Below are 56,978 nucleotides of genomic sequence, written 5' to 3'. Positions count from 1 at the left end.
CGGCACCGGTCCGCTCCCCCAACCCGGCCTCCCACTGGTCTATCCCGATGGGGGGCGGGCAAGCCACTGCCTGTCAGAAATCGATCTTCGCGATCACATCCTCCCCGAATTTCAGCGCCAGATCGCAATATTCCGCGCGCGTATCGGCATGGACGGTTGCCCCGGCGCCATCGATGCCCAGCGACTTGAGGTGCGCGAAGTGGTCCAGCGCTTCCGGCGCGCTCCAGCCTGGCTTGATCGCGTAAGTCGAGGACGCGATGACCTTCGGCGGCTCGGTACGGCCGATCTTTTCGGCATGCGCGCGCATGTAGGCGATGGCCTCGCTGATGTCTTCGTCACCCTCCAGATTGGCGGTGCGGGCGGTGTCGGTCACCGACTTGGGCACGAAGAACGGGTGCCAGGCATCGCCCATCTCCGCTGCCCGGCGCAGCGCGCGCCGCGAATTGCCGCCGACCAGAAGCGGGGGGTGCGGCTTCTGCACCGGCGTCGGCAGTATGCGATTGCCCAGCGCGGTGTATCCGCTGCCCTCGAATGTGAAGTCTTCGCCCGTCCAGGCCAGCTTCATCGCCGTGATGTACTCGTCCATGAGGTCGTTGCGGCTGTCGAAATCGACGCCCAGCGCCTTGTATTCCCCCTTCATGTACCCTGCCCCAAGGCCCAGAATCACGCGGCCATTGGTGAAGTGGTCCAGCGACGAGACCCCGCGCGCCACCACGAAGGGATTGCGGTACGGAAGTACCAGAATGTTGGTCTGCAGCCGCAGCTTGGTGGTCACCGCGCCCAGCATCGACAGCATCACGAACGGGTCCTGCGCGTAGTGTCCGCCCGCATCCAGCCAGCGTGCTGAGGGAGCAGGGTGATCGGTGACGGTGCCGGCGTGGAAGCCCGCCTTCTCGACCGTGCGGGCAATCTCGTGCACGGCCTCCATGGTGCCGAATTCCTCCGGCCTGTCGATGCGGTCGAAAGGCAGGCTGGTGCTGAGCGTGAGGGTCATGGCGTGCGGTCTCTCGTTCAATCGGTGGGCTCGGGCGGCAGCACCCAGTTCTCATCGCTGTTGCGCACCCATCCGCCGGAAGCCCAGGTGCCGCCGTCGACCGGGATGATCGTGCCGGTAACGTAGCTGGCGAGCTTCGAGGCGAGGAACACGGCGACGCGGCCGCATTCCTCATCGACGCCTGCACGGCCCAGGGGGATGCGGCGGCGGATCGCCTCTTCCTGTGCGGGCGAGGGGCGATGCCAGAGCTGCGGATCGACCGGCCCGGTGAACTGGCCGCGCGTGCCCGGCGTTACCGTATAGTCGGGCGCGATGGCGTTCACGCGGATGCCGTGGTGGGCAAGTTCAACCGCCAGCGTACGGGTGAGGTTGTTGATCCCGGCCTTGCACGCGGCATAGACCGCGAAGCCCGGCGCCGCGCGCGACGCCTCGATGCTGGTGACGTTGATGATTGAACCTCCACGCCCGCTCTCGATCATGATCGGCAGCGCGGCCTGCGTGGCGGCAAGGTTGGAGACGAGGTTGAGATCGATATGGCGGCGCCAGTTCTTCTCGGTGAGGTCCGCGAAGGGCCGCCGGGACACACCGCCGACATTGTTCGCCAGCACGTCAAGCCGCCCGAAATGGCGCGCCGCCTTGGCAACGGCATCCTGCACGACATCGACGTCCATCGCATTGCCGGCGATGCACAGCGCCTTGCGTCCGCGGGCCTCGATCAGTTCGGCGACCTGGTCGCAGCGTTCGGGGACCAACTCGAGGATCGCGACGTCCGCGCCCATGTCGGCCATCGAGAGTGCGATCGCTCGCCCGATCCCGCCGCCGCCACCGGTGACGAACACGACTTTCCCCGACAGGTCGATGACCGAGGCATCCACACCCGTTCTCCCTTCAACCGGGCCGTTTTCGGCCTCCCGGGCGTGGCCAACCGTCGATCGCCGGGTTGTAGACACGCCTCAAAACGCGAACAGCATCAGCGAGATCGAGAGGGTCGTCTATATCTTTCTCCAGTCCGCAGGAGAGGATCGTCTCCACGGTAAGTCCGCGATTTATCGCGCTTTCGCAATGGGTTGAGAAGCTGTCCTGACCAAAGGAGAAAGGAAACCAGATCCCTGCCGGTAATGGCAGGGACAGCGCGTTGGTGCCGGTGCGATGACGGTCCGGGGCGATTCCCAGTGCATCGTGCGGCAGATCCACGAGCCGTTCGATGTCAGCGGCGGTGATGCACGGCAGGTCTGCCGGCAGCACCAGGATACGTTCCGGCCCCGCTGCGGTGATGGCCGATACCGTGCTTTCCAGCGCCCCGTTGAGGTCGGGGCCAGGATCGTCGAAACGCAGCACCCCGCTACCCAGATTGGGCCGCGCCGGACCCAGCACGCAGACACGCCGGATCGCCCGGCAGCCGCGTACCGTATCGAGGACATGGCGCAACATGCCTGAAACCAGCGCCTCGCGCTCGTCGGGATCGAGCGCGGAGGCAAGCCGGGTCTTGCCCAACCCCGGCGCCTTGACCGGGATGAGCGCCCAGCAGCTCACGGTACCTCGGGCGCTGCGGTGAGGTTGGTGAAGCGTATTCCGGCCCCGTCGGCCTTGTAGGTCTTGTTCATGTAGATGAGGATCGAGGTGAGCGCCTCGGCCGCTGCCGAATTGGCAAGGGCACCGCCGGAAAGCCCGCGCAGGCCCATGCCGGGGCACAGGTCCATCACGGTCTGGCGCGCCTCCACATCGTCCGAGAAGACCAGCACGTCGCAGTCGATGGCGTGATCGCTGTCGAGGTGGTGGGCAGAGACGTTGTGGAACGCGGTGACGAGGCGGGCGTCCGGCCCCAGATGCTCGCGGGCCTGCATCGCGGCGCTGCCCTCTGCGGGAAGCTGCACGCGCATGACCTTGGGCGGCACCAGCGGCACGGTGGTGTCGACGACCACGGCCGAGCCGATCACGCCCGAGATCTGGCGCAGGGTCTCGCCTTGCGAGGCATGGGGCACGGCGACGATGACCACGTCCTTGCCTCGCGCGGCCTCGCCGTTCTCGCTATGCCCAGCTGCGCCAAGTTCCTCGGCCGTTGCCCGGGCCTTGTCCGCCGTGCGGGATCCGATCGTCACCTGATGCCCCGCCTTGACGAGCCTTCGGGCAATGCCCTTGCCCAGCGCGCCGGTCCCGCCGATCACCGCGATTGCTGCCATCAGATCATCTCCCCTGCGAATTCTCGGTCGTTGTCATTGTCGTTCCCGGTGCAGCCGCTTTAGACATGGTGGTTCGGGAGGGCCGATGAAGCGAAATCCAGAACTGACCGTGCGACCGCTGACGGGGCTACCTATGTTCGCTACCGGAATGTCGATTGCGCAAGCGATATGCGCGAGCCTCGCAGGCGAAGACGACCGGTTACGCGATGGCGATATCTTGGTGGTTGCGCAGAAGATCGTCTCCAAGGTTGAGGGCCGTACGCGCGATCTTGCGGCGTTCGTGGCTGCTGAGAAGGCGCATGAACTTGCCCACGCAACCGGCCGTGATCCTGAGATGATGCAGGCGATACTTGAGGAGAGCTCCCAGGTTCTGCGCCGCACTCCGGCGGCCGTGATCGCGGCGCATCGCACCGGGCACGTGCTGGCCAATGCCGGGATCGACGCATCGAACGTGGAAGGCGGAGAAGCTGGCCGGGTGCTGCTCTGGCCGCTCGATCCCGATGCGTCGGCGCGGGTGCTGCGGGGTGAACTTCAGAAAAAGTGTGAAGTGCGGATCGGCGTGGTGATCGCGGATTCGATGGGGCGGGCCTGGCGGATTGGCACGTTGGGCCATGCCATCGGCTGTGCGGGGCTGACCGTTCTGGAGGACCGCCGTGGCCGTGCGCAGGATCTTTACGGACGCACGCTTCAGGCCACCGTGATCGGGGTTGCAGACTCGGTGGCCGCCATGGCGGCATTGGCGATGGGTGAGGGTGCGGAAGGCACTCCGGCTGCGCTGGTGCGCGGCTGCGAGCGCTGGGTGACCGAAGAAGACGGACCGGGCGCGGTAAGCGGGCTTCGGCCTATCGAGCAGGACATGTTCCGGTGACCTGTAAGCACGTCCTTGCGCTTTCAGGCGGCGTTGGCGGGGCGAAGCTGGCTGCGGGGCTTGCTGCAGTCGTGGCACCGAAAGACCTCACGATCATCGTCAACACTGGCGATGATTTCGAGCATCTTGGCCTAACTATATGTCCTGACATGGATTCTGTGACTTATGCACTGGCCGGTCTCAACGACACCCAGCGCGGTTGGGGCGTCAAGGACGAGACGTGGCAGACCATGGCCATGCTCCGCGCGCTGGGTGAAGAAGGGTGGTTCAACCTTGGCGACCGCGACATGGCGATGCACATCGCGCGGTCATGGCGGCTGCGTGCAGGTGAGACGCTTTCCGAAGTGACGGCGCAGTTGACGCGTGAACTCGGCATCGCCCACGCGGTCGTTCCGATGAGCGACGATCCGGTGCGTACCCAGGTGCTGACCGAGGCAGGCTGGACCGATTTTCAGCGCTGGTTCGTGGGGGATCAATGCGTTGCAGCTGTTTCCGACGTGCGCTTCGAGGGTGTGCCGGGGGCAAAACCCTCGCCTGGATTTGCCGATGCGCTGGCACGGGAAGACCTCGCCGCCATCGTCGTCTGCCCATCCAACCCGTTCCTCAGCGTCGATCCGATCCTCGCCGTCGACGGCGTGCGGGCGGCCTTGGCGGCGCGGCGGGTGCCGCTGATCGCGGTTTCGCCGATTGTCGGCGGAACCTCGGTGAAAGGCCCGCTCGCCAAGATGCTGGCCGAGCGGGGGCAGGCAGTGAGCAATTCGGCTATCGCTCATCACTACAGCGATCTTCTCGACCACCTCTTGATCGACCATGCCGATGAGGCCGATGTCTCTGGCTTGCAGGCACGGGGCCTCGGGGTCACCGTGACGATGACAATGATGCGCGAAGCCGCCGACAGGGCAAGGCTCGCGAAGGAGGTGCTTGCCCTCGCAGGCATCTGAAGGGTGAGCAGATGCAGGATGATAGCCACACGCTGAAGGCATGGCTGCTGGCGGCTCCGCTGGAGGACGTCACCGCGCGGGCAAGGGCGCGGCGCGATGCCAATGGTCCGGCGCGGATGACCTATTCGCCCAAGGTCTTCATTCCGCTGACGCGCCTGTGCATGGACGTCTGCCACTACTGCACGTTCGCGACGACGCCCTCGCGGCTCGCAGCGCCTTACCTCACGCCTGAGGAAGTGCTGGACATAGCCCGCGCCGGGGCCGCTGCGGGTTGCCGGGAGGCGCTGTTCACGCTGGGTGATGCCCCGGAGCGTCGTTATACTGCCGCGCGCGACTGGCTGGCGGAGCGGGGCTTCGCGCGCACCGTGGACTATGTGCGCCACTGCGCCGAACTGGTGCTGAAGGAAACCGGCCTGCTGCCGCACATCAACGCCGGTGTGCTGGCGGAAGAGGACTACCGGATGCTGCGCCCGGTCGCGGCCTCGGTGGGGCTCATGCTGGAAAGCACGTCGGAGCGGCTGCTGGAAAAGGGCATGTGCCACCATGGCTCGCCGGACAAGGCTCCCGCGCTGCGGCTCGCCTCGCTGGCGGCCGCGGCCCGGGCGCGGGTGCCGATGACCAGCGGCGTGCTGATCGGCATCGGCGAGACGGCGGCAGAACGGATCGACGCGCTGATCGCCCTGCGGGATCTGCACCGCGAGCATGGGCTCTTGCAGGAAGTGATCGTCCAGAACTTCTGCCCCAAGCCGGGAACGAAGATGGCCCGCGCAGCGGAGGCGAGCGAGGCGGATTTCCTGCGCGTGGTCGCCGCCGCGCGCATCCTGCTGCCGGACGAAGTCTCGATACAGGCGCCGCCCAATCTGAATGACGAGCGGCTTGTCGAACTGATCGACGCGGGGATCGACGATTGGGGGGGGATTTCTCCGGTAACGCTCGATCATGTGAACCCGGAAGCGCCCTGGCCCGAAGTGGAGCGGCTGCGTGCGATCTGCGCGACCAAGGGCCTGCCGCTGGTCGAACGCCTGACGGTCTATCCGCGCTTCGTGATGAGCGAGGACCGTTCATGGCTCGATCCGGCGATCCGCCCGGCAGTGCTGCGCCATGCCGATGCCGAGGGGCTGGCGCGCGACAGCGTCTGGAGCCCCGGTCTGGCCGATCAGCATGCACCGGGCAGTGTCCGCGCTCCGCTGGGGCAGGTCCATACCGGCCCGGTCGCAGCCTCGCTCCATCGCATTCTTGATCGTGCGGCGAGCGGCGTGACGCTGAGCGAGGACGAGATCGCTGCCCTTTTCGCCACGCGCGGTGCGGCGGCGCGGGCGGTGGTGGCCGCGGCCGACGCGCTGCGCGCCGAAGTCAGCGGCGATACAGTGACGTACGTCGTTAATCGCAACATCAACTACACCAACATCTGCACGCACACCTGCTCGTTCTGCGCGTTCTCGAAGACCAGCAGCAAGGCGGGTTTCCGCGACAAGCCCTACAATCTCGACTTGTCCGAAGTCGCTGGCCGCGCGCGCGAAGCGGTGGAGCGCGGGGCGACCGAAGTCTGCCTGCAAGGGGGCATCCACCCGAGCTATACCGGCGAAACCTACCTTTCGATCTTGCGCGAAGTGAAAGCGGCGTGCCCGGACCTGCATGTCCACGCCTTCTCTCCGCTGGAAGTGAGCCAGGGCGCGCGAACGCTGGGCATGCCGGTGCGGGATTATCTGGCGATGCTCAAGGACGCGGGGCTGGGCTCGCTGCCCGGTACGGCGGCCGAGATCCTTTGCGACGATATTCGCGAGCAGATCTGCCCGGGCAAGCTGACCACGCAGGAATGGCTGGACGTGGTCGGCACCGCGCACGCTGTCGGCCTGCCGACGACCTCCACGGTAATGTTCGGGCATCTCGAAGGCATCGGGCACTGGGCGCGGCACTTGCTGGCGCTGCGCAATCTCCAGCTCGAAACCGGCGGCATCACCGAATTCGTGCCGCTGCCGCTCGTGCACATGGAAGCGCCGTTCTTCCGGCGCGGACAGTGCCGCAAGGGGCCGACCTGGCGCGAGGCGGTCATGATGCACGCAATCGCGCGTCTTGCGCTGAACGGGGCGATCAACTCGATCCAGTGCTCCTGGGTGAAGCTGGGCATGGACGGGGCCGCTGCGGTGCTGGCCGCCGGTGCCAACGATCTGGGCGGGGTCCTGATGGATGAAAGCATCAGCCGTGCGGCCGGAGCCGCGCATGGGCAAGGTGCCACCATCGAGGACCTGCGGGCGGCGGCGGCGGCGGTCGGACGGCCGCTGAAGCAGCGCACCACCCTCTATGGCGAGGTTCTGCTGGAGACGGTCTGACCGGAGCAAGGATCCCGGGCGCGGCGTGGAAGGGGGTATCCTGCAAACGGCAGGCATCAAGCCCTTGTCCGGCGCCGTCCCTACATGGCCTTGATGTGCTGCCACATGGCCTCGGGCATCCAGGTATATTCGATGTAGTGCCCGAAGACCTTGCGGGCATCGAGGTAGAGGAACTTCAGCCCGTTAGGATTGTCATCAGGCTCGCGCTCCATGGCGATGGGAAACTCCTGGCTGTCGACCCGCCTGCGGAAGTCCGCCCAGTCGCTCACGCCGAAGCAGACGTGGTGGAAGCGAAGCGCCCCGCCGTTGGACTGGCAACCGGCGTAGATGCCTACCTCGTCGATCTCGCTCTCGATCAGTTCGATCTGCAGTTCGCCGATCCAGATGAAGCAGATCCGACCCTTCTGGCGTTTCAGCCCCTGCGGCGTGAGCACGTGCTGGTCCACCGGGATGATCACCGGTTCCCGGACGAGCCCGCGTCCGCGCAGCAGGTCGATCCCGGCTTCAAGATTGTCGCAGACGTAGGCGTTCTGGTAATGGCGGCCTTCAAGCATGGGTCTCTCCTGAAGTCTTGCGCGGGCCCCCGGACCGGTCGCCCCGGCGAGGGCGACGGGCCTGGAAGGAGCTCGCCGTCTCAGCCCTCGCGGGCGACGTCGTAGCGCGAAAGATAGCGTTCGAAGAGCGGTTCGAGTTCGGCCTTGTCGATGCCGTACTGGGCCAGCTTGTATTCGTGCTTGCCGAACTTGTCCTGCGGGTTGTCGTCCACCCACTGCTGGATCCCGGCCTCGGCCTCGGCGGTCCATTCGTCGCCCAGTTGCCGGTAGACCTTCTTCATGGTGCCGATTGGGTCGGCCGTCATATCGGCGTAGTGGACGTCGATGATCTTGTCCTCGCCGTGCCTGTCGCGGAAATCCATGATCCGGTTGGCGTGCTCGGCGGCCTGCCAGGTGTAGTTTTCCTTGAGCCACGCGGTATCCGGCTTGCCCATGTGTGCCATGTGGCTGAGCGAGATGATCGAGCAGAGCGAACCGGTGGCGGTGAAGGGATCGCGGTGCGCCCAGAGCACGCGGGCGTCGGGATAGACCTTGAAGATCGTCTCCAGCCATAGCGCATGGCTGGGCTTCTTCACGTTCCACACGCCGCCGGCGTTCTGCTGGAGCACTTGCAGGAACTTCTTGTGGTACTCGTAGGCGCTGGTCATGTCGCAGGAGAAGATGAATTCCTTGTAGCCCGGCAGCTTACCCTTGGAATCGATCATCAGCGTCTTGAAGTCGTGCGCCATGAAGAACACGCACTCGTTCGGATAGACGGCGGAGCCGCGATAGTACTTGCCCATCGCCGGATTGGCCTCGAGCATCGCCTTTTCCTGCGCCAGACGGGCCTGCGCGCGCGGGTCGGTGGTCAGCAGCTCCTTCGAGGCGACTGGCGGGACCGGATCGTCGATTTCCCAGGTCAGCGGCGAGCGGCGCGCCGGGTCGGCGGCGAGCAGGTTCGAGAGCAACGTGGTGCCGGTGCGCGGCACGCCCATCACGAAGACCGGCTTTTCGACCGGGCGACTGAGCAATTCAGGGTTCTGGCGCAGGTAGTCGGAGATCTTCAGGCGGCCGCGCAGATAGTGCACGATGTCCGCCTTCGCGCGGGCTATGCCGCCCTCGGTATATTGACCGCGCGCGATGCCTGCGTTGAAATCGCCCACGAGAACGTCGAAGCCTTCGCGCCATGTGTCGTTGTCGAAGGTGTGGATGCCGGTCTCGTTCATCGCCTGCTCGACGAGTGCATCACCGACAAGTTTATCCATCGTGAGGTGTTCGGCCATTTCGTGATCCTCTTTCCCGTGTCTCGGCGCGGGCCGCTGCGGCGGCCTCATCGCCATGAGATAGCCAGCGGGAGAGCCGCCTTGGCAATGCGGCTGACATGACGGATCAGGACGTAATGTCGAATATGGGCCAAGACCCGCCGCCCCTCATGCTGCGGCGGAGGCCATCGAGGACAAGGCGCGCGCCTGCCGCTGGCGGAACGTGCTGGGGCTGGCGCCCACGGCGCGGCGAAACGCGAACGTGAAGCTGGAAGGGGAGGCAAAGCCCATGGCGAAGGCGACCGTCTTCACGCTTTCGCCTTCCATCAACAGGCGTTTGGCAGCTTCCATCCGGCGCTGTTCGATATAGTCGCCGATCGAGCAGGCGCGGCTGACGCGAAAGCCGCGGGTCAACTGCCGCACGGAGAGCCCGCACATCGCGGCCAGATCCTTGAGCGACGGGGAAGTGAGGTCGCTGGCCAGGCGTTCCTCGATCAGGCGCAGCCGCCAGCCGGAAAGGCCGCCGGTCGTCGGTCTTTCGGCAACTTCGAGGCCGTAGCGTCCAAGCTCGATGGCCAGTTCGCCGCCCAGCAGTTCCAGCATGCGCTGCGCGGCAAGGCCGGGATGGCGCACTTCGGCGGTGATACGGAACAGCAGTGCCCGCACATGCGCGCTGCCGATGTCGAGCGCTGCGGCGAGGTGCGCATCGTCCCACGGCAGGTCTCGGCCGAGCAGGTCGTGCACCAGCGCGGCGTCGATGGTGCAGACCAACGAGGCCTGTCGGCCGCTGCCGCCGCGAATGTAGAGCGCCTCTCCGGGGGGGATCGCAAAGATGTCGCCCAGACGTTCGAACCGGTGCGGGCCCCAGCGCTCGCGATAGCCGCCGCGCGAGTCCAGCGGGCGCGGGGTCAGGCACATGTTGACGTGATAGCCCGAGCCCAGGGCGTGGCGCGTGTCGGTCGGTTCGGGAATGTCGAAGCGCACGATCTGCGCGGTGATTCCGGCTGCGGAAAGTTCCGCGTCGACAATCATCGTTGGCGAATGGGCGAGTTGCGTTTCGGGCATGGCAGGCTCTCCGGGACGTGTCGGGCCGCTGGCCCGAATTCGTGTCCCTGATGCTTGGATAGGGCCCGAATTCTACGATTGCCACACTTGCGGGACAAGCTGCCCACGGGAAACATCGCGCCAACGAAAGTGCCGGCGGGAAAGTCGGTGGAGGGATCGAGGAGAGAATGATGGCCAAGGGCCTTTTTGATTGCACGGGCAAGGTGACGGTGGTGACCGGCGGCAACGGCGGCATCGGTTTCGGCTTTGCCATGGGCGTGGCCAAGATGGGCGGCGATCTCGCGATCTGGGCGCGCAACGCGGAAAAGAGCGCGAAGGCCAAGGCCGAACTGGAAGCGGCCGGCGCAGGCAAGGTGATCGCCTATCAGGTCGACGTTTCGGAAGAAGCCAACATCAAGGCCGGTTACGAGCAGGTGATGGTCGATTTCGGCCGGGTGGACTGCGTGTTCGCCAACTCCGGTGCAAGCCCGCGCTACAACTCGGCCTTCGAGATGCCGACCGAGCACTGGTACGAATTCCAGAAGACCGCGCTGGACGGCGCTTTCTTCACGCTGCGTGAAGGCGCGCGGTTGATGAAGGAGCGCGTGGAGGCGGGAGATCAAAGCGGCGGCAGCCTTGTCGCCTGTGGTTCGCTCTCGCTGTTCCAGGGCCTGCCGGGCAAGATGGAATATGCCGCATCGAAAGCGGCGGTGGCAGCGGCGATCCGCTGTCTGGCCATCGAGCTGGCGCCGCTGGGCATTCGCGCCAACGTCGTGGCGCCGGGCCTCGTCATCACGCCGATGATGGGCGAGGGAGCCCGCGCCGATGCCGTGGCCGCGCATTTCGCGCCGACGATCCCGATGAAGCGCACCGGCTATCCGGCCGACTTCGAGGGCATCGGCGCCTATCTTTGCTCGGACGCCAGTTCGTTCATGACCGGCGAGACGGTCACGATCGACGGCGGTTACATGGTTCGTCCTTAAGCGGGGCCAGGGGAGAGACGCGATGGAATTGCTCAAGATCCATGGGCAAGGCGACGTTCGCCTCGATGCCTACGAACGTCCGGCGGCCGGGCCGAAGGACGTGGTCGTCAGGATGAAGTCGGTCGGCATCTGCGGATCGGACCTGTCCTACATCAAGATGGGCGGCATTCCGCCGGGCGTGGAGACCGCGCTAGGCCATGAAGGCGCGGGCGAGGTGATGGAAGTCGGCGCCGAAGTCGCCGGGATCGCGGTGGGGGATGCCGTCATCGTCAATCCGATGATGACGCCCAGCAACATCGGTTCGGGCGGGCCGGAAGGCGCATTCACGCAGGAGTTGCTGGTGCGCGAGGCGCGCCTCGGCGATTCCATCCTGCCGATCCCCGAGGGCATTTCCTACGACGTCGCCGCCATGTGCGAGCCGCTGGCCGTCGCCATGCACGGCGTCAACCGCGCCGATGTGAAGCCGGGCGACAAGGTCGTGGTGTTCGGCTGCGGGCCGATCGGACTGGGCATGTTGCTCTGGCTGGTCGATCGCGGGGTGACCGATGTCGTCGCGCTGGACCTTTCCGAAGAGCGTCTGGAGCGCGCGCGGGCCCTTGGCGTGCAGGCCGCGCTCGATCCCACGAAGGTCGATCTGCGGGCGGAACTGGCCAGGTTGCACGGCGAAGTGCCAAGCTATGGCCGCGTGGGCGTGGGCACCGATGCCTTCATCGACGCGGCGGGCGCGCCAGGCATCCTGACCGACGTGATCATGATGGCCAAGCTGCATGCCCGGCTGGTCATCACCGCCGCCTACATGCGGCCCATCGAGTTCCCGGTCGGCCGCATGCTGACCAGCGAGATGACGATCACCACGGCGGTCGGCTATCCCACCGAAATGCCTGAAGTGGTCGCCGCCATGCCCCGCCTGAAGGACAAGATCGCGCCGATGATCAGTCACAAGCTGCCGTTCAGCGAGATCATGAAGGGCCTGGAAATTGCCGCGACGCCGCAGTCCGCCAAAGTCATGATCGGGATCGAGGAGGCTTGAGATGGCCGACAGGAAGGATGCCGGTCCGAAGCTGGCGGGGCTGGTCCGCTCGGGTGACGAGCAGGCCGAGGCTATCGCGGTCACCGATTTCGTGTTTCAGGCCAACGACATCTCGAACGCCTACCTGGTGACGACGTCCGAGGGCGACGTCATGATCAACACCGGCTTCATGGATAATGCAGAGCGCACCAAGCGCCTGCTGACCCCGCATCGCACCGGGCCGCTGGCCTTCATCATCCTGACGCAGAGCCATGCGGACCACTTCGGCGGCGTGCCGGAATTCCTGGAGCAGGGCACGCAAGTCGTTGGCGGGCCGGGCTTCAATGAAGCGCTTTCGGACATGATGGACCTCCAGCCTTTCTTCGGGCCCAGGAGCGGGAAGCTCTGGGGGGCGACGCTCAAGCGCGGCGGTTCGCCCAAGCCGGCCCCGCACGTGGTTCCCGATATCCTCGTCGACCGCCGCCTGACCATCGATCTTGGCGGGCGGACGTTCGAATTGATCTCCACGCCCGAGGGCGAGACCATCGACGCGCTGACGGTCTGGCTGCCCCAGGAGAAGATCGCCTTTACCGGTAACGTCTTCGGTCCGGTCTGGCTATCGATGCCGTTCCTCAACACCCTGCGCGGCGACAAGCCGCGTCTGGTGCGCAACTACCTGAAGTCGCTGGAGACGATCCGCGACCTTGGGGCCGAGATCGTCGTGACCGGCCACGGCGAGGTCATTCGCGGAGCCGAGCGCATCCGCGCCGATCTCGACAGGATGCACGCGGCGGTCAGCTACGTGCGCGAATACACGCTGGAAGGCATGAAGGCGGGCAAGGACGTGCACAGGCTGATGCGCGAATTTGCCTGGCCCGAGGGGCTGGAGATCGGCGAATTCCACGGCAAGGCAGCCTGGGCCGTCAAGTCGATCTGGCGCGAGTACGCGGGCTGGCTGCACTATGAGGACGGCACGACGGCGCTCTATGGTGTGCCGCGTTCCAGCGTGGATGGCGATCTGGTCGAACTGGCTGGCGGCGCGGCCAGGCTGGCCGAACGGGCGCAGGTGAAGCTGGATGCAGGCGCTCCGCTGGAGGCTGTGCACCTGACCGACATCGCCCTCAGTGCCGAGCCGGACAATGCGGCGGCGCTGACCGTGCGCAAGGCCGCCCATGAGGCGCTGCTGGCAGCTTCGGGCGGCAGGAACCTGTCCGAGACGATGTGGCTGCGTTCGGAAATCGCGGCGATGGAGGCCAAGCTGGGCGATTGATCTGCCAGCATCCGCCGTCCCCGCGAAGGTTTTGGGTTCGAGGGTACTTTTTTTTGGGGGGGCAGCGTTGGGAAAGCGCCTTACGCCATGACCGCGCTGCTCTGGTACACCAGCCGCACCAGTTCTGCCTGCCCCCGCACCCCCAGCTTGGCGTAGAGCCGCTTGGAATAGTTGCGCGCCGTTTCCAGCGTCAGGCCCATGCGCTCCGCCGCTTCGGCTATGGAGTGGCCGTCCGCCAGCGCCATAGCCAGTTCCGCCTCTCGCCGGGGAAGGTCGAAGACGGCGGCCAGTCGTTCGGCGCTCTGATCCGAATGCGGGCGGGGCAGGGTGCAGAGCGCCAGGATCGCCGGTGCGGCAAGGGCCTCCGCATTTTCGGCGGGCATCAGCAGCGCCTCGATATGCGGGGTGTCCCGCAGCAACAGCGGCCTTGCGGACAGCGTGCGGTCCTGCGCCATTTCTGCCGCGATGGCCGCCAGCTTGCGCTCGGCGGCGAGATCGAGGCCCAGCACGCGTTCGCCCGGGCGCAGCGCCGCGCCGCAGTGCGTTTGCCAGAATTCCGCCAGCGCGGGATCGGCCGCCACAACGCGCGCTTCGGCGTCCAGAAGCATCCAGCCCTTGCCAGTGCGCTCCAGCCCCACGGCGTTGATCCGTGCCGCCAGCCGGTCGCGGTCCATCACCACGAGGTTCTCGACCGCGATGGCGACGTAGGGTGCCAGACTGGAGAGCAGGGCGCTGTCGGCGGCGGTGCACTCGCGCGCACGGGCCATGAGCAGCCATGCGCTGTAGCGCTCGCCGCCGGCGATCCGCACCACGCGCTCGTCGCTGATGCCAAGCTTGGCCATGCGCCGGTTGCGATCCGCGCGCGCCACCGGATCGTGATCGATCATCTCCCCGATCGAATAGACCCGCCCCGGCCGCAGGCTGTCGTAAAGGTAGCGGTCAAGGTCGAACGGCCCCTGCTGTTCCGACTCGCGGGCGCGCTTGCGCAAGTCGATTCCGGCATGGCTTTCGACGATTGCGGCATGGGCGCCATCGCCCATGCGAAGGATCAGGCTTACGTAATCGGCCTGGGTGCGGCGACGCAATCTTTCCAGAAATGTCGAAAATCGTGGATTTTCGGCACTTCCCTGAAAGAGCGGGATGAGGAGATCGGTCTCGTCGTTGCTGGTAAGGGCCATGACCTCCCATATGGGAGGTTCGCGGAAATGTCATCCCTGCGATTCGGATCGGGACAGTTTGACACCCAGCCGAACGGGCGTGAGCCCAAGGGCAGAGGAAGGCCTGATGAAAACACTCACGCATCTGGAGCGTCTCGAAGCCGAGAGCATCCACATCATCCGCGAAGTCGTCGCCGAGGCTGAAAAGCCGGTGATGCTCTATTCGGTCGGCAAGGACAGCGCGGTGATGCTGCACCTTGCCCGCAAGGCGTTCTATCCCTCGCCGCCGCCGTTCCCGCTGCTCCATGTCGATACGACGTGGAAGTTCAAGGCGATGTACGAGCTGCGCGACAAGATGGCGCGTGAGAGCGGCATGGAGCTGCTGGTCTACCAGAACCCCGAGGCGGTCGAGAAGGGCATCAACCCGTTCGACCACGGCGCGCTCCACACCGACATGTGGAAGACCGAGGGCCTGAAGCAGGCGCTGGACAAGTACGGCTTCGACGCGGCCTTCGGCGGCGCCCGCCGCGACGAGGAGAAGAGCCGCGCCAAGGAGCGCATCTTCTCGTTCCGCACCTCCTCGCACGGCTGGGACCCGAAGAACCAGCGCCCGGAACTGTGGAACCTCTACAATGCCAGGAAGGCGCGCGGGGAATCGATCCGCGTCTTCCCGATCTCCAACTGGACCGAGCTGGACATCTGGCAGTACATCCACCTCAACGACATCCCCATCGTGCCGCTCTACTTTGCCGAGAAGCGCCCCACCGTGGAGCGTGACGGCATGCTGCTGATGGTGGACGACGAGCGCTTCCCGCTAAAGGAAGGCGAGGTTCCGGTCGAACGCTCGATCCGGTTCCGCACGCTCGGCTGCTACCCGCTGACCGGCGCGGTGGAGAGCGAGGCGAAGACGCTTCCCGACGTGATCCAGGAGACCCTGCTCACCACCACATCCGAGCGGCAGGGCCGCGCCATCGACAAGGACGCCGGCGGTGCCGGCATGGAAGTCAAGAAGCAGCAGGGGTACTTCTGATGGGACAGAGCGACACTGAAACGGTGCAGAACGCCACCAAGGAAGCTGTCTATGTCACCGACAAGCTGATTGCCGAGGACATCGACGCCTATCTCGTGCAGCACGAGCACAAGACGATGCTCCGCTTCATCACCTGCGGCAGCGTCGATGATGGCAAGTCCACCCTGATCGGGCGCCTGCTCTACGATTCGAAGATGATCTTCGAGGACCAGCTGGACGCGCTGCAGTCGGATTCCCGTAAGGTCGGCACGCAGGGGCAGGAGATCGACTTCGCGCTGCTGGTCGACGGTCTTGCCGCCGAGCGCGAGCAGGGCATCACCATCGACGTGGCCTATCGCTTCTTCAACACCGAGAAGCGCAAGTTCATCGTCGCCGACTGCCCGGGCCACGAACAGTACACCCGCAACATGGTCACCGGCGCTTCCACCGCCGACCTTGCGGTGATCCTGATCGATGCGCGCAAGGGCGTGCTGGTGCAGACGCGCCGCCACTCGTACTTGTGCCACCTGATCGGCATCAAGAACATCGTCCTGGCCGTGAACAAGATGGACCTGGTGGACTACAGCCAGGAGGTCTTCGACAAGATCCTGGCGGACTATACCGAGTTCGCGCAGTCGATCGGCATCGAAAGCTTCACCGCGCTGCCGATTTCGGGCTTCAAGGGCGACAACATCACCACGCTCTCGGACAAGACCCCGTGGTACAAGGCGCCGCAGTACGCCGGTATCCCGCTGGTCGAGCATCTGGAAACGGTGGAGGTTCTCTCCTCGGTCGATGCCGACAAGCCGCTGCGCCTGCCGGTGCAGTGGGTGAACCGTCCGAACCTCGATTTCCGCGGGTTCTCGGGCCTGATCGCCACCGGTTCGGTGAAGGCGGGCGACAAGATCCGCGTCCTGCCCTCGGGCAAGACCAGCACGATCACGCGCGTCGTCACCTTCGACGGCGATCTGGAAGAAGCGGTTGCCGGCCAGTCGGTCACCGTGTGCTTCGCGGACGAGATCGACTGCTCGCGCGGGTCGGTGATCTCGGTTGCCGACAATCCGCCGCAGACCGCCGACCAGTTCGAGGCGACGTTCGTGTGGATGGCGGACGAGGCCATGGTGCCCGGCCGCGCCTACTGGCTGAAGATCGGCACCCAGATGGTGTCGGCGACGGTCCAGGAGCCGAAGTACGAAGTCAACGTCAACACGATGGAGAAGCTGGCGGCCAAGACGCTGGAGCTCAACGCCATCGGCGTGGCGGAACTGACCACCGACAAGCAGATCGTCTTCGAACCTTATGCCGACAACCGCACGCTCGGCGGCTTCATCCTGATCGACAAGATGACCAACGCCACGGTGGCGGCGGGCATGATCCACTTCTCGCTGCGCCGTTCGCAGAACGTGCATTGGCAGGCCGTGGACATCGATCGCAAGCAGCACGCAGGCCTCAAGAACCAGCGCCCGGCGGTGCTGTGGTTCACCGGTCTTTCGGGCTCCGGCAAGTCGACCATCGCCAACCTCGTCGAGAAGAAGCTGCACCGGATGAACCGGCACACCTTCCTGCTCGACGGTGACAACGTGCGCCACGGCCTCAACAAGGACCTGGGCTTCACCGAGGCCGACCGTATCGAGAACATCCGTCGCGTCGGCGAAGTCTCGAAGCTGATGACCGACGCGGGCCTGATCGTCATCACCGCCTTCATCTCGCCGTTCCAGGCAGACCGCGAGATGGTGCGCTCGATGCTGCCGGAAGGCGAGTTCTTCGAAGTGTTCATCGACACGCCGCTGAAGGTGGCCGAGGCGCGCGACGTCAAGGGCCTCTACAAGAAGGCGCGTTCGGGTGAACTGAAGAACTTCACCGGTATCGACAGCCCTTACGAAGCGCCGCGCAACCCGGAAATCCGCATCGACACCACGGCGATCTCGCCCGAGGAGGCGGCGAACCTCATCGTCGACACGCTGCTGGGAGACGCCTGATGAGCCTCACCGACGGCGATCTCGCCGCGCATCTGGCCGAAGTGGCGGGCAAGATCCTGCTCGACGTGCGGGGTTCCGGCCTGTTCTCGGGCAAGTCGCTGGGCAAGGCGGGGGATCAGACCGCCAACCAGTTCCTCTGCCACGCCCTTCGCGAGCAGCGCCCCGAGGACGGGCTGCTCTCCGAAGAGGAAAAGGACAATGCCGAGCGTCTGGCCAAGGCGCGGGTGTGGATCGTCGATCCGGTCGACGGCACCCGCGAATATGGCGAGGAACGGGCCGACTGGGCGGTCCATGTCGGCATGGCGGTGGACGGCGCGCCGGTGCTGGGGGCGGTCGCGCTCCCCGGCGCGGGTGTGGTCCTGCGCTCCGACCAGCCGGGCGAAGTGCCGCCCGCGCCTGAGCGGCTGCGCATGGTGGTCAGCCGCACGCGTCCGGCCAAGGAAGCGACCGGCGTGGCCGAAGAGATCGGGGCGGAACTCGTCCCGATGGGATCGGCCGGGGCCAAGGCCATGGCGATCCTGCGCGGAGAGGCGGACATCTACCTCCACTCCGGCGGCCAGTACGAGTGGGACAGCTGCGCCCCCGCGGCGGTCGCGCTCGGCTGGGGCCTCCACGTCTCGCGCATCGACGGCAGTCCGCTGGTCTACAATCGGGAGGACGTCTATATGCCGGACTTGCTGATCTGCCGGAAGGAGCATGCCGAACTGGTGCTCGACAAGGTGAAAGCCTTCCTCTGAAGTCAAGCTGATCAACATTGTCGATTAGTAAGCCTGCCGCTATGCTCGCCCTTTGATAACGGGAGGGGCGGGCATGGAGGCGAAAACACGGCGCAGGACGCGCGATCCGGTCGCGACGCGCGCCGTCATTCTGGATGCGGCGGCGAACCTCCTCGCCAAGGACGGGCCCGAGGGCGTCAGCCTCTCCGCCGTCGCCCATCTCGCCGCGGTCAATCGCGGGACCGCCTACCAGCATTTCGAAACGCGCGAGAAGCTGATCGAGGCGACCATCCAGTGGGTGTCCGACAAGCTGTTCCACGCCGTGTTCGGCGATCCCGAAACTGTCGGAGAGCGCCAGGTCGAGGAAGTGGACGTCGTGTCGCTGACCGAGCGGCTGGCCGATTTCGCGATGGAAAATCCCGACATCTGCCGTGTCTGGCTCCAGCAGGTGCTGGCCTCGCCGGATCCGTCGCAGGATCCGTTCTGGCGCGAGTATTGCGGCTCGCTCGGCCGCTTCGCAGGCACCGATCTGGCCGAACCCGGCATCGATTTCGAAGTCTATTCGGTGATGAACCTTGCGGGCGTGTTCTTCTGGCCGATCCTTGCCCGCGCCCATGCTGCCGACGAGGCCGAGCGGCGGGAATTGTCGCGCCGCTATTCGCGCGAGATCCTGCGGCTTTCGATGTACGGCACCATGCGCGCCAAGGCGTTCCCGAAAGTGGCGGACCTGCTGGCCGCGCACGGGGTCTCGCCCGGCGGTTGACCGCTGGGCCGATACCCTGTCCGTGATGGCGCTTCGCCTAGGCGATGGCATGGGGCGGCGGCATTGACGGGGCCATGCATATTCCCTTTCAGCTAGGGCCTGCATCGCCGGGCTCCAAAGCGGCCCTTGAGGGAGTATGCCATGTTTTCCGCTATCGTGATCGACAAGACCGACGAGGGCCAGACGGTCACTCTCCAGCAGCTCGACGAAAGCGCGCTGCCCGAAGGCGATGTCGCCATCGACGTCGCCTTCTCGACGCTCAATTTCAAGGACGGCCTTGCCGTCACCGGCGCCTCGCCGGTCGTGCGCAAGTTCCCGATGGTGCCGGGGATCGACCTTGTTGGCACCGTCACGCAAAGCAGCCATGCCGACTGGAAGGCGGGCGATACCGTCGTGCTCAACGGCTGGGGCGTGGGCGAGGGGCACTGGGGCGGGTTGTCGCAGAAGGCCAGGCTGAAGGGTGACTGGCTGGTGCCGCTGCCTGCGGCCTTCACGCCGAAGCAGGCCATGGCGATCGGCACTGCCGGTTACACCGCCGCGCTCTGCGTCGATGCGCTGGTGGACTGGGGCGTGACCCCGGATCAGGGCGAAATCCTCGTCACCGGCGCCACCGGCGGCGTCGGCTCGGTTGCCATCGCGATCCTCAAGAAGCTGGGCTACTCGGTCGCCGCGCTCACCGGCAAGCCGGGCGAGGCGGACTACCTGAAGGCGCTGGGTGCGGAAACGATCATCGACCGCGCCGAACTCGCCGAAAAGGGCAAGCCGCTCCAGAAGGAGCGCTGGGCGGGCGTGGTCGACACGGCGGGCAGCCACACTCTGGCCAATGCCATTGCGCAGACCAGGTACGGCGGCGCGGTTGCCGCCTGCGGACTGGCGCAGGGCTTCGATCTGCCCTCGACCGTCATGCCCTTCATCCTGCGCGGCGTTTCGCTGCTCGGCATCGACAGCGTCATGGCCCCCAAGGCCAAGCGCCTGAAGGCCTGGGACCGTCTGGCGAAGGATCTCGACCCGGCGGCGCTGGACACCATCGGCCAGACCATCGGCCTGGGAGACGCCATCGAGGCTGCGCGCAAGTTCATGTCCGGAGAGGTCACCGGCCGTTACATCGTTGACGTGAACGCCTGATGCAGCCGGCGCGGCGGGCGGTTTGAGGGGGGCGCCCGCCGCGCCAGAGCATCGTTGGGAGAAAGGGCGCACGGCCCTGCAAGGATGGCGAGGAAGGCATGGTCGAAGTCACGCAGGGTCTGTCCATTGCGCGCGGAATTCCGCTGGCGGAAGAGCAGGGCATCGGCCCGCTGACGCTGGGCGGGTTCCTCCGCGAGGTCACGCAGCGCCACGGTCCGGCGGAGGCTGCGGTGATCCATCTCGATGGCCGGGTGGAGCGCTGGACCTACGACGACCTCTGGGCGCGCTCGATGGAAGTCGCCCGCGCGCTCGTCGCCTGCGGGGTCGGCAAGGGCACCCGTGTCGGGGTGCTGGCGACCAACCGGCTGGAATTCCTCTCCAGCGTGTTCGGCACCGCGCTGGCGGGCGGCGTGGCGATGACGGTGAGTACCTTCTCCACCCCTGCGGAACTGGAAACCGTGCTGCAGATGGGCGGCTGTTCGGTGCTGCTGCTTGAACGGCAGGTGCTCAAGAAGGACTTCGCGCAGACCCTCGTCGATCTCGAACCGCAGATCGGCTCGGCCAGGCCCGGCGAAGTCGCCTCCACCACGTTCCCGTTCCTGCGCCACCTCGCCGTGATCGACAGCGATGAAGGCCTCGGCGCGATCGAGGGCTGGCAAACGTTCCTCGCGCGCGGCGAGAGCGTCGATCCGGCACTGGTCGAAGCGGCGGCCGCCACGGTCCAGCCGAGCGATCCCGGCGTGCTGTTCTTTTCCTCGGGTTCCACCGGCAAGGCCAAGGGCATCCTTTCGGCCCATCGCGGCGTCTGCCTGCAACTCTGGCGCTGGCCGCAGTGGTACGCGGTTCAGGAGCCGCCGCGCACCTGGTCGGCCAACGGTTTCTTCTGGTCGGGCAACTTCGCGATGGCGCTGGGCGGCACGCTCGGTTCGGGCGGTTCGCTGGTGCTCCAGCGCTGGTTCGATGCCGGGGAGGCGCTGGCGCTGATGGAGGCGGAGCGGGCGACGATGATCCTCGCCTGGCCGCACCAGTGGGCCCAGCTGATGGCCGCGCCCAATTACGAGACCGTCGACCTGTCGTCGATGGTCCATCTCGATGCGCTGACGCCTTGCGCCCAGCATCCCACGATTTCGACGACCTGGCGCGAACCGGCGCAGGCCTTCGGCAATACCGAGACCTTCACGCTGATCTCCGTCTTCCCGGCGGGCACCAGCGAGGAGGTGGCGGGCAAGTCGCACGGGCTGCCCACTGCCGGCGCCACGATCAAGATCGTCGATCCCATGACCGGCGCAACGATGCCGCTGGGCGAACGCGGCGAGATCGCCGTCAAGGGGCCGACGCTGATGCTCGGCTATCTCGGCGTGCCGCTCGACGAGACACTCGACGAGGATGGCTTCCTGCGCACGGCGGATGGCGGTTATCTCGACGCAGCCGGTCGCCTGTTCTGGGAAGGGCGCCTCAACGACATCATCAAGACCGGCGGCGCCAACGTCTCTCCGCTGGAGATCGACGATGTGATCCGTGCCCATCCCGAAGTGAAGATGGTGCAGACCGTGGGCGTGCCGGACGATCTGCTGGGCGAACTGGTGGTCTCCTGCATCGTCCCGGTCGAGGGCGCGCGCCCCGATGCCGGATCGATCCGCGATTTCGCCAGGGAAAAGCTCGCCAGCTACAAAGTGCCGCGCAAGGTGCTGTTCGTGGCCGAGGGCGACCTCAAGACCACCGGCAGTGCCAAGATCAAGACCGCGGACCTGCGCAAGCTGGCCGCCGAGCGGCTGGAAGCGGAAACCACGCCGGGTTGAGGGGCGAACAGCATGACACAGATGCCGGGTTTCGAGGACTGGCTGGAGATCTGCAATCTCAAGGCGCGCTATTGCCGCCTGCTCGATTCCAAGGACTGGGACGGCTGGGCGGCGCTGTTCACCGAGGATTGCGAGATCGACACGCGCCCCGCCGGGGGCACGCTGGAGCAGGGGCGCGATGCCTTTGTCGCGATGGTGCGCCACTCGCTCGCCGATGCCAGGACCGCGCATCAGGTCCACTCGCCCGAAATCACCTTTCACGGCGACGGCGCCGACGTGGTCTGGGCCATGCAGGACCGCGTGGTGAAGGACAGCTTCGCGCTGACCGGGTACGGCCATTATCACGAGACCTACGTGCGTACCGCCGATGGCTGGAAGATCGCCAGGCAGACACTCTCGCGCCTGATCGTGGACATGGTCAGAACTTGAGGCGCCAGGGCTTGAGGCGCCAGCGCCGGGGCGCTTGCTGCGCAGCGGCAAGCAATTTCATTCGCTAGTCCTGAGCAAGCCACGTATTTAACGGGCAATGGAACGCAAGATCGGCACCGTCCTGTCGCACGTGGCGCGCCTGATGCGCCGGTCTTTCGATGAGCAGGCGCGGGCGATCGGCGTGACCCGGCCGCAATGGCAGGTCCTCAGCGAGCTTCACCGCATGGAAGGAATCCATCAGGGCGGCCTCGCCGAAATTCTGGAAGTGGAGCCGATCACCGCCGGGCGCATGATCGATCGGATGCAGGACGGCGGGCTGGTCGAACGCAGGGCCGATCCGGCAGACCGGCGCGCCTGGCGGCTCTACCTGACGCCGCGCGGCCGCGAATTGCTGGAACAGCTGCAGCCCCTGGCGGACGAGACCGCCGATCTGGCGCTGGAAGGCATGCCGGATGCGGACAAGCAGCATCTGTTCGAATTGCTGGAGACGATGCACGCCAATCTGACGCGCAACCGGATTTCGGACAGCGCCGTGCAGGGGTGAATGCGTGCCGCGCGGTATCGCCGGGACGGTCCCGCCCAACCATCGTGGCCGCGATAGGCGGCGCCTTGCGCAAGGGGTAGAGTTCGGGAAATCGTGCCGGGAAAGCACCGGCACTCGAAAGCCGTAAGAGCGGGAGGATGCGTGGGTAAGACGATCGTGATCACTGGCGCCGGGGCGGGCCTCGGCCGCGCGCTGGCAAGGCGTTTCGCCGGTGAAGGGGAAACCGTGATCCTGCTGGGGCGCACGCTGTCCAAGGTGCAGGAACTGGCGGACGAGATCGGTCCGGCAGCCATGGCGGTGGAGTGCGACGTGGCCAGCGCCGATTCCGTGCGCCAGGCCTTCGCCGCGATTGCGCAAAAGCACCCGAAGATCGATGTGCTGATCAACAATGCCGCGGTCTACGAACCGTTCACCGTGGCCGAGGCAAGCGACGCGCAGATCGACGGTATCATCGCCACCAATCTCAATGGCCCGATCTACTGCTGCCGCGCGGCCATCCCGATGATGGAAAAGGGCGGGCAGATCATCAACGTGGGCAGCGAATCCGTCGCCGTGCCTTTCGTGATGCTCTCGCTCTACCAGTGCACCAAGGCCGGCCTAGAGCGCTTCACCGAAGCGCTGGTGGAAGAACTGGAGCCTGCCGGAATCCGCGTCACCACCGTGCGCGCCGGGCCGATGTACGAAGCGGGCAAGGCCGCGCCGGGCTGGAATCCCGATGCCGCGATGCGTTTCCATCAGGGCTGCGCCGCCAACGGCATCGACCTGCGCGCGCGGCCTATCTCGCAGACCGAGAACGTCACCGGGGTGTTCCGCTCGGTCATCGATCTGCCGCCCGACGTGCGTGTGCTCCACGTTTCGGTGGGAGCGCGCCACCCATGAGCGATACCGAAACCCTGCAACACGCCATTCCCGCCAAGGATCACACGATGACCACTCTTCCCGACGCCCAGCTCTATATCGATGGCCAGTTGCGGGGCGCCAGCGACGGCGGCACCTTCGACGTGATCAGTCCCTGGACCGGCGCGGCGATCGGCAAGGCCGCCGATGCTACCGCCGATGACGTGAACGCGGCCATCGCCGCCGCCCGCCGCGCTTTCGACCAGACCGACTGGGCAACCAACACCGAAAAGCGCGTGGCACTGGTAAAGAAGTACCGCGAATTGTTCGAAGCGGCCCGTCCGCGTCTTGGCGAGCTTGCCATCAACGAGGCCGGCGCGGCGCAGGGCGCGGTGAGCCGCGCCCATGTCGGCATGGCGCTGGATGGTTGGGACGACTACATGGCCGTGTTCGACAAGCTGGAATGGGAAAAGGACTACGGCGAGAAGCCGGCCTTCGGCATGGTCCACAAGCGCATCGGTGTGCGTGAACCCGTCGGCGTTGTGGGCGCGATCACGCCGTGGAACGTGCCGCTCTACGTGAACATCGGCAAGATCGTTGCCGCACTGCTCGCGGGCTGCACGGTCATCCTGAAGCCCGCACCCGATACGCCCGGGATGGGCGCGATCTTTGGCGAACTGGCCAAAGAAGCCGGCTTCCCCGATGGCGTCATCAACGTGGTGTTCGGCGCCGATCCGGCGCTGGCGGGCGAAATGCTGGTCACCGATCCGCGCGTCGACCTGATCTCGTTCACCGGCTCCACCGGCGTCGGCAAGCGCATCATGGAGCAGGGCGCGGCCACGCTGAAGCGGGTGTTCCTCGAACTCGGCGGCAAGTCGGCCAAGATCGTGCTCGACGACGCGCCGAACTTCGCCATGGAAGTGGGCATGGCGATGCTGGTGTTCCATGCCGGGCAGGGCTGCGCCGTGCAGTCGCGCCTGCTGGTGCCGCGCAGCCGCTATGAGGAAGCCAAGGCCATCCTCAAGGGCGCTTACGGCAACTTCGGCGACAACTGGGGCGATATCGAGAACCCGGCGCACATCATGGGCCCGGTGATCTCGAAGCGCCAGATGGAGCGCGTGAAGAGCTACATCGACCTTGGCCAGCAGGAAGGCGCCACCTTGCTTGCCGGCGGCAACATCCGCCCCGACAAGGGCGGCGGCTATTTCGTGGAGCCGACCTGCTTCGTGGACGTTACTAACGACATGCGCATCGCCCAGGAAGAGATCTTCGGCCCCGTTCTGGTCGTCATCCCCTACGAGGACGACGAGGATGCCGTGCGCATTGCCAACCAGAGCTCCTATGGCCTATCGGGCGGTGTCAGCTCGGGCGATCTCGACCGGGCGATCAATATTGCCAAGCGCGTGCGCACCGGCTCGATGAGCGTCAACAACGGCATGTGCATCGCCGGCGACATTCCCTTCGGTGGCTACAAGGCCAGCGGCATGGGACGTGAATGGGGTCTGGAAGGCATTGAAGAGTTCACCGACGTCAAGATCCTCGCCTGGCCCGTCGGCCAGGCCGCGGCCTGACGCAGACGGCTCGGACGAGGCCGTTCTGGGAAGCGACACTTCGGAAGAGAACGGCGGCGAGGACACCGGATCCCCGGCTGTCCCGCCGCATCTCGCCGCCGCGGTCACCGACGCTTCGGCGGCGGTCAGCCATAACCTCCACGGGCAGAAGCTGGGGCGCAAGGGGCGCGTCACGCGTGAGCGTATCCTTGCCGCCACCATCGAGCTTGTCGAGAAGACCGACGAGCCGGTGACGCTGGGGGCCGTGGCCCGGACGGTCGGCATCGGCATGACGTCGATCTACAACTACTTCACTGACTTCACCGAACTGCTGCTCGCGGTGCTGGAGCCGGTGATGGGCTCGGCGCAGGACGAGTATTTCGTGCTGGCCCGCGACCATTGGCCCGACGCGGACCTCAATGCGCGGGCCATGGACTTCGTGCGGGCCTATCACGCGTTCTGGGCCAAGCACACCGGCCTGCTGCACTTGCGCAACTCATTGGCGGATCAGTTCGACGTGCGCATCATGCACCAGCGCGTGAACTCGACCCGGCCGCTGATCGGCCTGTTCGTGGCGCAGATGGACCCGCGCGGGACGCTGGGTGACACGGCGGTGCTGATGGCGACGACGCTGATGACGGGGATCGAACGCTCGATCACGCTGGCGACCGACAGGCGCTTGCGCCGCATCCTCGGCACGCTGCCGGGGCGGCGCGAGGAAAGCCTGCTGGAGGTCAACGCGCGGCTGATGGAACTGGCGATCCGCGACATGCGGGAGCGGGTGGCGGGGTGAGTTCGGCCTGATATGCCGCCCCCGCCTGCGCGGGGGCGGGATCAGGGTGGGCCCCTACGTCCTCTTGCCGCCCACGCCCTTCAGATATTCTTCCATGCCGCGAATATAGTCCGGGTTGAGCATCAGCGCGCTGTTGGCCATGCGCTCGATGTGGCGGGCGCTGTCGCGGCCCACTTCGGCGCTGAGTTCGATGGCGACCTTGGCCGCACCCATCTGCTCGGGATTCTGTTTGGCAAGGTGGCGGCAGAACGCCATGACGTCCGCCTCGAAGGTCTCGTCCTCGTAGACCTGATGGACCAGCCCCATGGTCAGGGCCATGTCCGCCGGGGCAGGCTTGTTTGCCATGATCAGCCAGCGCGCCCAGTGCGGCCCGCAGATGCGGGTGAGGCGGGAGACGCCGCCCGATGCGGGGAGCACGCCGAACAGCCCTTCGGGAAAGGCGTAGGATGCGCTCCTGGCGGCAAGGCGGAAATCGCACGAGAGGCTCATTTCCAGCCCGCCGCCCACGCACATGGCATGGTGGGCGACGACGAAGGGCTTCTCGATATGCTCGATCTCGTCCCACAGCTGCTGCATGTTGTTGAGATTGAGCCGGTGGTTCTCGCGAATGCCGCGCGCGCTGCCGCCGGTCGATACGGGCGAGACGATGTTCTGGTTGCCGCCTCGCAAGTCCGCGCCGGAACTGAAGTAGCGCCCGGCCGAGCGGATCAGCATGACCTTCAGTTCGGGCGTCTCGCGAAAGCGCAGTACCGCCTCGGTCAGCAGGTCCATCATCTGGCGGCTGATCGCGTTGAGCTTGTCGGGCCGGTTGAGCGTGGCGATCAGGATGCCGTCGACATCTTGCGTGAGCAGGTGCGGTGCTTCTTCGGTCATCGTATCCCCCCCTTCAATTCCGGGACCGCGGCAGGCCGAGGCCCTTTTCGGCGATCATCGAACGGTGCACCTGGCTGGTGCCGCCGTAAATGGTCGTCCCGTGGGCATGGCGATAGGCGAGGTTGAGTGCATTGGCCGCGCCCTTGCGCTTGGACAGCGAGTAGGGCGCCGTCAGGTCGAGCAGATCGCGGGAATCGGTGATGAACAGCTCGGACGAGAACATCTTCGCCATCGGGCCATAGGCACCGTTGCCCTTGCCGTGGACCTGCGTCCAGTTGGCGCGGTAGGCGATCAGTTCGGAGGCGAGCACATTGGCGTAAGTGCGCGCCAGCCGCGCCTGCGCCTTGGCCGTTTCGATCAGCCTGCCGCCGCCTGCCACGGGGATTTCCTCGCAGAGTTCCACCGCGTTCTCCAGCATCGCGCGCTGCACTTTCGCAAAGCCGCCGCCGTGTTCGAGTTCGAGGCTGGCCGCCATGGTCCGCCCGCCCGCGTTGACCTCGCCCAGGCGCCAGGTGTCGGGGATGCGCACGTTGTCGTAGAAGGTGATGTTGGTGCGCTCGTCCATGAAGGTGTGGACGCCCTGCACGGTGACGCCTTCGGCCTTCAGCGGCACGATGAACATCGTCAGCCCCTTGTGCTTGGGCGCATCCGGGTCGGTGCGGCAGAGCATCAGCACATAGTCGGTCAGGTTGGCGCCGCTGGTCCACATCTTGGTGCCGTCGATCCGCCACGACCCGTCCTCGAGCTGGGTGGCCTTGCACTGCGCGGCAAAGACGTCCGATCCGCAGCCCGGCTCCGAATAGCCGAGCGAGCAGATCGCCTCGCCCGCCATCACCTTGGACAGCACGTGGCGCTTCAGGTCCTCGCTGCCGAAGCGGTACATGATGAGCGCCACCATCTGGGCGACGTTGGCGACCGGGTTGCTCCAGCCCTCTTCCTCGAAGGCCGAGCGCGCCGCAGTGACCGCGTAGGGGCCAAGCCCGCGCCCGCCGACATCCTGGGGAAGCTGGAGATAGGCGAGGTTCGCCTCGACGAGCTGTTTGTGGATGACCGGGTTGTGGCCTTCCCATGAGAAGTGGAACTTCTCGCGCTGTTCGTCGGTGACGTTCCTGGCGAAGAATGCATGGATTTCCTGCTGGATCGCGCGCGCATCGTCGCCGAGATCGAACTCGACCGGAACGTCGCCCACATCCGGGAGGCTGGCCTGCTCGCCTGCGTAGAGGCGGCGACCGGCTTCGGCGAGCCAGTCCTCGGGATCGCCCGCCACCAGCGGCCAGGCCTTGGCGCGCAGGTTATAGAGGTGGACGTCATGCTCGGTGGTGAGGCCGATGCCGCCGAAGGTCTGCACCGCGTGGCGCACGGTGCGGCCTGCGGCGCCGGCGGCGTACCATGCCGAAAGCGAAACCTGGGCTCCTGCCGCCGTCTCGCCATCGGCGATCGAGCGCATGGCCTGCCAGGCGAGGAACTTGGCGGAATCGATCTCGCAGATCAGGTCCGCCATCGGGTGCGAGAGCGCCTGGAACGTGCCGATGAACACGCCGAAGGCCTTGCGTTCCCCCGCATAGTCCGCCGCCATCGTCAGCGCCGCACGGCTGAGGCCGGACAGCGCCAGCGCCATCAGCACCTTCCATTCCTCGCGCCCGGCAGCGAAGAGCGCCAGCGCGTCTTCGCCGCTGGCCAGAACGGTTGCCGGCAAGGCACCGAGATCAAGTTCGGCAATAGCCGTGGTGGCAAGCGTGGGCTCCGCGATCCGCGCTTCCGCGGGCACCGTGACCAGCACCACCGCGTTATCCCTGCGCGCGATGACCGCGCCCGCCACGAGGCCGCCCGCGACCCATTGCCGGGGGAACGCGGCGATGTCCTGCATGGCGATCGTGACAACGGCCTCGCCGCCGAGCGCCGCGGCCAGCAGGTCTTCCTGACCGCCCAGCAGGCCGAGTAGGCGGGTGGCCACCAGCGCTTCGGCCAGCGGGCCGGAGGCGAGCGTGCGACCGGCTTCCTCCATCAGCAGGCCGGCATCGAACAGGCCAAGGCCCATGCCGTCGGCTTCTTCGGGAACGCGCATGGCAAAGGCGCCGAGCTCGGCAAGGCCGGTCCACAGGGCGTGGTCGAAACCGCCGCTTTCCTGCGCCTTGCGCACGCGTGCCATGCTCGAATTCTCGTCGAGGAAGCGCGCGAACGTATCGCGCATCATGACCTGTTCGTCGGTGAGGTCGAAGTTCATTTCAGGCTTTCCCCGGGGGTTCTTGGTTTTCGTGTTTCCTCGTCAACATCATACCTCGCCGCCCCGTTCAATCGCCCCCGGCACGCAATCGCGGGCGCGATAGCTCCGCGCCCCTGCTGGTGGGCGGGAGAGGGGAGGCGTAGCGTCCCGGTCCAAGGCGCCGCGAACGATGCGCCCGCCGGGACCGTCCGGCCCGGCAACGGATGGGAGTGCCGAGATGGAAATGAACGACATGGTGCTGATCAGCGTCGATGATCACATCAGCGAGCCGCCCGACCTGTTCCGGAACCATCTTTCCGGCGCCGCGCTGGAATCCGCGCCCCGCCTGATCCAGGACGAGAACGGCAAGGACTTGTGGGTCTACCAGGGCCAGAAGTTCCCTTCGGTGGGGCTCAACGCCGTGGTCGGCCGTCCTTTCGAGGAATACGGCATGGAGCCGACCTCGCTCGATCAGCTGCGCGCCGGCTGTTATGACGTGCACGAGCGTATCAAGGACATGGACGTCAACGGCATCGCCGCCTCGCTCAACTTCGGCTCGGTGTTCGACTTTGCCGGCGGGCGCCTCCACCGCGTGCCCGACCGCGATCTCGCGAAAGTCCACGTCAGCGCCTACAACGACTGGCATATCGACGAATGGTGCGGCGCCTATCCGGGGCGCTTCATTCCCTGCGCGATCCTGCCGACCTGGGACATGGACGCGACCATCGCCGAGCTGAAACGCGTCTCCGCCAAGGGCTGCCACACCGTCTCGATCAGCGAGAACCCGACCTGCCAGGGCCTGCCGAGCATCCACAACGCCTATTGGGACCCGTTCTACAAGGCGATCAACGATCTCGACATGACGATCTGCCTGCACATCGGCGGCGGCAATCCGGCGCCCCATGCCTCGATGGAAACGCCGATCGAGGCGTGGATCTCGACGATGCCGATGTCGATCGCCTATGCCGCCTCGGACTGGCTCCAGCTCGAGGCGCTGCACCAGTATCCGGACATGCGTATCGCGCTGTCGGAAGGCTCGATCGGCTGGGTGCCCTATTTTACCGAACGGGCGGACTTCTCGAACTGGCGGCACAAGGCCTGGACCAATTCGCGCTTCCAGGAAATGAAGCCCAGCGAGATGTTCAGGCGGCATTTCCTCAACTGCTTCATCGACGATGCCTTCGGTCTCCAGAACATCCAGTTCATCGGCGAGGACAACATCGCCTACGAATGCGACTATCCGCATTCCGATACGCTCTGGCCGGAAGTGCCCGAGCATCTCTGGCCTTCGATCAGGCACCTGACCGAAGCGCAGATCGACAAGATCACGCACAGGAATGCGATGCGCTGGTTCCGGTTCGATCCCTTCCAGCACCAGTCCCGCGCCGAACTGACCGTCGGCGCGCTGCGGCAGCGGGCGAAGGCGGCGGGTGTCGACACCAGCGCCAGGTCTTCCGCCGGCGAACGGCCGGTGGCGGAAGGCGATACCCGGCCGGTCACTTCGGGCGACATCATGAAGATGTTCATCCGCCACGAAGATACCGACCGCACCGGGCGCATGCAGCAGCAGGAGGCCTGATCGCCGCCGGTAAAAAGGCAAAGGCCCCGCGAGCGTGCTCGCGGGGCCTCTTTTCTGGTGGCTGTGCCCGGTCAGGCTGCGTGGGGCAGTTGTTCCGGTTCGACAAGCACGACGGGATCCGGCAGGCACTTGCGCATCGCGTCGCTGAGCGACTGGAGCAGGGCTTCCGGGTTCACCTTGTCGTCCTTGCCGTAGATCAGGCTGATGACGAGCGGGTGGCCATCCGGCTGGCGGGGGACAAGGCCGCAGAGCGATTCCGCGCCGCTGCCGAAGCCCGCCGGGCCGAACACGTAACGCGGATCGCGGCAGCTATCGATGCGGGCCATCATGTCGGCAAAGGCGAACTTGTTGATTTCGCTGGCTTCGGCATTGAGGCGGCGCACCATGCCTTCGCAGCGCTGGCGGGCAACGGTCGAGAGCATCAGCAGGCCGGCGGCGTTCTGGGCCAGCGGTTCCTTGATGCCGCCCGAAAGCTCCCGCGTGGCGGCAAGGGCGCGCGGGCCGTGGCGCCAGTTGACGATCTGGACGTCGAGCCCGACCATGGCATGGAGCGCGACCGAAAGGCCGGTCTGGGCGACCAGGCGGTCCATCAGGCGCACGATGCGCCCGTCACGCACCAGTTCGGGCTGGCCCGAGGTGCCGATCAGCGCGGCGCGCGGCGTCAGGCTGTAGGCGCGCGAGTAGGGGTCCTTGTGAAGCAGGCCGAGCTCGACAAGGCTGGAGAGCAGTTCCGACGTGCTCGACTGCGGGCGATTGTAGCGGCGCACGATGTCCATGACGGTGGCTTCACGGTGGGCATCGTCGAAATATTCCAGCACTTCGATCACGCGGCGTGCGATCTTGGCCTTGTTCGATGACGTGGTCTTTCCAGGCATGAGGTCTCTCCTCCCTCAAGTGTGGTGTGATGAACTCACTTCTCTCCCGAGTCGGATCCCATAAAACTGAGTCTGACTCGTTTTTTGCTAAGCTTGGTTATCATTGCTTTTGGAAGGCTGCAAGGGGCTTCGCGCGGACGATAAGTTGCGCGCAGGGGCGCTCTCTCGAAATATCGCGAAATCCCGCAGGTTCCGGCGGTTTCCGGCGATCGGCGCAGCGCCGGGCCGTGTTTGCGGCGGGGCAGGCTGGTCATGAAGCGCAATGCGCGTCATGCTCCGGTACGACCAGGTATTTGTGCGGGAGGGAAAAGTTCGGGGATGCAGGTGGAGGGGCTGACATTCGCCGGAGCCGGGCTGTACGATTCGGCAGTCCGGTCCGGCGCGCCGATCGCTTTTGTGGATCTGTCGCACGAAGCCGGGGATCTGCCGGACATGCTCCTGCCGCCATGCCCGGTGATCGGGATCGGCGCAGGCACGCATCCGCTGGCATCGCGGCTCGATGCCTGTCTCGAACTGCGCGTCGATGCGGCGCGGCTGGTGGAGGCTGCCTCGGCCCAGCCGCACGCTGCGGCCGTCGTCGCCCAGTTGCTGCGGCTTCTCCCATCGCTTTCGATCGATGACGGGCTGACGGCGGAATCGCTTGCCTATGCGACCTTGCAGGGCAGCGAGGCGCATCGCCGCTGGATCGGCGCGCGGGCCGCCCCGGACAGTCCGGCCGCGGCGGGACGGGTTGTGCTGGCGCGCAGCGGCGACGTGATGACGGTGACGCTGGATCGTCCCGCAGCGGGCAATGCCATCGACCGCACCATGCGCGACGAGCTGCGCGAGGCATTCGTGCTGGCGGGCATCGACAGCAGCATTTCCCGCATCGTGCTGCGGGGCAATGGCAAGGCCTTCTGTCTTGGCGCGGATCTTGGCGAGTTCGGAACGACCCGCGATCCTGCCGAGGCCCATCGCCTTCGCGGGCTGACCCTTCCGGCCAGGGAGGCGGCCCGCTGCCGCGACCGTTTCGAAGTCCGGATCGACGGGGCCTGCATCGGCGCGGGGCTGGAGATCGCGGCATTTGCGGCCCATGTCGCGGCGACGCGGCGTTCGTGGTTCCAGCTTCCCGAACTGGCGATGGGCATTCTTCCCGGGGCGGGCGGCTGCGTCTCGCTCAGCCGCCGGATCGGGCGGCAGCGCGCCTTGCTGATGATCCTGTCAGGCCGGCGCTTGGCAGCGCGCGAGGCGCTCGAATGGGGGCTCGTCGACGTTCTGGTGGACGATCCGGCCTGACACGAGCGTGAGGCGGACGTCCGCGCTGCTCAGCCGCTCGCGGGCCTCGTGCCAGGGGCGGGTGAGCAGGCACAGGTCGGCGGCTTCGCCCACGGCGACCTGTCGCTGGCGGGAAAGGTCCAGCGGATCCGCGAGGTAGAGCGCCAGCGCGTCCTCGGGAGAGAGCGCCTCGTCCGGGGTGAAGGGCGTTCCCGCACGCGTGCTGCGCAGCACGGCGGCGCGGATCGCCTGCCAGGGATCGCCGCTGCCGTAAGGCGCGTCGCTGCCTCCAGCGAGGGGGATGCCAGCCCGGCGCAGCGAGGCCAGCCGGTAGAGGTTCTGGTGGTGATGCGGCTCGACGTCGCGCAAGTAGCGATCGCCGTTCTGGTGAACGAAGTGCGGCTGCACGCAGGCGTGCAGGTCCAGCGCGGCCATGCGCGCGGCAAGGTCGGCGGGAACGATCGAGGCATGTTCGATCCGGTCGCCCCGCCGGGCTCCCGCGGTTTCGAACAGTGCCAGCGTGAAGACCAGTTCCACTTCGGTCACGCAGTGCACGGCAACGCCGCGTCCCTGGGCATGGGCCTGGGCGACCCAGGCCGATGCCGCGTCGAAGTCGGGCAATGCGGCTTCGTGCAGGTGGAGCTTTGCAGGCCCCAGCTGCCCGCCGTTGCAGGGCGCATCCGCCAGCGACAGCGCGCCCGCCACAACGAGCCTCTGCGCAAGCTGTCCGGCGCTGATTTCGCGGGCAAAATGGCGGGCGATCACCGGGTCGTTGCGGGGGGACATATCGGTGACGCCGGTGAGCCCGAAACGCGCGAGATCGCGGCTGATCGCCGCGAGGCCCGGCGGCGCGGCGGCCAGCGCGTCCTGAAGCCAGGCATCCTCGTCGAAGAGGCGGCCGGTGAAACGGCCGCCGATACGCTCGAGCCCGGGCGGCGCGGTGCTTGACGCCAGCAATGCGTCCAGCGCGGCGCTGTTCAGCAGCCACATGCGGCCAGTGCGATGTTGCAAGCGGACAGGGCGATCCGGCACGATGCGATCGAGCGCCGCTGCGTCGGGCAATTCGCCGTCCAGCACACTTTCGCAGAGCCCGAAACCGCGAAGCCAGCCGGTGCCGGGATGCGAGAGGGCGCGGGCGAGGTCATCGCGGTCCCGGATCGCGGGCGGGCCGCAATCGACCGAGGCCGCACGCACCGCGAGCGCCGAGAGGTGGATGTGATGATCGTGCAGGCCGGGCAGCAAGGCACCGCCGCGCGCCTCGACAACCGCTTCGCCCGGGCGCGGGATGAGCTGGCCGACCGCGGCGACGATACCGCCGTCGATGCGCAAATCGCCGATGCCGTGCCGGTGGATATGGGCATCGCGGATCAGCATGGCGCACGCTCGGGCAGACAGGCTGCGGTGTCCGCGCCGAGCGGGCGTACGGGGGCGTGCAGGGCGCGGCGGCGCAGCGCCGGGAACGGGCGTCCGGGCGCCGTGCCCCAGGCGCGCAGTTCCGCTTCGAGCCGCGGCGCGTCAAAGGCGCGTTCCTCGTCCAGTGCCATGGCGGCTATCGCGCTCATCGACAGGCCGATGCGCTGCGCCTCCCCTCGGCGCAAGGCTTGCAGCACCGCGCGCGCGCCGATGATCCCGGTGAGCGGGTCGGCGATCGCGTCGCCGACGTAGCCGGGCGTCCCGCAGGCCTGTGCCAGCGCGCGGGAGAGGCCCCCGGCAACGCCGCAGTCATTGCCGATGCCCACCCAGTCCGCCGCTTCCCCGCTGGCGCCATGGCCGGTGACGGACAGCCACACCAGCCCCGGCACTTCGCCCACCAGCCTCTGCGCGTCGATCCCGAGCTGCCGCAGGGCGCGCGGGCGCGCACTCTCGATCACGACGTCGGCGCGGCGGATGAGGGTGACCAGCCGGGCCTTTTCGGCATCGCTGGCAAAGTCGACCAGCACGCTCGCCTTGCCTTGGTTGATGAGATCGAACGTTGCCGGATCGTCACGGCGGATGAGGTCGGGGCGGCTGCGGCTTTCGACTTTCACCACCTCCATTCCCGCCTGCCAGAGCAGGTGCCCGGCGAGCGGCCCGGCCCAGATGGCGGACATGTCGATCACCAGGGGGCGATGGCCGGGGGCGCGGTCGCGGCGGGGACCGCGCGCGATCACGTCGATGGCCGGCGAGACCGGCTGTTCGTCGAGCAGGGCTACCGGCAGCCCCAGCAGCCGTCCGGTTTCGAGCAGCGCCGCGCCGTCGCTGCGCAGCACGGCCGCAGCAATCGCGGCAGGGTCCCGCACGTCGAGATCGGCATCGCCGAACAGTGCGGGCAGGAGTTCGCGGTCGACCTCGCGGATCAGCGTGAGGGCGAACCAGTTGCCATCGCGTGTGGGCATCAGGCGGCTGCCGCCAAGCCCTGCGGAGACCTTCCCGGCGATGCGATAGCCCCCATGCGCTGCCCGCTCGCCCAGCAGGGTCGAGCCGGAAAGGCGGGGCAGGCCGAAATCGCGGGCGAGCGCATCCAGTTGCCGGTCGGCCCAGCGCGCCAGCGGGATCGCCGGGCCGCACGCTGAACCCTCAGTCGGCAAGGACTTCCTTGACCTTGCGGCGCAGCAATTTGCCCATCTCGTTGTAGGGCAGCTCGGCGACGAAGACGACCTTCTCCGGCACCCGCGAGGATCGCAGGCGGGCGCGGACAAGGTCCTTCAGCTCGGTTGCACAGGGCGAGGCGTGGCCTTCGCGGGTGACGAGCGCAACGCCCACGGTCTCGCCCCATTCCACCGAGGGGATCGCGCAGGCACAGGCATCGGCGATGGCCGGGTGGGTCAGCAGGACGTCCTCGATCTCGCCCGGCGACATGTTCTCGCCGCCGCGCACGATCACGTCGTCCGCGCGCCCGGAAAGGAACAGGTAGCCATGCTCGTCGATGAAACCGGCATCGCGGGTGGGGAACCAGCCCTCGGCGTCGAGCGCGCTCTTTTCCTTGTATTCGCCCGAGACCTGCTCGCCGCGCACATAGATTTCGCCGGGTTCTCCGGGGCCGAGCACTTCGCCGTTCTCGCCGCGGATCTCGATCTCCACTGTCGGGATCGGCTTGCCGAGCGAGGTGAGGCGGGCGCGGACTTGCGGGTCGGGCGACGCCAGCGCCTCGCGGTGGTCCTCGGGGCCGAGCAGGGCGATCGTCGAACTGGTTTCGGTCAGGCCATAGGCATTGGTGAAGCCCGCCTCGGGGAAACGCGCGAGCGCCTTCTGGATCACTTCGATCGGCATCTTGCCGCCACCATAGGCGATGGCGCGCAGCGAGGAAACGTCGCCGCTCGCGCCTTTCTCCATCGCATCGATGATCCGCGCGAGCATGGTGGGCACGACGAAGGCGTTGGTGACGGTTTCCGCCGCGACCAGCGATAGCCAGCCCTCGGGCGAGAATGCCGGCAGCATCACGATCTTGCGCAGCGCATAGATCGAGGAGAGCAGCGCCGAGATCCCCGCGATATGATAGGGCGGCACCACCACGAGCGCGGCGTCGGCCTCGTCCGCCGAACCGAACTCGACGGTGCCCAGGATATAGCCGAGCAGGTTGGAATGACGCAGGATCGCGGCCTTCGGAGCGGCGGTGGTGCCGCTGGTGAAGAGCTGGATCGCGATGCCTTCTCCCGGATCGTATTCGCGCGCTTCGTCGGCGGGTACGGTTTCCTGCGCCTTGAGCACGAATTCTTCGCGCGAGAACACCGTATGGCCCTGATCGGCGGCGACGCGCAGGATGCGCTCCTCATCGCCGATCACCAGAGCCGGGGCGACGCGGCCGAGCAGGGCGGCGAGATCGGCATCGGGCAGGCGGTAGTTGAGCGGGCAATAGGGCACGCCGGCCAGCGCGGCCCCGAACACCGCGATCACCGCCGCTTCGCTGCTCTCGTCGAGCAGCGCCACATAGTCAGCCTTGCTCTGGCGGATCAGTTCGAACGCGCCGCGCGCGGCAGCGATGAGGTCGCCATACGTCCAGCGCCGTCCGTCGCAGACGAGCGCGACGCGGTCCGGCGCGGTCTCCGCCGCCATTTCCAGAAGAAGCGCGATGTTCATGGGCGGTCAGTCCGAAGCGGGCAGGGGCTTGGCGTCCTTGACGACCAGCGCGACGCCGTCGACCGCAAGCGAGCCCTTGCCGGGCTTCACGCAAAGCAGTTCGTACTTGCCGTCACTGTCGACGTAGCGCTTGCCCATCAGGGTGCCGGCCGAGAAATCGGCGGAGAGCGGTGCGGCGTCGGCGGGCTTGGCCTCGCCCATCGGCGCGCCGCCGCATTCGATCGTGCCGTCGGCGCTGCGGATCACCATGACTTCGGTGTCGCAGGCAGCGCTCTTGAGACGGGTTCCAGGCTTCATGTCTTGGGTCCTTGCTTGGTATGTCGTGCGGGCGGCTGATCAGGCGATCGCGCCCTTGGCCTTGAGGTCCTCGATCCGGTCCCAATCGACGCCCATTTCCATGAGCACGATCTCGGTGTGTTCCGATGCCTGCGGCGAACGCGTGGTTTCCAGAGCCTCGCCGTTGAACTGCACCGGACCGCGCACCAGCTTGAGCGGCGCGCCGCCATCGGCGGCCTCGACTTCGACCACGGTGTCGTTGGCGATGGCCTGCTCGTCCTCGGCCAGTTCGAGCAGGGTGAGGATCGGCGCCCACTGGCCCTTCATGGTCTTGAGGTGTTCGCGCCAGTAGGCGAAGGGCTTCTGGGCGAAGGCCTCGACCAGGATGGCGCTGGCGGCCTCGGCGTTCTCGATCAGGCTGAGCACATCGGCAAAGCGCGGATCGTCGGCCGCCTCGGGGCGTCCGACATGCTCGAAAGTGTCGCGGATCAGGCCGGTCGGGCTCACCATGCAGAAGTTGATGGTGCGCTTGTCGGCCGTCCAGAAGTTGCCCATGAACGGGTTCTTGGCGCTGCCGCCCGAGGTCGGCATGGAGTTGCGCGAGACGACGCCGGTTTCCAGCACTTGCGCGATGTTCGCGCCCGAGGCCCAGGCGGCCGTGCTCATCAGCGAGACGTCAAGCTCGGCGGCCTCGCCGGTCTTCTCGCGGTGGAAGAGGGCTGCGGAAATGCCGCCGGCGATGAACATGCCGCCGATGGAATCGCCGAACGCGGGCATCCCTTGCGACAGCGGGCCGGGCAGTTCCGGCGGGGTCATGCAGTCGGCAATGCCGCTGCGCGACCAGAACGCGGTGCCGTCGAACCCGCCCTTTTCCCGCTCCGGTCCCTTGTCGCCCCAGGCGCTGCCGCGCGCATAGATGATCCGTGGATTGGCGGCGCGGATGTGCTCGACGTCGAAGCGGTTCTTCTGGCGTACCTGCGGCAGGTAATTGGTGAGAAACACGTCGCACTGCTTTGCCAGTTCGTAGAGCAGTTCCTGGCCTTCGGTGGTGGACAGGTCGATGCCGACGCTGCGCTTGCCGCGGTTGGGGTGCTCGAACAAGGTGTGGCGCAGCGGGTCGAGCTTGACGCCGCCCATGTTGAGGAAGCCGCGCTGGGTGTCGCCGCGCACGGGGTGTTCGATCTTGATGACGTCCGCGCCCCAGTCGGCCAGGATCGCACCGGCCGCGGGGGTGAACGTGAACTGCGCCACTTCGAGGACGCGCACGCCCTGCATGACCTTTGTCGGCATCAGACAGTCCCTGTTTCTTGTCTTCTCGGTTCCGGCGCGAACCGGCGCTTTTGAGCCGCTCGCACCGCTTGCCATCGATGTGCGCGCAAAGGTCATCGGGAGCAACACCACCGCCATCGCGGCGACGATCATCGGCCGGATTCGCTGGTGCGATCTGTTGCATGTTGCAGTGCGGCAGAAGGACGAACCCATGAAACGGCGCGGGAGCGATGGTTGCGAAAAATGGCTTAGCAGTTGCGGCAATCGCAATTGACACCTAGGCAGGTAATTACTAACCTAGGTGAGTAAATAACGGGGATGGACCCGTTTCAAGCACTCGGAGAGTTACCCATGAAGAAGTTCGTTGCCCTTGCCGCCGTCGCTTCGCTGGCCTCGTTCGCTGTCGTTCCGGCGGCCTTCGCCGAAACCACCCAGTCGGTTCGCGCCGTCACCGAGGAAGCGGCCGCTCCTGTCGACCTTAGCGCCGGCAAGATGCTCTATGCCGCCAACGGCACCCGCATCGCCCCGATCTACCGCGTCGCCGCCGACGGCAACCCGCAGGTGATCCTCAACGGCCGCCTGATCACCGTTCCGGCCAACAGCCTGACCGATGCGCAGGGCAAGATCACCACTTCGCTGAGCAAGAAGGACCTCGCCTCGGCGAAGTGAGCCTTCGGTCCGCTACGGACACAGAAAAGGGCGGCACCGCGGTGCCGCCCTTTTTCGTGCGTCCAAGGAGGAGGGAAGGCGTCAGCCGCGGCTGACGTTGTCGTAGATGCGGTTGAGATAGTCCCGCATCTGTTCGACTTCCGCGTCCGAGAAACCGGCGAACATCCGGCCCTCGGCTTGGGCGGCGATCAGCCCGAGCTTTTCGAGCAGCGGATGCGCGGCGTCGGTGACGTAGACCGAACGCGCCCGGCGATCGTCGCGGCGGTCGCGCCGTTCCAGCAGGCCGTCGGCGCAGAGGCGGTCGATCAGACGGCCGGCGGAGGCTTCCGACATCTCCAGATATTCGGCGACGGTGCGCTGGGTCGATCCGGGATAGCGCGCCACCACCGCGATCATCGCCCATTGCGAGCGGGTGACGTTGAGTTCGGTGACAAGCCGGTCGAAATTGTTGCGCTGCAGGCGGGCGATCACCGTCAAGCGCAGGCTCACCTGGCGGCGCGGGCTCTCGGTCTTGTCGTTGAGGACATCGCCCAGTTTGCCCGTCAGTTTGTCTTCCGCCTCGGTTGCCACATGTATCTCCTTGTAATGACTTAAATTCGTTCGATAATGATCGCGGGGGCCATACCGCCTGCCGCGCACATCGTCACCAGTCCATAGCGTCCGCCGCTGCGTTCCAGTTCGTCGAGCGCGGTGCCGATCAGGATCGCCCCGGTCGCGCCGATCGGATGGCCCAGCGCGATCGAGCCGCCGTTGGGGTTCACCTTGGCGCGGTCGAGATCGAGATCGCGGATGAGCTTCTCGACAACGACGGCAAAAGCCTCGTTCACTTCCCAGACGTCGATCTGGTCCTTGCTAAGACCGGCCTTGGCGAGCACCTTCTTTGCCGCAGGGACCGGGCCGTTGAGCATCAGGGTCGGGCAATCGCCGGTCTCGGCCATGGCAACGATGCGGGCGCGCGGCTTGAGGCCATGCTTTTGCGCATAGTCCTTCGAGGCGAGCAGGATCGCCGATGCGCCGTCGACCACGCCCGAGGAAATGCCGACGTGGTGGATCGGCTTGACGTCGAGGTCCGGGTAGACCTGGTGAACGAGTTCCAGATAGGTCTTGCCGCCGGGGGCGGAGGGCATGGCGTAGAACATCTCGAACGCGGGCTTGAGCTGGGCGAGGCTTTCGGCGGTGGTGTCGGGCCGGGGATATTCCTCGTGGTCGAGGATCACGTTGCCGTCATCGTCCTTCACCGCGATGGTGGACCGCTGGAAGCGCCCCTCGGCGATGGCAAGGGCGGCGCGGCGCTGGCTTTCGACGCCGAGCGCCTCCAGTTCTGCGCGGCTGATGCCCTCCATCGCGGCGATGGCATCGGCGGCGACGCCCTGGTTGGTCTGCGGGCGGCGGGCCTGGAGGCGGGGGTTGCCCGCGCCCATGCCGGCGCTGCCGAGCCCGGCCTCGCGCATCTTCATGCCGTGGGCATTGGCGTAGGAGAGCATGTCCATGCCGCCTGCCACCATCAGGTCCGACATGCCCGACATGATCATCGCGGCGGCGAGGTTGGTGGCGGTGATGCTCGATCCGCAGAAGCGGTTGAGGGTGACGCCGCCGGCCTTGACGTCATACCCCGCATCGAGCGCGGCCATGCGGCCGATGTCGCCGCCTTGCAGGCCGATGGCTGCGGACACGCCCCATATCACGTCGTCGACATCGGCGGTGTCGAAGCCGTTGCGCTCCTTCAGGGCGGCCAGCACGGTGGCCGACAGATGCTCGGGGTGCATCTGCGAAAGGGCTCCCTTGCCCATCTTGCCGATGCTGCGCGGGGTGCGCACGGTGTCGATGATCCAGGCTTCGCTCACGGTCGGATCTCCTCAATGTCCCGGGCAGGCGCGCGATCTGTCGAGGCGCCTTTGGCCGAGGTCATGCTGGCAGGTCCGGGGAATTGCAATTGGAGGGGGGTGTCCTATCGCAGCGGCGATTGCTTTCAGATGAAAGCATATCGGAGTTCGTGCCTGACGCGTCAACCTCTCCGGCCTGGCGATGCATCGCGCGGGCGCAGTGGCCGTGCTTGACGCTGACGGCGCCGCGGAGACAGTCAGGAGCCAAGGGGCAGGACGAAGGGAAAGAGCGTGTCGCAGAGCAGCGCGCCGAACGGGGAAGAGGGCGCTTCATCGCCGGAGCACGGTTCGCCGGGCGGTGCCTTCGCTCCCTTGCGCGAGGGAACATTCCGCCGGATCTGGACGGCCAGCCTGTTTTCCAACTTTGGCCAGCTTTTCCTGGGCGTCGGGGCGGCCTGGGAAATGACCAGGCTCACCAGTTCGGCCGAGATGGTGGCGCTGGTGCAGAGCGCGATGATGCTGCCGCTGGTGGTCGTCACGCTTCCGGCAGGCGCCATTGCCGACATGTTCGACCGCCGCCGCATCGCCATGAGCGGGCTTGCCTTCAGCGCGGTCTGCGCCGCGATGCTGGCGGCGATCGCCTTCCTCGATCTGGTGACGCCGGCGATGCTGTTGCTGTTCTGTGCGCTGATCGGTGCCGGCGTGGCGCTCTATTCGCCGTCGTGGCAGGCCTCGATCCCGGAGCAGGTCTCGCGCGGGCACTTGCCCGCCGCGGTGGCGCTGGGGACGATCAGCTACAATGTCGCGCGCAGTTTCGGCCCGGCGCTGGGCGGATTGATCGTGGTCGCCTACGGCGCGCGCGCGGTGTTCGGGATGACCGCGCTGCTCTATCTGCCGCTGTTCTTCGCGTTTTTCCTCTGGCAGCGACGGCACGTGCCATCGCGCCTGCCGCCCGAGCGCATGGACCGCGCGATGCTGGGCGGGGCGCGTTATGCGCTTCACGCCCCGGCGATCCGGACCGCGCTGCTGCGGGTCTTCGCGTTCGGCCTGTCGACCGCGACCGCTTCGGCGCTGGCACCGCTGATCGCGCGCGACATGCTGCGCGGCGATGCGGCGACATATGGCCTGCTGCTCGGTGCGCAGGGGGTTGGGGCCGTGACGGGGGCGCTGTTCGTCAGCCGCATTCGCGAGATGATCTCCACCGAATGGGCGGTGCGCCTGTTCGCCATCGGCACCGGCGCGGCGCTTGCCGTCATCGGCTTCAGCCACGCGGTCATGCTGACGTGCGCGGCGTTTCTGGTGGTCGGCGCCTGCAACATCCTGACCATCGCGATGATCAACGTGACCGTGCAGCTTTCCGCCCCGCGCTGGGTGACGGCGCGGGCGCTGTCGCTGTTTTCCTCGGCGATCACGGCCGGGATCGGCATCGGCGCATGGGTCTGGGGGCAGGTCGCGCAGCAGACCGGGGTGGGCCATGCCCTGCTGGTGTCCGGCATGGCGGTCGGCGCGACGGCGTTCCTCGGTCTTGTCCTGCCGATCGCGCGCGAAGGGGCGAGCGGCACTTCGGAAATGCCGCTGGGCAATGAGCCCGAGGTCGGCATGGCGCTGACCCTGCGCTCCGGTCCGGTGGTGATCGAGGTCGACTACGACGTCGATCCCGCCCACGCGCGGGACTTCTATGCGGCGATGATGAAGATGCAGTCGATGCGCAAGCGCAACGGCGGCTTCGCCTGGTCCATCGCCCGCGACATCGCCGATCCGGCGCTCTGGACCGAGCGGTATCATTGCCCGACCTGGGGCGATTACCTGCGGCTGCGCGATCGCTTCACCGAGGCCGATCTGGCGGTGCAGGCCGCCGCCGATGCCTTCCACCGGCGGCGGGAGGGAAGCCGGGTGCGGCGCCAGCTGGAACGGCCGTTCGGATCGGTGCGCTGGAAGGCGGAATCCTACGATCCCCGGCAGGAAACGACGGGCTGGATCGCGCCCTGAGCGTTCCCATCCGGGGATTGCCACCGCCGTGCGGGGCAGGCGAAATGACGCAAGGATCGGGAGAGAAGCGAATGCAGGACAGGATCTGGCGCGTGGTGCAATGGGCCACGGGCAACATCGGCAGCCGCGCACTGCGCACGGTGATCGAGCATCCGCGCATGGAGCTGGTGGGCCTGTGGGTGTCCTCGCCCGGCAAGGTCGGCAAGGACGCCGGCGAGCTTTGCGGGCTGCCGGCGACCGGGGTGAAGGCGACCGGTTCGCTGGAGGACATCGTCAGGCTCGATGCCGACTGCGTGCTTTACATGCGGCAGGGCACCGACTGGGACGAGCTTTGCGCGCTGCTGGAATCGGGCAAGAACGTTGTCACCACGCGCGGCGACTTCCACAATCCGCGGCTGATGGACAAGGACCTGCGCGCCCGCATCGAGGCGGCCTGCGCGAGGGGCGGCACGTCGATCCATTCGACCGGATCGAGCCCCGGTTTCGTTACCGAGGCGCTGGCTATCCCCTTGCTCTCGCTGGAGCGCCGCCACGGCGTGCTGACCATCGACGAATATGCCGACGTCTCCAGCCGCGATTCGCCCGAGATGCTGTTCCAGGTCATGGGCTTCGGGGCTGAAATGGCGCCGTTCGACCAGCGCCGGGCCGAGCATCTGAAAGGCGAGTTCGGCGCTTCGCTGTCGCAGGTGGCTGATGCCATGGGGCTGGAGATCGATGCGATCGAGGCCTTCGGCGAGCTTTCGGCCACCAAGCGGGATCTGGCCATCGCTGCGGGAACGGTGCCGGCGGGGACGGTCGGGGCGATGCGCACGACCATAACCTGTCTTTCCGGAGGCGAGCCGGTCATGCGTTTCCGCGCCAACTGGTACGTCACCACCGAAATCGAGCAGGACTGGGATCTGCGGGAATCGGGCTGGCGGGTGACGACCGGCGGCGATGCGCCGGTGCGCATGGAAATCACCTTCCCGGTTGCGCCCGAGGACTATGCGGCCTTCACGCCGGGGCTCACCGCGCATCGCCCGGTCAACGCGATTCCCGCCGTCTGCGCCGCCGCGCCGGGGATCAGGACGACCGTGGACCTGCCACAGATCGTCCCGATCTTCGCCTGACTTATCGTTGCTCGGGCGCGGTCGCCTGATCGCCCCCGAGCACGCGGTAGAGCGTGACGCGGTTGCTGGCGACGGCGAGGCGCACCGCGATTTCCTGCTTGCGCGCGGTATAGAGGCTGCGCTGGGCGTCGAGGTTGTCGAGCGAACTGGAGATGCCCTGCTTGTAGCTGGCCTCGGTCAGCTTCGCGCTGTCGGCGGCCGCGCCGGAGTAGGCGCTGGCCGCGCGCAGGCGCTCGGCAAGCGTGCCCTGGTCGGCCAGGGCATCGGCCACTTCGCTGAACGCGGTCTGGATCGACTTCTCGTAGGTCGCCAGCGCCGCATCGCGCTTGGCTTTCGAGACGTCGACATTGGCGGCCTTGCCGCCGGCGTTGAAGATCGTCCAGCTGGCATCCGCGCCCGCCGTTGCCGAGAATGCGCCCTTGTCGAACAGCGAGGACAGCGCGCCGCTGGCAAAGCCGAGCAGGCCGGTGATCGAGATCGAGGGGAACAGCTGCGCGCGGGCCACGCCGATGTCGGCATTGGCGGCGCGCAGGGCGTATTCGGCTTCGACGACGTCCGGACGGCGCAGCAGGACCTGCGAGCTGGTGCCGGCGGGCAGGACGGCGAGCGAGGCGTTCACTTCGTCGATGCCGCCGGGCAGCAGGCTCTGGTCGAAGTCGGCGCCCACCAGCAGGCGGATCGCGTTGATGTCCTGCGCCAGTGCGGTCTTCTGCACGGCGAGGTCGCCTCGGGCGGTCTCGAGAACTTGTTCCGCTTGCCGAAGGTCCGTGCGCGGGGCGATGCCGCCCTTGAGGCGGGCACCGGTCAGCGTGACCGAGCGTTCGGCATTGGCGGCCGTCGCCTCGGCGATCTTCAGGAGATCGCTATCGGCACCGTAATTGGCCCAGGCCTGCGCGAGATCGGCAACGAGGCCGAGGCGCACGGTGCGGGCATCGGCTTCGGTCGAGACGGCGGTATCGCGCTGGGCCTGCGTGGCGCTTGCATACTTGCCGAAGAAATCCAGTTCGAAGCTGGAAATGCCGCCCTTGAGCGACAGCGCGGTGCTGTCGCCCGAGCCGTTCACTTGCGTGCGGGTGCCCGATCCGGTCACGCCGAGCGCGGGGATCTGGTCGGCGCGGGTGACGCGCACTTGCGCCCGTGCCGCTGCCACGTTGGCCGCGGCCACCCGCAAGTCGCGGTTGTTGGCGAGGGCCTGTTCGACCAGCTTCTGCAAGCGTGGATCGCGGAACACGTCCGAATAGGACACCAGTGGCAGGCTGGCCTCGCTCTGCGCGAGATAGGCGTCACCCACCGGCCATGACGCCGGGGCGGGAAGCGGCGGCTGCACGTATTTCGGCGCCATCGAGCAGGCGGCAAGTGCCAGCGCGGGCAGGGTGAGCGCCATGCGCTTCAGCATGCGGGCGCGGATCATGCGGCGTCTCCCTTGGCGGCGCGGCGATTGCGAAGATAGCGGTGTGCAACGGCCATGCCTTCGCGGACACTGCGACGAACGATGACGAAGAACAGCGGGATGAAGAAGATCGCCAGCAGCGTTGCCGTCAGCATGCCGCCGACGACGGCGGTGCCGATGGCGATGCGGCTGTTGGCGCCGGCTCCACTGGCGACGGCAAGCGGAAGCACGCCGAAGATAAAGGCGAAGCTGGTCATCAGGATCGGACGCAGGCGGATGCGCGCGGCTTCGAGCGCCGCCTCGATCACGCGCTTGCCCTGCTTTTCGGCCTGTTCGGCAAACTCGATCATCAGGATCGCGTTCTTGGCGGCAAGGCCCATCGTCGTCAGCAGGCCGATCTGGAGGTAGACGTCGTTTTCGAGGCCGCGCAGCGTCACCGCGAGGATCGCGCCCAGCAAGCCGAGCGGGATGATCAGGATCACCGCAATCGGGATCGACCAGCTCTCGTAGAGCGCGGCAAGGCAGAGGAATACGACCAGCAGCGACAGCGCGTAAAGGATCGGTCCCTGGCCCGAGGAGAGGCGCTCCTGATAGGACGAGCCGGACCAGGCGACAGCGGTGCCCGGGATCTGGCTGGCGAGGTCTTCCATGATCTGCATCGCCGTGCCCGAACTGACGCCCGAGGCCGGGGTGCCCGAGAATTCGTAGGCCTGCAGGCCGTTGAAGCGCGACGAGGTACTGGGCGCCGTCGACCAGCTGATCGACGAGAAGGCCGAGAACGGTGCCATCTGCCCGTCCGTGCCGCGCACGAACCAGCGCGAGAGGTCTTCGGGGCGCGAGCGGAACTGCGCATCGCCCTGGACGTAGACACGCTTGACGCGGCCCTTGTCGAGGAAGTCGTTCACGTATGTGCCGCCCCAGGCCGTCTGCAGCGTGGAGTTGGCGTTCGCGGCGGTCAGCCCGTAAGTGGTCAGAGCGCGTGTGTTCATCGCCACCTTGAGCGTGGATACGTCCGGAAGGTCGCTGAGGCGCACGTTGGTGAGGCGGCTGTCCTCGCCCGCCTTGGCCAGCAGTTCGTCACGGGCCTGCTGGAACTGCGCGCGGGTCATGCCCGAACGGTTCTGCAGTTCCATGGTGAAGCCTGCGGACGAGCCGAGGCCGCGGATCGCGCCGGGTACCAGCGTGAAGACCTGGGCGTCGCGCAGCCCGCGGAAGGCGCCGTTGGCGCGCTGGACGATGGCGGCCGCGGTGTTCTTCGCGCCGGGGCGCTCTTCCCAGTCGACCAGGGTGATGAAGGCGGAGCCGGTGTTCTGGCCCGACGCGCCCATGCCGCCGCCCGAGAGCGACAGCATTGTCGCGATATTGTGCTTCTCGTACGTCTGGAAATAGGTCTCGATCTGCTTCTGCACTTCTTCGGTGCGCGTGCGCGGCGAGCCTGCCGGCAGGCGCCACTGCACCATGATCGTGCCCTGGTCCTCGTTCGGGAGGAAGCCGGTGGGCAGGCGCTGGAACAGCATGAAGGTGGCAACGCAGGCGATCGCGAACAGCCCCAGCCAGCGCCACTTGTGCTGCACGACACGCTCGACGCGGCGGGCATAGGCATTGGTCATGCGCTCGAAGCCGGAGTTGAACCCGGTGTGGAAGCGGTGCCAGAGGCGTGCCAGCCAGGGCAGGTGGCGGTCCACCCAGGTGGGTTCTTCCTCGCCCTCGGTCTTGGGCTTGAGCAGGGTGGCGGTCAGCGCCGGGCTCAGGATCAGGGCCACCAGCACCGAGAGCACCATGGCCACGACGATCGTCAGCGAGAACTGGCGGTAGATCACGCCGGTCGATCCGCCGAAGAAGGCCATCGGCAGGAACACCGCCGAAAGCACCAGCGCGATGGCGACCAGCGCGACCTGGATTTCCTGCATCGACAGGATCGTCGCCTGCCGGGGCGTCATGCCCGGGTTTTCCTCAAGCAGTCGCTCGACGTTCTCGACCACGACGATGGCATCGTCGACCAGAAGGCCGATCGCCAGCACCAGGCCGAACAGCGTGAGCGTGTTGATCGAGAAACCGGCGACGTAGAACACCGCAAAGGTGCCCAGCAGCACGACCGGAACCGCGATCGCGGGGATCAGCGTGGCGCGCCAGCTTTGCAGGAACACGAACATCACGATCACGACCAGCACGATCGCCTCGAACAGCGACTTCTCGACTTCGGCCACCGAGAGCTTGATGAACGCGGTGGAATCGCTGCCGTACGTGTAATCGAGGCCGTCCGGCATGCCCTTGGCGAGATCGGCCATGGCCGACTTGACCCGCTCCGCCGTCGCCAGCGCGTCGGCGCCGGGCGAGAGCGAGATCGAGATGCCGGCGCCGGGATGGCCGTCGATGCGCATGATCGTGCTGTAGTTCTCCGCGCCGATCTCGACACGGGCGACATCGCCGATGGTCACGGTGGAGCCGTCGGTGTTGGTCTTGAGCACGATGGCGCGGAACTGGTCGGCCGTCTGCAGGCGCGAGCCGGCGGTGACGATGGCGTCGATCGACTGGTCCTGCGGCGCGGGAAGGCCGCCGATCTCGCCCGCGGCGACTTCGGTGTTCTGCGCGGTGATGGCCGAGGTCACGTCGCTGGGCATCAGCGAAACCGCCGCCAGCTTGGTGGGATCGAGCCAGATGCGCATCGCGTGCGGGGCGCCGAACACGTTGACGTCGCCGACACCCTCGATGCGCGAGAGCGGGTCCTGGATGTTCGAGGTCAGGTAGTCGGAAACGTCCTGGTTGGAACGGCCGTTGCTCTTGTCGTAGACGCCGACCATCAGCAGCTGGTCGGGGTTCGACTTGGTGACCGTCACGCCCTGGCTTTGCACCGCCTGCGGCAGGCGCGAGAGCGCGGACTGGACCTTGTTCTGGACCTGGACCTGGGCGATGTCGGGATCGGTGCCCTTGGCGAAGACCGCGCTGATCGTCGCCTGGCCGCGGTTCGAGGACTGCGACGAGAAGTAGAGCAGGCCGTCGATGCCGGTCAGCTGCTGCTCGATCACCTGGGTGACGCTGTTCTCGATCGTTTCCGCCGAGGCGCCGTTGTAGGTCGCGCGGATGTTGACCTGGGCCGGGGCGATGTCGGGGTACTGCTCGTTGGGCAGGAAGGCGAGGGCGCCGAGCCCCGCCATCATCACGATGATGGCAAGGACCCACGCGAAGATCGGCCTGTCGATGAAGATGCGCGACATGGGAGGATCAGTGGCCCTTGGCTGCGCCGGGCTTGCCGGACTGGGGCTTCACTTCCTGCGGCGCGGTGGAAAGCACGGCCTTGATCTCGGCGCCTTGCTTCAGGCCATTGAGACCCTGGACGATCACCTTGTCGCCGCGCTGCAGGCCGGAGGTCACGACCGAGTTGGGCCCGTTCGTCCGGTTGGTCTCGATCTTGCGGCGCGCCGCCTTGCCGTCGGCACCGACTACCATGACGTAAGCCGAGCCGTCGAAATCGCGCTGCACGGCGTTCTGTGGCACGAGGAAGGCATTGGGGTCGTTGGCCTGGTCGAACACCGCCGAGACGAACATGCCGGGAAGCAGCAGGCCGTCGGGATTCGGGAACTCGGCGCGCAGGGTCACGGTGCCGGTGCCCTCGTCCACGGTCACTTCGGAGAAGCGCACGGTGCCGGGCAGCGCGTACTGGCTGCCGTCATCGAAGGTGAGGTGCACGGTGGTGCTGCCGGGGATGACGCCGCCGGCCGCCAGCTTGCGGCGCAGCGCGGTGATTTCGGCGGCGGACTGCTGCATGTCGACGTAGATCGGGTCCATGCGCTGGATCACCGCGAGCGAATCGGTCTGGCTGGCGCTGGCCAGCGCGCCGACGGTGATCAGCGAGCGGCCGATGCGGCCGCTGATCGGCGCCGGCACGGTGGTGAAGCGCAAGTTGATCTTCGCGGTGTCGAGCGTGGCGGCGTTCTGCGCGATCGAGGCCTTGGCCGAGCGCGCGGTCGCCAGTGCATCGGCGTAGTCCTGCTTGGCCACGGCCTCCATGTCGGCCAGCGGCTTGTAGCGCTGGGCCTTGGCGCCGGCGGCCTCGGCCGTGGCACGGGCACTGGCGAGGTCGGCGGAGGCCTGGTTCACCGCGGCGCGGTAGAGGCTGGGGTCGATCTGGTAGAGCGGCTGCCCGGCCTTCACGAGGGTGCCCTCGGTGAAGAAGCGCTTGACGATCACGCCGGTGACCTGCGGGCGCACTTCGCTGGTCTCATAGGCCACGGTGCGGCCGCTCAGCGTCACCGCGACGGGCACCGTCGAGGGCTGGGCGACGATGTAGCCGACTTGCGTGGGCGGGCGCTTGTCATCCTTCTTTTCGCCCGAGCAGCTGACAAGCAGCGAGGCGATGACCAGCGTCAGCGCGGTCCGGCGGAAGGGAAGGGCGGAAAGAGGGGCTGGAATCGTCAAAGGCATGGTCGATTTCAAGTTGCGCACCCGATCACGGAAAAGTGCGCGAGCTATCGAGGCAATCGGCGACGACCGCAAGACGGCAATTCGCAAGTGCGACAATTTGTGACCGAATGCACATTTATGCAATTGTGTGGCGCAGGCTGGCGATTTTCCCGCTAGAACGGGGAAGGTTCGAGCCATGTCAAATCGTTGCTGTCGGTGCGCCTGGCATTGACGCGGCGGCATGCGGGTGGGAGCCGGGGTCCAAGGCGCTGCCCCCGCGCAGGCGGAACGATGGAGCATGGCGCTGCCGAGAAGAGAGGTGAGAGTGCCGCATTTCCGTTCGCCCCGTCTGGCCGTGCAGGCCGCGTCGTTGCTGCTCCTGCTCGGGCTGGTGCAACTGGGAGGCAGCATCGCCTTCTATCAGGCCATCGACCGTCAGACGCTGCGCGAGGATCACGCGCGGCGCATCGCCGAATTGCTGGTGGTGAGCGACCGGCTGCACCGTCTGGACGCGCAGCGAACGGCCGGGGTGATGTCGACGCGGCATCTCGATGCGCGCGTGGATGCCGTGCCTGCGGTGCCGCACATGGGACAGGGGCGGACGCTGCAGCTGATCGCGGGGCAGGTCGTGCACTGGGAGCCGGGTCTGGCGGCGCGGCCGCTGCATCTTGCCTTCGCGGACAAGCACGGGGGCGGGCGCGATCTGGTGGGCTCGATTCGCCTTGCCGACGGACAGTGGCTGAACTTCCGTTCGCGCGACTTCGGGGCAATGTGGCCGATCGCGCTGAGGGCAACGATCCTGACGTTCTTCACTGCGCTCGCCTGTCTTGCGGTGGGGCTGCTCTTGCTGCGGCTGCTGACCCGGCCGCTGAGGCGCCTTGCGCTGGCCGCCGATGCCATCGGCCACGGCCAGCGCGTGGAGATCGACGAGCGCGGTCCCGAGGACCTGCAGAACCTCGCCCATGCCATGAACATGATGCAGGAGCGCATCGCCCGGCTGCTCGAGGATCAGGCGCGCTCGTTCGAGGCGATCAGCCATGACTTGCGCACGCCGCTGGCGCGCCAGCGGGTTGCGGTGGATCTTATCGACGACCGCGAGATCTCCGAGATCGTGGCGGGCAGCATCGATGAGATGGAGGGGCTGCTGGCCTCGCTTCAGGGCTATCTGCGTGCCCAGCATCTGGCCAGCGAGGCCGAGGCGGTCGATCTCGCGGCGCTGACCGGCGCGGTCGCGGCGCCTTATGCGGGGCGGGTCCATGTGCTGGGGCCGAAGGCGGCCATTGTCACCACTTATGCGGAACCGGTTCGCCTGGCGCTGGCGGCGCTGGTGGAGAATGCCGTGCGTTATGGCGGCGAGGCGGATGTGCGGATCGGCCGGATTTCCGGCGCATGGGAGATCGAGGTCGAGGATTCCGGCCCCGGCATTCCCGCAGCGCACTTCGAGGACGTGCTGACGCCGTTCTTCCGCCTCGACGAGGCGCGCAGCCGCGATACGCCGGGATTCGGCCTGGGCATTCCCACCGCGCACCGTTTGATGATGCGGTTTGGCGGCAAGCTGTCCTTCGTGGAGCGAGCGGAAGGCGGCCTGAGGGCCAGTTTGACCATACCCGAGGCCTGACCATACCCGAGGCCTGACCCTACTGGACGTCTGGCAGGGCGCTGCGAAATTTCAGGGAGCGGAAAAGGAAAAGGCACCACTTCCTGATGAGGAAGTGGTGCCCGGGGACGGGATCGAACCGCCGACACCATGATTTTCAGTCATGTGCTCTACCAACTGAGCTACCCGGGCATCCCTGGTCCGGTGCGGTGCCGAAGCGTCCGTACCGTGTCGGTGGCGGGCCTATGGCGAAGGCAGCGGACCTTGGCAACCTTAAAATGACATCGGGTCTCAATCGTCCTGTGGAAAAATATGCGATTGCGACAGCTCGGGCAGGTCCGGGTCGGCGGGTTGGCCGGGCAGGGCATAGCCGTCGTCGAGCCATTTCAGCAGATCGCGGTCGCGGCAGCCCTTGGAACAGAACGGGGTGTGCTCTTCGCTGCGCGGATTGCCGCAGATCGGGCACTTGCGGGTCTTGGTGGTCATGACGTGATCGCCTGCGCGAATCCGCCGGTGAGCGCAAGCGCGGCGTCCTCGCGCCATTGCAGGGCGCGGCCGGTGCGGCGGGCGAGTTCGGCCTCCCACTGCGGCAGGACTTTGGCCCGCACGCGGGGATGGGCGGTGAGCAGGAGGGTGCCCGGCTGCGCGACACGCTCGGCCTGGCGCAGCAGCAGGCGGGCGCAGGCACCCGCAGGATCGTGGCGCAGGCGGTGGAGAATCGAGGGGCGTTCCAGCCGGGCGACGAGCTGCACGAAGCCGAACCCGTTCATTGCCGTGGACTGGTGCGGCCAGTGATCGAGCGCTTCGGCCAGCGCCTGGTCGACGGCCTTGCGCTCGTCCTTGCGCTCCAGCGTCGGGAAATCGATGCCGATCGATCCGCCAAGGTCAAACTGTTCCAGCGCACGGGCGATTGCCGGCACGGCCGCACGGGCAAGGGCGGCAGGGGGCAGGGTGCCGTCGATGTCGATGAGCGTCATCGCCGGGGTCGGGATGACCAGCAGTGCGCCGCCGTCGAACAGCACTTCGCCCGCAAAGGCCTCGGCGAAGAGTTCGGGCCACGGATCTTCGGGCCGGGGGGATTCGGGGCCGGGATTTCCGGCAAAGTTGCGCAGGCGGCGTACGGGCATGCCGTCAGCGCGCAGCGATTCGCTGAGCGCGGGGGCCGGGCGCGGGGCCAGTGCGCTGGGCCGCGCCTGGGCGCGCTTGAGGCGGCCGGTCTCGGCCATCGCGGCGCGGGTGACGATCAGCCGGATCGGTGCGCCTTCACTGGCGTCGGCGGGAAGTGCGTCGACCAGTGCTTCCTCGCCCGAGGGGAAGCGGGCGGTGCCGCGCTTCGCCCCCTTGCTGCGACTGACAAGCACGGCATCGGCCACTTCGCCGGACTTCAGGCCGGTGTGCCATTCCAGCCGGGCGGCCAGAACGGTGCCGTGATCGACGAGGACCGCGCGGGTCTCGCCGATCCCGTCCTCGACCAGCCATTCAGCCAATGGCGAAGCCGGCTGCCTTGAGCAGCGCGCGCGTTTCGAACAGGGGGAGGCCGACGACGCCGGAATGGCTGCCGGAAATCCAGGTGATCAGCCCTTCGGCGCTGCCCTGGATGGCATAACCGCCTGCCTTGCCGTGCCACTCGCCGCCGGCGATATAGGCCTCGACCTCATCCTTCGAGAGCGACTTGAAGCAGACGATCGTTTCGGACAGCCGCTCGCGCAGGGTGCCGTCGGGGGATCTGAGGGCAATGGCGGAAAGCACGCGGTGGCGGCGGCCCGAGAGCAGCGCGAGGCATTCGCGTGCGGTCTTCTCGTCCTCGGCCTTGGGCAGCACGCGGCGTCCGCAGGCAACCACCGTGTCGCCTGCCAGGACATGCATGGCGTCCGCAGTCACCGCCAGCGCCTTCTCGCGCGCCATGCGGCGGGCGTAGGCGCGCGGATGTTCGCGCGGGTCATGCGTCTCGTTGATGTCGGCGGCGACGACGGCGTGCGGCGTCACGCCAAGCCGCGCGATCAGTTCGCGCCGACGCGGGCTCGCCGAGGCAAGCAGCAGGCGCGGTCCGCCGGAAACGTCGTCCACCGGAATGGGGCCAGCCGAAACGATAGCGTCCCCTTCAGGGGACGCGGCATCAGTACTGACCGGGGCCACCGCGACCAGGCATGAAGCGGTAGGTGATACGGCCCTTGGTAAGGTCGTAAGGGGTCAGTTCGACGAGGACCTCGTCACCGACGAGCACGCGGATGCGGTTCTTGCGCATCTTGCCGGCGGTGTGGCCCAGGATCTCGTGGCCATTTTCGAGCTCGACGCGGAACATCGCGTTGGGAAGCAGTTCGACCACACGGCCGCGCATTTCGAGAAGTTCTTCTTTCGCCATCGGCGATCAATATCCGTAAGCTAGCTTTGTCGTTGGGGCGCGACATAGCCACGACTCGCCGAAAATGGAAGCCTTGGCGAACATTCGGTTGAATTGACCGGATTTCACCTTCTTGGAGTCTGTTTGCAAAATGCCCGAAAGGGCATTTTTGGTCCGGCACCGGCCCGCTCCCCCACCCGACCACCCACAGGATACTGCCGATGGGCGGTCGGCCCCCTCAGCAAAAAGGTCCCCCGGACCTTTTTGAGTTCTTCGGGACGGGAGCGGGCCGGTGCCGCGAAATTCGCTTTCGCGAATTTCCAAACGGTCTCTTGTACGGCCCTTGCGACAAAATGTTACCGCAGGTCGGCTTGCGGCTGTTTCGCACTCGCGGCATCTGCCCTGCGGGGAATAGCGACCCTGTCTTTTGGCGGAGATCCGAGTTGCGTAGTGTTCATACGATCGCCTTTGCGGCGGGCGTCAGCCTGTCGGCGATGGCTCCTGTCCTGGCCCATGCGCAGGATGGGCCGGTGGTGTCCACCTGCAGGCTGAGCACTGTGCACGATGATGCGGCGGAAGCGCCCGGTGGCGCCGAAGGCGCGCCGGCCAGTTCCGCGGCGCCGGAATCGGATCCCGAAGCGGAGGCGAATGCGCAAGGCACGGTGACGATCGTGCCCACCACGCGCGGCAAGGACATCGTCGTCACCGCGGCGCGGGTCGCGGGGCAGCTCGATGTGCCGCAGCAGCCGATCCAGACCTTCGACGAGGACGACATTGCCGCTTACGGCGTCAACTCGATCAGCGAATTGATCGATGCGATCTCGCCGCAGACCGGCAGCGGCCGCGGGCGGGGAAGCGGCGGGCCGGTGATGCTGGTCAACGGCCAGCGGATCACCAGCTTCCGCGAGATGCGCGACATTCCCCCCGAGGCGATCCGCCGTCTGGAAGTCCTGCCCGAGGAAGTCGCCCTGCGTTTCGGCTATGCTGCCAACCAGCGGGTCGTGAACATCATCCTCAAGAAGAAGTTCGACGCCGCGACGCTCGCCGGGGAGTACAACCGCCCGACACGCGGCGGCTATGACAATTACGAAGCGCAGACCGGGTTGTTCAAGGTGGCCGGGCCGCGCCGCTACAACGTCAGCGCCAAGTATACCGATACCTCGATGCTCACCGAGAACGAGCGCAACGTCACCCAGGCCGAGGGCAGCGTTCCCACCGTCGCGGGGGATCCCAGCCCGGCGCGTTATCGCAGCCTTGCGGCAGCCGATTCCGAATTCGCGCTCAACGCGACGATGACGCAGGGCATCGGCAAGGACGGCCTCGACGGCTCGTTCACCACCAACGCCGCCTTCACGCATTCGGTCGCCAACAGCTGGTCGGGCCTCGATACGGTCACGCTGGTGCAGGACGGCGATTCGGCGATCCGCGCCTTGCCCGATCCGCTGGCGACACGGGTGGAGACCAACCAGTTCCAGGCCGGGCTTGGCTATAGTCGCATGCTCGGCACTTGGAACTTCAACGTCACCAATGATGCCGGCTACACGATCACCCAGACCGACACCGACCGGCGCCGGGATACCTCGGGTCTGGTCGTGGCGGCGGCGGCGGGCGATCTGGCGATCGACGGGGCGCTGCCGTTCGTGCCGGGTGCCGGCGTGGACGAGGCGCGCAACCGCACCGCGACGCTGTCCTCGATGGCGACGCTTTCCGGCCGTCCTTTCGCGATGCCCGCGGGCGATGCCAACCTGACGTTCAAGGGCGGCTACGACTATACCCATAGCAGCAGCGACAATTCCGCCTCGCAGTTCGGCAGGATCGGCCTGACGCGCGGCGATCTCTCGGGGCTCGTCAACCTCGCGCTGCCGCTGACCAGCCGCAGCCGCGATGCGCTGGGGGCGGTGGGCGACATCACGCTGAACCTCAGCGGCGGGCTCGATCACCTCTCGGACTTCGGCACGCTCTACAACTGGAGCGCGGGTGTCACCTGGGCGCCGACCGACAGGCTGAGCTTCCAGGCAAGCTATATCGTCGAGGAAGCGGCGCCCACGCTCACCCAGCTCGGCGCGCCGATCGTGCAGACCTACAACGTCTCGGTCTACGACTTCACCCAGAACCGCACGGCGCTGGTGACGGTGACGAGCGGCGGCAATCCCGATCTGGTCAAGGAGAAGCAGCGCGACATCAAGCTGGGGGCGACCTGGCAACTGCCGTTCCTGCAGCGCTCCAACCTGATGGTGGAGTACTTCCACAACCGATCGAACGACGTCTCCGAGGCCTTCCCGATGCTGACCCCGGCGGTGGAATCCGCCTTCGCGGGCCGGGTGACGCGCGATGCCGACGGTAACCTGATCGCGCTGGACCGCCGTGCGGTGACCTTCGATCAGGAAACCAGCTCGCGCATCCGCTGGGGGCTCAATCTCTCGGGCAGCATCGGCGGGCAAGGGCAGGGCGGTCCGGGCGGATTTGGCGGGCCGCCGCCGGGCGGGCCTCCTTCGGGGGGATCGGCCGGTGCCGGTGCCGGTAATCGAGGCCCTGGTGGTTCTGGCGGTCCGCCGCCGATGATGGGCGGTGGTCGCGGGCCGCAGGGCACCCGCTGGAACCTCTCGATTTACCACACCTGGCGCTTTACCGACCGGGTGCGGATCGCCGAGGGCGTGCCCGAACTCGACCAGTTGAACGGCGAGGCGCTGACGGCGGGCGGGGTGCCGCGCCATGCCATCGAGGCCGAGGGCGGCCTGTTCTCCAACGGCTACGGCTTCCGCCTGAAGGCCGAGTGGGATGCGCCCAGCACGGTGGACGGCACCGGCGCGCCGGGCAGCACCGACTTGCGCTTCGGCAGCACCTTCGTGGCCAACCTGCGCATCTTCGCCGATCTCGGCCGCAAGGAAGAGCTGGTGAAGAAAGTGCCGTTCCTCAAAGGCATGCGCGTATCTTTGGTGGCCGACAACCTGCTCGATTCGCGCCAGAAGGTCACCGATGACAATGGCCTGACGCCGATCGCCTACCAGCGCGCCTATCGCAGTCCGCAGGGCCGCGTGATCGGGATCGATGTGCGCAAGATGTTCTGAGAATTTGTTTGAAAATTCGCCACAGGCGAATTTCGCGCCGCCGGGCCGCTCCCCCAACCTGCCACCCATAAGCAGTATCCTGCGGGTGGCA

General features: G+C 66.8%; 50 protein-coding genes and 1 tRNA gene. 25 read left to right on the top strand and 26 right to left on the bottom strand.

Annotated features, from left to right (window positions below; translation table 11 throughout):
* Nucleotides 1-73 precede the first annotated feature (73 nt).
* Genes OKA11_RS03635 through npdG form a run of 4 tightly spaced genes read right to left on the bottom strand, consistent with a single transcriptional unit; the run spans nt 74 to nt 3,174 of the window.
* Entirely contained in the window at nt 74-994 is a 921-nt protein-coding gene (locus tag OKA11_RS03635) for an LLM class F420-dependent oxidoreductase (protein ID WP_267218858.1), read from the bottom strand.
* A gap of 17 nt (nt 995-1,011) precedes the next feature.
* On the bottom strand, nt 1,012-1,869 hold the full coding sequence (locus OKA11_RS03630) for an SDR family NAD(P)-dependent oxidoreductase (RefSeq protein ID WP_267218857.1): 858 nt from the start codon (nt 1,867-1,869) through the stop codon (nt 1,012-1,014).
* 13 nt (nt 1,870-1,882) lie between these two features.
* Nucleotides 1,883-2,527: a 2-phospho-L-lactate guanylyltransferase gene (gene cofC / locus OKA11_RS03625; protein ID WP_267218856.1), complete on the bottom strand. Its 645-nt coding sequence runs from the start codon at nt 2,525-2,527 to the stop codon at nt 1,883-1,885.
* Entirely contained in the window at nt 2,524-3,174 is a 651-nt protein-coding gene (gene npdG, locus OKA11_RS03620; protein ID WP_267218855.1) for an NADPH-dependent F420 reductase, read from the bottom strand. Before npdG ends, cofC begins: the two co-directional genes overlap by 4 nt.
* A gap of 85 nt (nt 3,175-3,259) precedes the next feature.
* On the opposite strand from npdG, the gene cofE reads away from it, so the two are divergent.
* From cofE to cofH, 3 genes are read left to right on the top strand one after another with little or no spacing between them, the layout of a single operon-like run.
* A complete protein-coding gene (gene cofE / locus OKA11_RS03615) occupies nt 3,260-4,042 on the top strand; it encodes a coenzyme F420-0:L-glutamate ligase (protein ID WP_267218854.1) in 783 nt (260 codons plus the stop codon).
* The gene (gene cofD, locus OKA11_RS03610; protein ID WP_267218853.1) at nt 4,039-4,983 is read left to right on the top strand and encodes a 2-phospho-L-lactate transferase; all 945 of its coding nucleotides are present in this window, start codon (nt 4,039-4,041) and stop codon (nt 4,981-4,983) included. The genes cofE and cofD overlap by 4 nt, the downstream gene beginning before the upstream one ends.
* 11 nt (nt 4,984-4,994) lie before the next feature.
* Nucleotides 4,995-7,313 carry a 5-amino-6-(D-ribitylamino)uracil--L-tyrosine 4-hydroxyphenyl transferase CofH gene (cofH, locus tag OKA11_RS03605; RefSeq protein WP_267218852.1) on the top strand — a complete coding sequence of 773 codons (2,319 nt, stop codon included), beginning with the start codon at nt 4,995-4,997 and terminating at the stop codon, nt 7,311-7,313.
* 80 nt (nt 7,314-7,393) lie between these two features.
* Here the strand turns inward: cofH and OKA11_RS03600 are convergent, their stop codons facing one another.
* The 3 genes from OKA11_RS03600 to OKA11_RS03590 form a co-directional block, all read right to left on the bottom strand.
* Entirely contained in the window at nt 7,394-7,867 is a 474-nt protein-coding gene (locus OKA11_RS03600) for a VOC family protein (RefSeq protein ID WP_267218851.1), read from the bottom strand.
* A gap of 80 nt (nt 7,868-7,947) precedes the next feature.
* On the bottom strand, nt 7,948-9,129 hold the full coding sequence (locus OKA11_RS03595; RefSeq protein ID WP_267218850.1) for a sulfotransferase family protein: 1,182 nt from the start codon (nt 9,127-9,129) through the stop codon (nt 7,948-7,950).
* A 147-nt stretch (nt 9,130-9,276) separates the two neighbouring features.
* The gene (locus OKA11_RS03590) at nt 9,277-10,173 is read right to left on the bottom strand and encodes a helix-turn-helix transcriptional regulator (protein WP_267218849.1); all 897 of its coding nucleotides are present in this window, start codon (nt 10,171-10,173) and stop codon (nt 9,277-9,279) included.
* 170 nt (nt 10,174-10,343) lie between these two features.
* On the opposite strand from OKA11_RS03590, the gene OKA11_RS03585 reads away from it, so the two are divergent.
* From OKA11_RS03585 to OKA11_RS03575, 3 genes are read left to right on the top strand one after another with little or no spacing between them, the layout of a single operon-like run.
* A complete protein-coding gene (locus tag OKA11_RS03585) occupies nt 10,344-11,135 on the top strand; it encodes an SDR family NAD(P)-dependent oxidoreductase (RefSeq protein ID WP_267218848.1) in 792 nt (263 codons plus the stop codon).
* 22 nt (nt 11,136-11,157) lie between these two features.
* Complete coding sequence (locus OKA11_RS03580) at nt 11,158-12,165, top strand: zinc-dependent alcohol dehydrogenase (RefSeq protein WP_267218847.1); 1,008 nt, start codon at nt 11,158-11,160, stop codon at nt 12,163-12,165.
* Nucleotide 12,166: 1 nt separating this feature from the next.
* The gene (locus tag OKA11_RS03575) at nt 12,167-13,414 is read left to right on the top strand and encodes an MBL fold metallo-hydrolase (protein ID WP_267218846.1); all 1,248 of its coding nucleotides are present in this window, start codon (nt 12,167-12,169) and stop codon (nt 13,412-13,414) included.
* A gap of 80 nt (nt 13,415-13,494) precedes the next feature.
* On the opposite strand, the gene OKA11_RS03570 is transcribed toward OKA11_RS03575, so the two are convergent.
* Nucleotides 13,495-14,499, bottom strand: coding sequence for a helix-turn-helix transcriptional regulator (locus tag OKA11_RS03570; RefSeq protein ID WP_267218844.1), 1,005 nt, complete (start codon nt 14,497-14,499; stop codon nt 13,495-13,497).
* 196 nt (nt 14,500-14,695) lie between these two features.
* Here OKA11_RS03570 and cysD point away from each other — a divergent pair, with 196 nt between their 5' ends.
* The 11 genes from cysD (at nt 14,696) to OKA11_RS03515 (ending at nt 26,115) form a co-directional block, all read left to right on the top strand.
* Nucleotides 14,696-15,601, top strand: a complete 906-nt coding sequence (cysD, locus tag OKA11_RS03565) for a sulfate adenylyltransferase subunit CysD (protein ID WP_267219003.1) — start codon at nt 14,696-14,698, stop codon at nt 15,599-15,601.
* Nucleotides 15,601-17,559: a sulfate adenylyltransferase subunit CysN gene (gene cysN, locus OKA11_RS03560; protein WP_267218843.1), complete on the top strand. Its 1,959-nt coding sequence runs from the start codon at nt 15,601-15,603 to the stop codon at nt 17,557-17,559. Before cysD ends, cysN begins: the two co-directional genes overlap by 1 nt.
* The gene (locus tag OKA11_RS03555) at nt 17,559-18,296 is read left to right on the top strand and encodes a 3'(2'),5'-bisphosphate nucleotidase CysQ (RefSeq protein WP_267218842.1); all 738 of its coding nucleotides are present in this window, start codon (nt 17,559-17,561) and stop codon (nt 18,294-18,296) included. The genes cysN and OKA11_RS03555 overlap by 1 nt, the downstream gene beginning before the upstream one ends.
* 73 nt (nt 18,297-18,369) lie before the next feature.
* Nucleotides 18,370-19,038: a TetR/AcrR family transcriptional regulator gene (locus OKA11_RS03550; protein ID WP_267218841.1), complete on the top strand. Its 669-nt coding sequence runs from the start codon at nt 18,370-18,372 to the stop codon at nt 19,036-19,038.
* A gap of 141 nt (nt 19,039-19,179) precedes the next feature.
* A complete protein-coding gene (gene acuI, locus OKA11_RS03545) occupies nt 19,180-20,163 on the top strand; it encodes an acrylyl-CoA reductase (NADPH) (RefSeq protein ID WP_267218840.1) in 984 nt (327 codons plus the stop codon).
* Between the two features lie 98 nt (nt 20,164-20,261).
* Nucleotides 20,262-21,962, top strand: coding sequence for a class I adenylate-forming enzyme family protein (locus OKA11_RS03540; RefSeq protein WP_267218839.1), 1,701 nt, complete (start codon nt 20,262-20,264; stop codon nt 21,960-21,962).
* Nucleotides 21,963-21,974: 12 nt separating this feature from the next.
* On the top strand, nt 21,975-22,391 hold the full coding sequence (locus OKA11_RS03535) for a nuclear transport factor 2 family protein (protein WP_267218838.1): 417 nt from the start codon (nt 21,975-21,977) through the stop codon (nt 22,389-22,391).
* Nucleotides 22,392-22,488: 97 nt separating this feature from the next.
* Nucleotides 22,489-22,935, top strand: a complete 447-nt coding sequence (locus tag OKA11_RS03530; protein ID WP_267218837.1) for a MarR family winged helix-turn-helix transcriptional regulator — start codon at nt 22,489-22,491, stop codon at nt 22,933-22,935.
* Between the two features lie 141 nt (nt 22,936-23,076).
* Nucleotides 23,077-23,814, top strand: a complete 738-nt coding sequence (locus OKA11_RS03525) for an SDR family oxidoreductase (protein WP_267218836.1) — start codon at nt 23,077-23,079, stop codon at nt 23,812-23,814.
* A 47-nt stretch (nt 23,815-23,861) separates the two neighbouring features.
* Nucleotides 23,862-25,343, top strand: coding sequence for an aldehyde dehydrogenase family protein (locus tag OKA11_RS03520; protein ID WP_267219002.1), 1,482 nt, complete (start codon nt 23,862-23,864; stop codon nt 25,341-25,343).
* On the top strand, nt 25,285-26,115 hold the full coding sequence (locus OKA11_RS03515) for a TetR/AcrR family transcriptional regulator (protein WP_267218835.1): 831 nt from the start codon (nt 25,285-25,287) through the stop codon (nt 26,113-26,115). The genes OKA11_RS03520 and OKA11_RS03515 overlap by 59 nt, the downstream gene beginning before the upstream one ends.
* 54 nt (nt 26,116-26,169) lie before the next feature.
* Here the strand turns inward: OKA11_RS03515 and OKA11_RS03510 are convergent, their stop codons facing one another.
* Complete coding sequence (locus tag OKA11_RS03510) at nt 26,170-26,988, bottom strand: enoyl-CoA hydratase/isomerase family protein (RefSeq protein WP_267218834.1); 819 nt, start codon at nt 26,986-26,988, stop codon at nt 26,170-26,172.
* A gap of 13 nt (nt 26,989-27,001) precedes the next feature.
* Nucleotides 27,002-29,212, bottom strand: coding sequence for an acyl-CoA dehydrogenase family protein (locus OKA11_RS03505; RefSeq protein WP_267218833.1), 2,211 nt, complete (start codon nt 29,210-29,212; stop codon nt 27,002-27,004).
* A 217-nt stretch (nt 29,213-29,429) separates the two neighbouring features.
* On the opposite strand from OKA11_RS03505, the gene OKA11_RS03500 reads away from it, so the two are divergent.
* A complete protein-coding gene (locus OKA11_RS03500; RefSeq protein ID WP_267218832.1) occupies nt 29,430-30,770 on the top strand; it encodes an amidohydrolase family protein in 1,341 nt (446 codons plus the stop codon).
* Nucleotides 30,771-30,841: 71 nt separating this feature from the next.
* Here OKA11_RS03500 and OKA11_RS03495 read toward each other — a convergent pair whose 3' ends face one another.
* Nucleotides 30,842-31,645, bottom strand: a complete 804-nt coding sequence (locus tag OKA11_RS03495; protein ID WP_267218831.1) for a helix-turn-helix domain-containing protein — start codon at nt 31,643-31,645, stop codon at nt 30,842-30,844.
* Nucleotides 31,646-31,963: 318 nt separating this feature from the next.
* Here OKA11_RS03495 and OKA11_RS03490 point away from each other — a divergent pair, with 318 nt between their 5' ends.
* The gene (locus OKA11_RS03490; RefSeq protein WP_267218830.1) at nt 31,964-32,920 is read left to right on the top strand and encodes an enoyl-CoA hydratase/isomerase family protein; all 957 of its coding nucleotides are present in this window, start codon (nt 31,964-31,966) and stop codon (nt 32,918-32,920) included.
* On the opposite strand, the gene OKA11_RS03485 is transcribed toward OKA11_RS03490, so the two are convergent.
* The 5 genes from OKA11_RS03485 to OKA11_RS03465 are packed head-to-tail and all read right to left on the bottom strand — an operon-like array spanning nt 32,846 to nt 38,521.
* Nucleotides 32,846-34,273 carry an amidohydrolase family protein gene (locus OKA11_RS03485; protein WP_267218829.1) on the bottom strand — a complete coding sequence of 476 codons (1,428 nt, stop codon included), beginning with the start codon at nt 34,271-34,273 and terminating at the stop codon, nt 32,846-32,848. The two genes, OKA11_RS03490 and OKA11_RS03485, sit on opposite strands and share 75 nt — an antisense overlap.
* Nucleotides 34,267-35,466 (bottom strand): CoA transferase, encoded by a 1,200-nt coding sequence (locus tag OKA11_RS03480; RefSeq protein WP_267218828.1) that lies wholly within the window; start codon nt 35,464-35,466, stop codon nt 34,267-34,269. Before OKA11_RS03480 ends, OKA11_RS03485 begins: the two co-directional genes overlap by 7 nt.
* Complete coding sequence (locus OKA11_RS03475) at nt 35,456-36,955, bottom strand: class I adenylate-forming enzyme family protein (RefSeq protein ID WP_267218827.1); 1,500 nt, start codon at nt 36,953-36,955, stop codon at nt 35,456-35,458. Before OKA11_RS03475 ends, OKA11_RS03480 begins: the two co-directional genes overlap by 11 nt.
* A gap of 6 nt (nt 36,956-36,961) precedes the next feature.
* Nucleotides 36,962-37,252 carry a hypothetical protein gene (locus OKA11_RS03470; protein WP_267218826.1) on the bottom strand — a complete coding sequence of 97 codons (291 nt, stop codon included), beginning with the start codon at nt 37,250-37,252 and terminating at the stop codon, nt 36,962-36,964.
* A gap of 39 nt (nt 37,253-37,291) precedes the next feature.
* Nucleotides 37,292-38,521 (bottom strand): CaiB/BaiF CoA transferase family protein, encoded by a 1,230-nt coding sequence (locus tag OKA11_RS03465; RefSeq protein WP_267218825.1) that lies wholly within the window; start codon nt 38,519-38,521, stop codon nt 37,292-37,294.
* Here OKA11_RS03465 and OKA11_RS03460 point away from each other — a divergent pair.
* Nucleotides 38,505-38,774 carry a hypothetical protein gene (locus OKA11_RS03460; RefSeq protein WP_267218824.1) on the top strand — a complete coding sequence of 90 codons (270 nt, stop codon included), beginning with the start codon at nt 38,505-38,507 and terminating at the stop codon, nt 38,772-38,774. The genes OKA11_RS03465 and OKA11_RS03460 overlap by 17 nt on opposite strands.
* 77 nt (nt 38,775-38,851) lie before the next feature.
* A complete protein-coding gene (locus OKA11_RS03455; protein WP_267218823.1) occupies nt 38,852-39,169 on the top strand; it encodes a hypothetical protein in 318 nt (105 codons plus the stop codon).
* An 81-nt stretch (nt 39,170-39,250) separates the two neighbouring features.
* Here OKA11_RS03455 and OKA11_RS03450 read toward each other — a convergent pair whose 3' ends face one another.
* Both OKA11_RS03450 and OKA11_RS03445 read right to left on the bottom strand, forming a co-directional pair.
* Nucleotides 39,251-39,739, bottom strand: a complete 489-nt coding sequence (locus OKA11_RS03450) for a MarR family winged helix-turn-helix transcriptional regulator (protein ID WP_267218822.1) — start codon at nt 39,737-39,739, stop codon at nt 39,251-39,253.
* Between the two features lie 20 nt (nt 39,740-39,759).
* The gene (locus OKA11_RS03445) at nt 39,760-41,013 is read right to left on the bottom strand and encodes an acetyl-CoA C-acetyltransferase (RefSeq protein WP_267218821.1); all 1,254 of its coding nucleotides are present in this window, start codon (nt 41,011-41,013) and stop codon (nt 39,760-39,762) included.
* Nucleotides 41,014-41,283: 270 nt separating this feature from the next.
* Here OKA11_RS03445 and OKA11_RS03440 point away from each other — a divergent pair, with 270 nt between their 5' ends.
* Both OKA11_RS03440 and OKA11_RS03435 read left to right on the top strand, forming a co-directional pair.
* The gene (locus OKA11_RS03440) at nt 41,284-42,981 is read left to right on the top strand and encodes an MFS transporter (protein WP_267218820.1); all 1,698 of its coding nucleotides are present in this window, start codon (nt 41,284-41,286) and stop codon (nt 42,979-42,981) included.
* Between the two features lie 71 nt (nt 42,982-43,052).
* On the top strand, nt 43,053-44,090 hold the full coding sequence (locus tag OKA11_RS03435; protein WP_267218819.1) for an NAD(P)H-dependent amine dehydrogenase family protein: 1,038 nt from the start codon (nt 43,053-43,055) through the stop codon (nt 44,088-44,090).
* A gap of 1 nt (nt 44,091) precedes the next feature.
* Here OKA11_RS03435 and OKA11_RS03430 read toward each other — a convergent pair whose 3' ends face one another.
* The 3 genes from OKA11_RS03430 to OKA11_RS03420 are packed head-to-tail and all read right to left on the bottom strand — an operon-like array spanning nt 44,092 to nt 49,902.
* A complete protein-coding gene (locus OKA11_RS03430; protein ID WP_267218818.1) occupies nt 44,092-45,501 on the bottom strand; it encodes an efflux transporter outer membrane subunit in 1,410 nt (469 codons plus the stop codon).
* On the bottom strand, nt 45,498-48,695 hold the full coding sequence (locus OKA11_RS03425; RefSeq protein ID WP_267218817.1) for a multidrug efflux RND transporter permease subunit: 3,198 nt from the start codon (nt 48,693-48,695) through the stop codon (nt 45,498-45,500). Before OKA11_RS03425 ends, OKA11_RS03430 begins: the two co-directional genes overlap by 4 nt.
* 7 nt (nt 48,696-48,702) lie before the next feature.
* The gene (locus OKA11_RS03420) at nt 48,703-49,902 is read right to left on the bottom strand and encodes an efflux RND transporter periplasmic adaptor subunit (RefSeq protein WP_267218816.1); all 1,200 of its coding nucleotides are present in this window, start codon (nt 49,900-49,902) and stop codon (nt 48,703-48,705) included.
* A gap of 304 nt (nt 49,903-50,206) precedes the next feature.
* On the opposite strand from OKA11_RS03420, the gene OKA11_RS03415 reads away from it, so the two are divergent.
* The gene (locus OKA11_RS03415) at nt 50,207-51,499 is read left to right on the top strand and encodes a sensor histidine kinase (protein WP_267218815.1); all 1,293 of its coding nucleotides are present in this window, start codon (nt 50,207-50,209) and stop codon (nt 51,497-51,499) included.
* Between the two features lie 95 nt (nt 51,500-51,594).
* On the opposite strand, the gene OKA11_RS03410 is transcribed toward OKA11_RS03415, so the two are convergent.
* The 5 genes from OKA11_RS03410 to infA form a co-directional block, all read right to left on the bottom strand.
* A tRNA-Phe gene (locus tag OKA11_RS03410) sits at nt 51,595-51,670 on the bottom strand.
* Between the two features lie 99 nt (nt 51,671-51,769).
* Nucleotides 51,770-51,964 carry a DNA gyrase inhibitor YacG gene (locus OKA11_RS03405; protein WP_267218814.1) on the bottom strand — a complete coding sequence of 65 codons (195 nt, stop codon included), beginning with the start codon at nt 51,962-51,964 and terminating at the stop codon, nt 51,770-51,772.
* Entirely contained in the window at nt 51,961-52,965 is a 1,005-nt protein-coding gene (locus OKA11_RS03400; RefSeq protein ID WP_267218813.1) for a ribonuclease E/G, read from the bottom strand. The genes OKA11_RS03405 and OKA11_RS03400 overlap by 4 nt, the downstream gene beginning before the upstream one ends.
* Entirely contained in the window at nt 52,958-53,614 is a 657-nt protein-coding gene (locus tag OKA11_RS03395; protein ID WP_379489379.1) for a Maf family protein, read from the bottom strand. The genes OKA11_RS03400 and OKA11_RS03395 overlap by 8 nt, the downstream gene beginning before the upstream one ends.
* Nucleotides 53,595-53,840, bottom strand: coding sequence for a translation initiation factor IF-1 (gene infA / locus OKA11_RS03390; RefSeq protein WP_007014967.1), 246 nt, complete (start codon nt 53,838-53,840; stop codon nt 53,595-53,597). The genes OKA11_RS03395 and infA overlap by 20 nt, the downstream gene beginning before the upstream one ends.
* 422 nt (nt 53,841-54,262) lie before the next feature.
* On the opposite strand from infA, the gene OKA11_RS03385 reads away from it, so the two are divergent.
* Nucleotides 54,263-56,887, top strand: coding sequence for a TonB-dependent receptor (locus OKA11_RS03385; protein ID WP_267218811.1), 2,625 nt, complete (start codon nt 54,263-54,265; stop codon nt 56,885-56,887).
* Nucleotides 56,888-56,978 lie beyond the last annotated feature (91 nt).

The sequence above is a fragment of the Novosphingobium clariflavum genome (assembly GCF_026420865.1).
Taxonomy (GTDB): Bacteria; Pseudomonadota; Alphaproteobacteria; order Sphingomonadales; family Sphingomonadaceae; genus Novosphingobium; species Novosphingobium clariflavum.
The sequence above is the reverse complement of the archived record's forward strand: the minus strand, read 5'-3'. Positions and strand labels throughout refer to the sequence as shown.

What these genes read in the sequence shown, in the direction of transcription:
- OKA11_RS03635 (WP_267218858.1), bottom strand. Translation starts at nt 994, where the DNA reads ATGACCCTCACGCTCAGCACCAGCCTGCCTTTCGACCGCATCGACAGG.
- npdG (WP_267218855.1), bottom strand. Translation starts at nt 3,174, where the DNA reads ATGGCAGCAATCGCGGTGATCGGCGGGACCGGCGCGCTGGGCAAGGGC.
- cofE (WP_267218854.1), top strand. Translation starts at nt 3,260, where the DNA reads ATGAAGCGAAATCCAGAACTGACCGTGCGACCGCTGACGGGGCTACCT.
- cofH (WP_267218852.1), top strand. Translation starts at nt 4,995, where the DNA reads ATGCAGGATGATAGCCACACGCTGAAGGCATGGCTGCTGGCGGCTCCG.
- OKA11_RS03600 (WP_267218851.1), bottom strand. Translation starts at nt 7,867, where the DNA reads ATGCTTGAAGGCCGCCATTACCAGAACGCCTACGTCTGCGACAATCTT.
- OKA11_RS03595 (WP_267218850.1), bottom strand. Translation starts at nt 9,129, where the DNA reads ATGGCCGAACACCTCACGATGGATAAACTTGTCGGTGATGCACTCGTC.
- OKA11_RS03590 (WP_267218849.1), bottom strand. Translation starts at nt 10,173, where the DNA reads ATGCCCGAAACGCAACTCGCCCATTCGCCAACGATGATTGTCGACGCG.
- OKA11_RS03585 (WP_267218848.1), top strand. Translation starts at nt 10,344, where the DNA reads ATGGCCAAGGGCCTTTTTGATTGCACGGGCAAGGTGACGGTGGTGACC.
- OKA11_RS03580 (WP_267218847.1), top strand. Translation starts at nt 11,158, where the DNA reads ATGGAATTGCTCAAGATCCATGGGCAAGGCGACGTTCGCCTCGATGCC.
- OKA11_RS03575 (WP_267218846.1), top strand. Translation starts at nt 12,167, where the DNA reads ATGGCCGACAGGAAGGATGCCGGTCCGAAGCTGGCGGGGCTGGTCCGC.
- cysN (WP_267218843.1), top strand. Translation starts at nt 15,601, where the DNA reads ATGGGACAGAGCGACACTGAAACGGTGCAGAACGCCACCAAGGAAGCT.
- OKA11_RS03555 (WP_267218842.1), top strand. Translation starts at nt 17,559, where the DNA reads ATGAGCCTCACCGACGGCGATCTCGCCGCGCATCTGGCCGAAGTGGCG.
- OKA11_RS03550 (WP_267218841.1), top strand. Translation starts at nt 18,370, where the DNA reads ATGGAGGCGAAAACACGGCGCAGGACGCGCGATCCGGTCGCGACGCGC.
- acuI (WP_267218840.1), top strand. Translation starts at nt 19,180, where the DNA reads ATGTTTTCCGCTATCGTGATCGACAAGACCGACGAGGGCCAGACGGTC.
- OKA11_RS03540 (WP_267218839.1), top strand. Translation starts at nt 20,262, where the DNA reads ATGGTCGAAGTCACGCAGGGTCTGTCCATTGCGCGCGGAATTCCGCTG.
- OKA11_RS03535 (WP_267218838.1), top strand. Translation starts at nt 21,975, where the DNA reads ATGACACAGATGCCGGGTTTCGAGGACTGGCTGGAGATCTGCAATCTC.
- OKA11_RS03530 (WP_267218837.1), top strand. Translation starts at nt 22,489, where the DNA reads ATGGAACGCAAGATCGGCACCGTCCTGTCGCACGTGGCGCGCCTGATG.
- OKA11_RS03520 (WP_267219002.1), top strand. Translation starts at nt 23,862, where the DNA reads ATGACCACTCTTCCCGACGCCCAGCTCTATATCGATGGCCAGTTGCGG.
- OKA11_RS03510 (WP_267218834.1), bottom strand. Translation starts at nt 26,988, where the DNA reads ATGACCGAAGAAGCACCGCACCTGCTCACGCAAGATGTCGACGGCATC.
- OKA11_RS03505 (WP_267218833.1), bottom strand. Translation starts at nt 29,212, where the DNA reads ATGAACTTCGACCTCACCGACGAACAGGTCATGATGCGCGATACGTTC.
- OKA11_RS03500 (WP_267218832.1), top strand. Translation starts at nt 29,430, where the DNA reads ATGGAAATGAACGACATGGTGCTGATCAGCGTCGATGATCACATCAGC.
- OKA11_RS03495 (WP_267218831.1), bottom strand. Translation starts at nt 31,645, where the DNA reads ATGCCTGGAAAGACCACGTCATCGAACAAGGCCAAGATCGCACGCCGC.
- OKA11_RS03490 (WP_267218830.1), top strand. Translation starts at nt 31,964, where the DNA reads ATGCAGGTGGAGGGGCTGACATTCGCCGGAGCCGGGCTGTACGATTCG.
- OKA11_RS03485 (WP_267218829.1), bottom strand. Translation starts at nt 34,273, where the DNA reads ATGCTGATCCGCGATGCCCATATCCACCGGCACGGCATCGGCGATTTG.
- OKA11_RS03475 (WP_267218827.1), bottom strand. Translation starts at nt 36,955, where the DNA reads ATGAACATCGCGCTTCTTCTGGAAATGGCGGCGGAGACCGCGCCGGAC.
- OKA11_RS03470 (WP_267218826.1), bottom strand. Translation starts at nt 37,252, where the DNA reads ATGAAGCCTGGAACCCGTCTCAAGAGCGCTGCCTGCGACACCGAAGTC.
- OKA11_RS03460 (WP_267218824.1), top strand. Translation starts at nt 38,505, where the DNA reads ATGACCTTTGTCGGCATCAGACAGTCCCTGTTTCTTGTCTTCTCGGTT.
- OKA11_RS03465 (WP_267218825.1), bottom strand. Translation starts at nt 38,521, where the DNA reads ATGCCGACAAAGGTCATGCAGGGCGTGCGCGTCCTCGAAGTGGCGCAG.
- OKA11_RS03455 (WP_267218823.1), top strand. Translation starts at nt 38,852, where the DNA reads ATGAAGAAGTTCGTTGCCCTTGCCGCCGTCGCTTCGCTGGCCTCGTTC.
- OKA11_RS03435 (WP_267218819.1), top strand. Translation starts at nt 43,053, where the DNA reads ATGCAGGACAGGATCTGGCGCGTGGTGCAATGGGCCACGGGCAACATC.
- OKA11_RS03430 (WP_267218818.1), bottom strand. Translation starts at nt 45,501, where the DNA reads ATGATCCGCGCCCGCATGCTGAAGCGCATGGCGCTCACCCTGCCCGCG.
- OKA11_RS03425 (WP_267218817.1), bottom strand. Translation starts at nt 48,695, where the DNA reads ATGTCGCGCATCTTCATCGACAGGCCGATCTTCGCGTGGGTCCTTGCC.
- OKA11_RS03420 (WP_267218816.1), bottom strand. Translation starts at nt 49,902, where the DNA reads ATGCCTTTGACGATTCCAGCCCCTCTTTCCGCCCTTCCCTTCCGCCGG.
- OKA11_RS03405 (WP_267218814.1), bottom strand. Translation starts at nt 51,964, where the DNA reads ATGACCACCAAGACCCGCAAGTGCCCGATCTGCGGCAATCCGCGCAGC.
- infA (WP_007014967.1), bottom strand. Translation starts at nt 53,840, where the DNA reads ATGGCGAAAGAAGAACTTCTCGAAATGCGCGGCCGTGTGGTCGAACTG.